The 55,511-nt window shown below is 69.8% G+C and carries 58 protein-coding genes and 1 pseudogene (1 of these 59 running past the window's edge); 27 read left to right on the top strand and 32 right to left on the bottom strand.

What is annotated here, in order from left to right; all coding sequences use genetic code 11:
• The 3 genes in view from ACFFC4_RS14580 to ACFFC4_RS14570 are tightly spaced (at most 5 nt apart) and all read right to left on the bottom strand, a layout consistent with a single transcriptional unit that may run on beyond the window.
• A protein-coding gene (locus tag ACFFC4_RS14580; protein WP_375502103.1) for a glycosyltransferase 87 family protein crosses the window boundary here: on the bottom strand, nucleotides 1–784 show its 5' portion. The gene continues 431 nt to the left of window position 1, outside the view; only the first 784 of its 1,215 coding nucleotides appear in the window; the start codon lies at nucleotides 782–784; its stop codon lies off the left edge, out of view.
• Nucleotides 781–1,716 carry a hypothetical protein gene (locus tag ACFFC4_RS14575; protein WP_375502101.1) on the bottom strand — a complete coding sequence of 312 codons (936 nt, stop codon included), beginning with the start codon at nucleotides 1,714–1,716 and terminating at the stop codon, nucleotides 781–783. The genes ACFFC4_RS14580 and ACFFC4_RS14575 overlap by 4 nt, the downstream gene beginning before the upstream one ends.
• Before the next feature lie 5 nt (nucleotides 1,717–1,721).
• Nucleotides 1,722–2,636 carry an undecaprenyl-diphosphate phosphatase gene (locus ACFFC4_RS14570; RefSeq protein WP_375502099.1) on the bottom strand — a complete coding sequence of 305 codons (915 nt, stop codon included), beginning with the start codon at nucleotides 2,634–2,636 and terminating at the stop codon, nucleotides 1,722–1,724.
• Between the two features lie 159 nt (nucleotides 2,637–2,795).
• Here ACFFC4_RS14570 and ACFFC4_RS14565 point away from each other — a divergent pair, with 159 nt between their 5' ends.
• The 3 genes from ACFFC4_RS14565 to ACFFC4_RS14555 are packed head-to-tail and all read left to right on the top strand — an operon-like array spanning nucleotide 2,796 to nucleotide 5,644.
• Entirely contained in the window at nucleotides 2,796–3,491 is a 696-nt protein-coding gene (locus ACFFC4_RS14565) for a response regulator transcription factor (protein ID WP_375502097.1), read from the top strand.
• 1 nt (nucleotide 3,492) lies between these two features.
• Entirely contained in the window at nucleotides 3,493–4,893 is a 1,401-nt protein-coding gene (locus tag ACFFC4_RS14560) for a sensor histidine kinase (protein WP_375502095.1), read from the top strand.
• A gap of 10 nt (nucleotides 4,894–4,903) precedes the next feature.
• Nucleotides 4,904–5,644: an ABC transporter permease gene (locus ACFFC4_RS14555; RefSeq protein WP_375502093.1), complete on the top strand. Its 741-nt coding sequence runs from the start codon at nucleotides 4,904–4,906 to the stop codon at nucleotides 5,642–5,644.
• Here ACFFC4_RS14555 and ACFFC4_RS14550 read toward each other — a convergent pair.
• Nucleotides 5,637–6,464 carry a hypothetical protein gene (locus ACFFC4_RS14550; protein ID WP_375502091.1) on the bottom strand — a complete coding sequence of 276 codons (828 nt, stop codon included), beginning with the start codon at nucleotides 6,462–6,464 and terminating at the stop codon, nucleotides 5,637–5,639. The two genes, ACFFC4_RS14555 and ACFFC4_RS14550, sit on opposite strands and share 8 nt — an antisense overlap.
• A gap of 331 nt (nucleotides 6,465–6,795) precedes the next feature.
• Here ACFFC4_RS14550 and ACFFC4_RS14545 point away from each other — a divergent pair, with 331 nt between their 5' ends.
• The 3 genes from ACFFC4_RS14545 to ACFFC4_RS14535 are packed head-to-tail and all read left to right on the top strand — an operon-like array spanning nucleotide 6,796 to nucleotide 9,779.
• Complete coding sequence (locus tag ACFFC4_RS14545) at nucleotides 6,796–7,908, top strand: outer membrane lipoprotein carrier protein LolA (RefSeq protein ID WP_375502089.1); 1,113 nt, start codon at nucleotides 6,796–6,798, stop codon at nucleotides 7,906–7,908.
• 7 nt (nucleotides 7,909–7,915) lie between these two features.
• Entirely contained in the window at nucleotides 7,916–8,905 is a 990-nt protein-coding gene (locus ACFFC4_RS14540) for an ABC transporter ATP-binding protein (protein WP_375502087.1), read from the top strand.
• Entirely contained in the window at nucleotides 8,892–9,779 is an 888-nt protein-coding gene (locus ACFFC4_RS14535; protein WP_375502085.1) for an ABC transporter permease, read from the top strand. Before ACFFC4_RS14540 ends, ACFFC4_RS14535 begins: the two co-directional genes overlap by 14 nt.
• A gap of 21 nt (nucleotides 9,780–9,800) precedes the next feature.
• Here ACFFC4_RS14535 and ACFFC4_RS14530 read toward each other — a convergent pair whose 3' ends face one another.
• Genes ACFFC4_RS14530 through ACFFC4_RS14520 form a run of 3 tightly spaced genes read right to left on the bottom strand, consistent with a single transcriptional unit; the run spans nucleotide 9,801 to nucleotide 12,053 of the window.
• Nucleotides 9,801–11,111, bottom strand: a complete 1,311-nt coding sequence (locus ACFFC4_RS14530; protein WP_375502083.1) for a sensor histidine kinase — start codon at nucleotides 11,109–11,111, stop codon at nucleotides 9,801–9,803.
• Complete coding sequence (locus ACFFC4_RS14525; RefSeq protein WP_375502081.1) at nucleotides 11,108–11,782, bottom strand: response regulator transcription factor; 675 nt, start codon at nucleotides 11,780–11,782, stop codon at nucleotides 11,108–11,110. Before ACFFC4_RS14525 ends, ACFFC4_RS14530 begins: the two co-directional genes overlap by 4 nt.
• A gap of 4 nt (nucleotides 11,783–11,786) precedes the next feature.
• Nucleotides 11,787–12,053 (bottom strand): DUF3040 domain-containing protein, encoded by a 267-nt coding sequence (locus ACFFC4_RS14520; RefSeq protein ID WP_375502079.1) that lies wholly within the window; start codon nucleotides 12,051–12,053, stop codon nucleotides 11,787–11,789.
• 112 nt (nucleotides 12,054–12,165) lie between these two features.
• Here ACFFC4_RS14520 and ACFFC4_RS14515 point away from each other — a divergent pair, with 112 nt between their 5' ends.
• The 3 genes from ACFFC4_RS14515 to ACFFC4_RS14505 are packed head-to-tail and all read left to right on the top strand — an operon-like array spanning nucleotide 12,166 to nucleotide 16,082.
• Complete coding sequence (locus ACFFC4_RS14515) at nucleotides 12,166–12,957, top strand: hypothetical protein (protein WP_375502077.1); 792 nt, start codon at nucleotides 12,166–12,168, stop codon at nucleotides 12,955–12,957.
• 47 nt (nucleotides 12,958–13,004) lie between these two features.
• Entirely contained in the window at nucleotides 13,005–13,634 is a 630-nt protein-coding gene (locus ACFFC4_RS14510) for a DedA family protein (protein WP_375502075.1), read from the top strand.
• A gap of 30 nt (nucleotides 13,635–13,664) precedes the next feature.
• Complete coding sequence (locus ACFFC4_RS14505; protein ID WP_375502073.1) at nucleotides 13,665–16,082, top strand: CDP-glycerol glycerophosphotransferase family protein; 2,418 nt, start codon at nucleotides 13,665–13,667, stop codon at nucleotides 16,080–16,082.
• A 253-nt stretch (nucleotides 16,083–16,335) separates the two neighbouring features.
• Here the strand turns inward: ACFFC4_RS14505 and ACFFC4_RS14500 are convergent, their stop codons facing one another.
• The 3 genes from ACFFC4_RS14500 to ACFFC4_RS14490 all read right to left on the bottom strand — a co-directional run bounded on the left by ACFFC4_RS14500 (nucleotide 16,336) and on the right by ACFFC4_RS14490 (nucleotide 19,652).
• The gene (locus ACFFC4_RS14500; RefSeq protein WP_375502071.1) at nucleotides 16,336–17,886 is read right to left on the bottom strand and encodes a glycosyltransferase family 39 protein; all 1,551 of its coding nucleotides are present in this window, start codon (nucleotides 17,884–17,886) and stop codon (nucleotides 16,336–16,338) included.
• Between the two features lie 4 nt (nucleotides 17,887–17,890).
• Nucleotides 17,891–18,682, bottom strand: a complete 792-nt coding sequence (locus tag ACFFC4_RS14495) for a polyprenol monophosphomannose synthase (RefSeq protein ID WP_375502069.1) — start codon at nucleotides 18,680–18,682, stop codon at nucleotides 17,891–17,893.
• Between the two features lie 100 nt (nucleotides 18,683–18,782).
• A complete protein-coding gene (locus tag ACFFC4_RS14490; RefSeq protein WP_375502067.1) occupies nucleotides 18,783–19,652 on the bottom strand; it encodes a ZIP family metal transporter in 870 nt (289 codons plus the stop codon).
• A 68-nt stretch (nucleotides 19,653–19,720) separates the two neighbouring features.
• On the opposite strand from ACFFC4_RS14490, the gene ACFFC4_RS14485 reads away from it, so the two are divergent.
• From ACFFC4_RS14485 to ACFFC4_RS14455, 7 genes are all read left to right on the top strand, one after another.
• Entirely contained in the window at nucleotides 19,721–20,230 is a 510-nt protein-coding gene (locus tag ACFFC4_RS14485; RefSeq protein WP_375502065.1) for a hypothetical protein, read from the top strand.
• 196 nt (nucleotides 20,231–20,426) lie between these two features.
• A complete protein-coding gene (locus tag ACFFC4_RS14480) occupies nucleotides 20,427–20,936 on the top strand; it encodes a GNAT family N-acetyltransferase (RefSeq protein WP_375502063.1) in 510 nt (169 codons plus the stop codon).
• Nucleotides 20,937–21,232: 296 nt separating this feature from the next.
• Nucleotides 21,233–21,850, top strand: coding sequence for a hypothetical protein (locus tag ACFFC4_RS14475; protein ID WP_375502061.1), 618 nt, complete (start codon nucleotides 21,233–21,235; stop codon nucleotides 21,848–21,850).
• A gap of 128 nt (nucleotides 21,851–21,978) precedes the next feature.
• Complete coding sequence (locus tag ACFFC4_RS14470; RefSeq protein WP_375502059.1) at nucleotides 21,979–22,167, top strand: hypothetical protein; 189 nt, start codon at nucleotides 21,979–21,981, stop codon at nucleotides 22,165–22,167.
• A 70-nt stretch (nucleotides 22,168–22,237) separates the two neighbouring features.
• Nucleotides 22,238–23,401, top strand: a complete 1,164-nt coding sequence (locus ACFFC4_RS14465; protein WP_375502057.1) for a S8 family serine peptidase — start codon at nucleotides 22,238–22,240, stop codon at nucleotides 23,399–23,401.
• Between the two features lie 45 nt (nucleotides 23,402–23,446).
• Nucleotides 23,447–24,013, top strand: a complete 567-nt coding sequence (locus ACFFC4_RS14460; RefSeq protein WP_375502055.1) for a YdeI/OmpD-associated family protein — start codon at nucleotides 23,447–23,449, stop codon at nucleotides 24,011–24,013.
• A 9-nt stretch (nucleotides 24,014–24,022) separates the two neighbouring features.
• Nucleotides 24,023–25,300: a pyridoxal phosphate-dependent decarboxylase family protein gene (locus tag ACFFC4_RS14455; RefSeq protein WP_375502053.1), complete on the top strand. Its 1,278-nt coding sequence runs from the start codon at nucleotides 24,023–24,025 to the stop codon at nucleotides 25,298–25,300.
• On the opposite strand, the gene ACFFC4_RS14450 is transcribed toward ACFFC4_RS14455, so the two are convergent.
• Genes ACFFC4_RS14450 through ACFFC4_RS14435 form a run of 4 tightly spaced genes read right to left on the bottom strand, consistent with a single transcriptional unit; the run spans nucleotide 25,255 to nucleotide 29,149 of the window.
• Nucleotides 25,255–26,379 carry an LLM class flavin-dependent oxidoreductase gene (locus tag ACFFC4_RS14450; protein ID WP_375502051.1) on the bottom strand — a complete coding sequence of 375 codons (1,125 nt, stop codon included), beginning with the start codon at nucleotides 26,377–26,379 and terminating at the stop codon, nucleotides 25,255–25,257. The two genes, ACFFC4_RS14455 and ACFFC4_RS14450, sit on opposite strands and share 46 nt — an antisense overlap.
• 3 nt (nucleotides 26,380–26,382) lie before the next feature.
• Nucleotides 26,383–27,231, bottom strand: coding sequence for an ABC transporter permease (locus ACFFC4_RS14445; protein WP_375502049.1), 849 nt, complete (start codon nucleotides 27,229–27,231; stop codon nucleotides 26,383–26,385).
• On the bottom strand, nucleotides 27,228–28,037 hold the full coding sequence (locus ACFFC4_RS14440; protein ID WP_375502047.1) for an ABC transporter ATP-binding protein: 810 nt from the start codon (nucleotides 28,035–28,037) through the stop codon (nucleotides 27,228–27,230). Before ACFFC4_RS14440 ends, ACFFC4_RS14445 begins: the two co-directional genes overlap by 4 nt.
• Nucleotides 28,034–29,149, bottom strand: coding sequence for an ABC transporter substrate-binding protein (locus ACFFC4_RS14435; protein ID WP_375502045.1), 1,116 nt, complete (start codon nucleotides 29,147–29,149; stop codon nucleotides 28,034–28,036). Before ACFFC4_RS14435 ends, ACFFC4_RS14440 begins: the two co-directional genes overlap by 4 nt.
• Before the next feature lie 207 nt (nucleotides 29,150–29,356).
• Between ACFFC4_RS14435 and ACFFC4_RS14430 the strand changes: the two genes are divergently transcribed.
• Entirely contained in the window at nucleotides 29,357–30,247 is an 891-nt protein-coding gene (locus ACFFC4_RS14430) for a TauD/TfdA dioxygenase family protein (protein WP_375502043.1), read from the top strand.
• On the opposite strand, the gene ACFFC4_RS14425 is transcribed toward ACFFC4_RS14430, so the two are convergent.
• Nucleotides 30,244–30,492, bottom strand: coding sequence for a hypothetical protein (locus tag ACFFC4_RS14425; RefSeq protein ID WP_375502041.1), 249 nt, complete (start codon nucleotides 30,490–30,492; stop codon nucleotides 30,244–30,246). The two genes, ACFFC4_RS14430 and ACFFC4_RS14425, sit on opposite strands and share 4 nt — an antisense overlap.
• 50 nt (nucleotides 30,493–30,542) lie before the next feature.
• On the opposite strand from ACFFC4_RS14425, the gene ACFFC4_RS14420 reads away from it, so the two are divergent.
• The 3 genes and pseudogenes from ACFFC4_RS14420 (at nucleotide 30,543) to ACFFC4_RS14410 (ending at nucleotide 32,006) form a co-directional block, all read left to right on the top strand.
• Complete coding sequence (locus tag ACFFC4_RS14420) at nucleotides 30,543–31,343, top strand: hypothetical protein (RefSeq protein WP_375502039.1); 801 nt, start codon at nucleotides 30,543–30,545, stop codon at nucleotides 31,341–31,343.
• A gap of 236 nt (nucleotides 31,344–31,579) precedes the next feature.
• Nucleotides 31,580–31,738: pseudogene (locus tag ACFFC4_RS14415) on the top strand (ketopantoate reductase C-terminal domain-containing protein); the annotation flags it as partial.
• Between the two features lie 52 nt (nucleotides 31,739–31,790).
• Entirely contained in the window at nucleotides 31,791–32,006 is a 216-nt protein-coding gene (locus ACFFC4_RS14410; protein ID WP_375502038.1) for a DUF4440 domain-containing protein, read from the top strand.
• Between the two features lie 259 nt (nucleotides 32,007–32,265).
• On the opposite strand, the gene ACFFC4_RS14405 is transcribed toward ACFFC4_RS14410, so the two are convergent.
• The 9 genes from ACFFC4_RS14405 to ACFFC4_RS14365 all read right to left on the bottom strand — a co-directional run bounded on the left by ACFFC4_RS14405 (nucleotide 32,266) and on the right by ACFFC4_RS14365 (nucleotide 43,061).
• Nucleotides 32,266–32,898: an SGNH/GDSL hydrolase family protein gene (locus ACFFC4_RS14405; protein WP_375502036.1), complete on the bottom strand. Its 633-nt coding sequence runs from the start codon at nucleotides 32,896–32,898 to the stop codon at nucleotides 32,266–32,268.
• A complete protein-coding gene (locus ACFFC4_RS14400; protein ID WP_375502034.1) occupies nucleotides 32,895–33,227 on the bottom strand; it encodes a Rieske (2Fe-2S) protein in 333 nt (110 codons plus the stop codon). The genes ACFFC4_RS14405 and ACFFC4_RS14400 overlap by 4 nt, the downstream gene beginning before the upstream one ends.
• A gap of 44 nt (nucleotides 33,228–33,271) precedes the next feature.
• Nucleotides 33,272–33,946 carry a hypothetical protein gene (locus tag ACFFC4_RS14395; RefSeq protein WP_375502032.1) on the bottom strand — a complete coding sequence of 225 codons (675 nt, stop codon included), beginning with the start codon at nucleotides 33,944–33,946 and terminating at the stop codon, nucleotides 33,272–33,274.
• Nucleotides 33,947–34,053: 107 nt separating this feature from the next.
• Nucleotides 34,054–34,920, bottom strand: coding sequence for a DNA polymerase beta superfamily protein (locus ACFFC4_RS14390; protein WP_375502030.1), 867 nt, complete (start codon nucleotides 34,918–34,920; stop codon nucleotides 34,054–34,056).
• Nucleotides 34,921–34,994: 74 nt separating this feature from the next.
• A complete protein-coding gene (locus tag ACFFC4_RS14385; protein ID WP_375502028.1) occupies nucleotides 34,995–37,553 on the bottom strand; it encodes a polynucleotide kinase-phosphatase in 2,559 nt (852 codons plus the stop codon).
• The gene (locus ACFFC4_RS14380; protein ID WP_375502026.1) at nucleotides 37,550–38,971 is read right to left on the bottom strand and encodes a 3' terminal RNA ribose 2'-O-methyltransferase Hen1; all 1,422 of its coding nucleotides are present in this window, start codon (nucleotides 38,969–38,971) and stop codon (nucleotides 37,550–37,552) included. Before ACFFC4_RS14380 ends, ACFFC4_RS14385 begins: the two co-directional genes overlap by 4 nt.
• Before the next feature lie 54 nt (nucleotides 38,972–39,025).
• Nucleotides 39,026–39,505 carry a hypothetical protein gene (locus ACFFC4_RS14375; RefSeq protein ID WP_375502024.1) on the bottom strand — a complete coding sequence of 160 codons (480 nt, stop codon included), beginning with the start codon at nucleotides 39,503–39,505 and terminating at the stop codon, nucleotides 39,026–39,028.
• A gap of 103 nt (nucleotides 39,506–39,608) precedes the next feature.
• Nucleotides 39,609–41,249, bottom strand: a complete 1,641-nt coding sequence (pgm, locus tag ACFFC4_RS14370; protein WP_375502022.1) for a phosphoglucomutase (alpha-D-glucose-1,6-bisphosphate-dependent) — start codon at nucleotides 41,247–41,249, stop codon at nucleotides 39,609–39,611.
• 30 nt (nucleotides 41,250–41,279) lie between these two features.
• A complete protein-coding gene (locus tag ACFFC4_RS14365; protein WP_375502020.1) occupies nucleotides 41,280–43,061 on the bottom strand; it encodes a glycoside hydrolase family 15 protein in 1,782 nt (593 codons plus the stop codon).
• A gap of 99 nt (nucleotides 43,062–43,160) precedes the next feature.
• Here ACFFC4_RS14365 and ACFFC4_RS14360 point away from each other — a divergent pair, with 99 nt between their 5' ends.
• A complete protein-coding gene (locus ACFFC4_RS14360; protein ID WP_375502161.1) occupies nucleotides 43,161–44,135 on the top strand; it encodes a TIGR03557 family F420-dependent LLM class oxidoreductase in 975 nt (324 codons plus the stop codon).
• A gap of 65 nt (nucleotides 44,136–44,200) precedes the next feature.
• On the opposite strand, the gene ACFFC4_RS14355 is transcribed toward ACFFC4_RS14360, so the two are convergent.
• The 6 genes from ACFFC4_RS14355 to ACFFC4_RS14330 form a co-directional block, all read right to left on the bottom strand.
• Nucleotides 44,201–45,298 carry a YihY/virulence factor BrkB family protein gene (locus ACFFC4_RS14355; RefSeq protein ID WP_375502018.1) on the bottom strand — a complete coding sequence of 366 codons (1,098 nt, stop codon included), beginning with the start codon at nucleotides 45,296–45,298 and terminating at the stop codon, nucleotides 44,201–44,203.
• A 110-nt stretch (nucleotides 45,299–45,408) separates the two neighbouring features.
• Entirely contained in the window at nucleotides 45,409–46,767 is a 1,359-nt protein-coding gene (locus tag ACFFC4_RS14350; protein WP_375502016.1) for an NAD(P)/FAD-dependent oxidoreductase, read from the bottom strand.
• Between the two features lie 67 nt (nucleotides 46,768–46,834).
• The gene (locus ACFFC4_RS14345; RefSeq protein WP_375502014.1) at nucleotides 46,835–47,356 is read right to left on the bottom strand and encodes an isoprenylcysteine carboxyl methyltransferase family protein; all 522 of its coding nucleotides are present in this window, start codon (nucleotides 47,354–47,356) and stop codon (nucleotides 46,835–46,837) included.
• On the bottom strand, nucleotides 47,350–48,411 hold the full coding sequence (locus ACFFC4_RS14340; protein WP_375502012.1) for a type III polyketide synthase: 1,062 nt from the start codon (nucleotides 48,409–48,411) through the stop codon (nucleotides 47,350–47,352). The genes ACFFC4_RS14345 and ACFFC4_RS14340 overlap by 7 nt, the downstream gene beginning before the upstream one ends.
• Before the next feature lie 117 nt (nucleotides 48,412–48,528).
• A complete protein-coding gene (locus tag ACFFC4_RS14335; protein WP_375502010.1) occupies nucleotides 48,529–48,747 on the bottom strand; it encodes an MMPL family transporter in 219 nt (72 codons plus the stop codon).
• Nucleotides 48,648–49,175, bottom strand: a complete 528-nt coding sequence (locus tag ACFFC4_RS14330; protein ID WP_375502008.1) for an MMPL family transporter — start codon at nucleotides 49,173–49,175, stop codon at nucleotides 48,648–48,650. The genes ACFFC4_RS14335 and ACFFC4_RS14330 overlap by 100 nt, the downstream gene beginning before the upstream one ends.
• Nucleotides 49,176–49,854: 679 nt before the next feature.
• On the opposite strand from ACFFC4_RS14330, the gene ACFFC4_RS14325 reads away from it, so the two are divergent.
• From ACFFC4_RS14325 to ACFFC4_RS14310, 4 genes are read left to right on the top strand one after another with little or no spacing between them, the layout of a single operon-like run.
• Nucleotides 49,855–50,232, top strand: coding sequence for a TetR/AcrR family transcriptional regulator (locus tag ACFFC4_RS14325; protein WP_375502006.1), 378 nt, complete (start codon nucleotides 49,855–49,857; stop codon nucleotides 50,230–50,232).
• Nucleotides 50,233–50,257: 25 nt separating this feature from the next.
• A complete protein-coding gene (locus tag ACFFC4_RS14320) occupies nucleotides 50,258–50,674 on the top strand; it encodes a PPOX class F420-dependent oxidoreductase (protein WP_375502004.1) in 417 nt (138 codons plus the stop codon).
• Between the two features lie 7 nt (nucleotides 50,675–50,681).
• Entirely contained in the window at nucleotides 50,682–50,864 is a 183-nt protein-coding gene (locus ACFFC4_RS14315; protein WP_375502002.1) for a hypothetical protein, read from the top strand.
• A gap of 15 nt (nucleotides 50,865–50,879) precedes the next feature.
• A complete protein-coding gene (locus ACFFC4_RS14310; protein ID WP_375502000.1) occupies nucleotides 50,880–51,731 on the top strand; it encodes a siderophore-interacting protein in 852 nt (283 codons plus the stop codon).
• Nucleotides 51,732–51,741: 10 nt separating this feature from the next.
• Here ACFFC4_RS14310 and ACFFC4_RS14305 read toward each other — a convergent pair whose 3' ends face one another.
• On the bottom strand, nucleotides 51,742–52,413 hold the full coding sequence (locus tag ACFFC4_RS14305) for an NADPH-dependent F420 reductase (RefSeq protein WP_375501998.1): 672 nt from the start codon (nucleotides 52,411–52,413) through the stop codon (nucleotides 51,742–51,744).
• A gap of 82 nt (nucleotides 52,414–52,495) precedes the next feature.
• Nucleotides 52,496–53,023 (bottom strand): DUF664 domain-containing protein, encoded by a 528-nt coding sequence (locus ACFFC4_RS14300; protein ID WP_375501996.1) that lies wholly within the window; start codon nucleotides 53,021–53,023, stop codon nucleotides 52,496–52,498.
• A 107-nt stretch (nucleotides 53,024–53,130) separates the two neighbouring features.
• Between ACFFC4_RS14300 and ACFFC4_RS14295 the strand changes: the two genes are divergently transcribed.
• Nucleotides 53,131–54,453: a hemolysin family protein gene (locus ACFFC4_RS14295; RefSeq protein ID WP_375501994.1), complete on the top strand. Its 1,323-nt coding sequence runs from the start codon at nucleotides 53,131–53,133 to the stop codon at nucleotides 54,451–54,453.
• On the top strand, nucleotides 54,446–55,453 hold the full coding sequence (locus tag ACFFC4_RS14290; protein ID WP_375501992.1) for a hemolysin family protein: 1,008 nt from the start codon (nucleotides 54,446–54,448) through the stop codon (nucleotides 55,451–55,453). The genes ACFFC4_RS14295 and ACFFC4_RS14290 overlap by 8 nt, the downstream gene beginning before the upstream one ends.
• Nucleotides 55,454–55,511 lie beyond the last annotated feature (58 nt).

The raw sequence follows: 55,511 nt of genomic DNA, 5'->3' as shown, positions 1-55,511 counted from the left end.
CGAGCCAGACCGCGGTGCCGAGGTGCGCCCCGAGCACCCGCGAGATCACCCCGTGAACCGACTGGTTGCCGACCGTGGTGAAGCTGCCGACACCGGTACCGGCGATGAGGTTGTGGGTCCAGTAGGTGCTCGACGTCCTCGGCAGGACGAGGAAGCCCCACAGGACCGAGACCGCGAAAGTGGCTGCGGCCGTGCGCGCCTCGCGGTACCGCCTTCGGGCCAGGAGGTAGACGACGAACAGCCCCGGCGTCAGTTTCATGGCGGTGGCGAACCCGAGGAGCACCCCACGCCGGAACACCAGGACGTCGGCCATGACGATCGCGGCGAGCAGCAGGTCGACCTGGCCGAAGCGCAGCGTGGTGACGACCGGCTCGCTGACGACGAGCGCCGCGAGCCCGAGCGTGCTGTTGCCGGCGCGGCGCCGGGCAGCGGCGAAGATGCCCGGTGCCGACAGGGCCAGCACGACGCCGAGCGCCCCGATGCCGCCCAGCACGAGGGCAGCCCACATCGCCCAGTTGGGCAGCCAGGCGAGCAGGGCCATGACCAGGGCCGCGAAGGGCGGGTAGGTGAACCCGTGCCCCTGCTGCTGGTAGGCGAACACCGCCCCGGTCGTCACCGCGGCCCGTCCGCCTTGGCGATAGATCTCGACGTCGCCGCGATCGGGACGAAGCGCGATGAGGCACCCGACCGAGGCGGTGGCGACGAGCAGGGGCCACGGCCCGTGCAGCAGCGCCGCCAGCCGCGATCGCTGCACCGCGACCGGCTCGACTAGCTGCGTGGTCACCGCCATGGTCGCCCGACCACTACGTCCACGAACGGCGGCGCACCGGTCCAGACCGGCCGCACGTCGATGTCGTCCGCAGGCCGCCACTGCGCGGTGCGCGGGTAGCTGAATACCTCGGTGACCGGCGCGCAGGGCGAATTGACCGCGACCCGCACCACGCCGTCGGTGACGTCGATCCCCTCGACCTCGCCACTGGCACCGGCGCACACGTCCTGCGCCGGCGCACTGCCGACCAGGCGAACGGACGCGGTGGCCCGTCCGCCGTGCACCGGGTGCTTCAGGTGCAGCGCCAGCAGTTGGCGGGTCACCGGGAACAACGACGTCGATGTGTCGTTTGTCGAACAGAGCAGGCGCGTCGGTGAGCTGAAGTCACAGCCTTGGACGTTTCGGACCGGATGACGCAGGTGGATCACGCCGGCCAACGGCAGGGTCTGCATGGGGGTCGGCGGCGGCTTCGTGGGCAACGCGAAGACGAGCAATCGGTTGACGGTGCCCCACTCGGCGGCGACGAACCACCGGGTGTTCGGCGAGATAGCCACGAAGGAGTTGTTGTACTGCTCCCCCGGCGCGAGCGGGTGCACGAGGAGAACGCGCGCGCCGTCGGGGTAGGTCACGGCGAACGCCTTGCTGGTCGCGCCCGCGGACCCCTGGTAGGCGTCGAGGACCAGGCCGCGGGCGGAGTCCGGGTCGCCGATGTGCACCCAGCCCAGAGCCCGCAGCTGCGCCGGGATGCTGTGGTGTCCCCGGGTCAGAAGAGGCTCCCCGTTGCCGACGAGCGTCAGCCCCTGATTGGCGACGGCGGCCGGCAGGCGGGTCTCCCCCGTGGCCGCGACGCCGGTCTCGACCACCGCCTGGGCGCGGTCGGTCACCACCGGGCTCAGGATCAGCAGCACCGCGAGCGAGACGAGCACAGCGAGCAACCGGCGCAGCACCGGCGTCAGAGGATCGTCACGCCGGCGCGCACCAGCACGAGGGCCACGATCCCCGCGACGACGCAGTACAGCGCATAGGGACGCAGGGTGCGGTTGGCGAACCACCGGTCGAGGAAACGGACCGCCACGTACGCCCCGATTCCCGACAGCACGCTGCCGAACAGCACCTGCCCCCGGATGCCGTCGCCGAGCGGACCGAACAGGTCAGGCACCTTGAGCACCCCGGCGGCCAGGATGACCGGCGTGGCGAGCAGGAAAGAGAAACGAGCCGCCTGCTGATTGCCCCAGCCGGCGGTGACGCCGGCCGCCATGGTGATGCCGGACCGGCTGATCCCCGGGGCGAGCGCGGCGACCTGGGCGGCGCCGACGAGAACGGACTGCCCGACCGGCCGTTGCGACAGCGCGACATCCACCTCGGTGTCGTCCAGCGTCTGCGGCCGGCGGCGCTGCAGCCGCTGCGAAAGCTCGAGCAGCACCCCGTTCACGATCAGGAAGATCGCGGTCAGCGTCGGCGTGGCCAGGTGGGTGCGGAACGTGTGCTCAAGCAGGAGGCCGGCAATACCCACGGGAATGGTGGCCAGGATGAGCAGCCAGATCAACCGCTCCTCGGGCTCACGGATCCGCCGATGCCGCACGGAGGTGTAGAGCCCGCGCATGAGCAGGGCCCAGTCGCGCCGAAAGTAGATGATCAACGCCAGGGCCGTGGCGACGTGCAACCCGACGATGAACGCCAGGTAGGGCGACTCGGGCGAGCGCACGTCCAGATCGCGCTGCCAGGAGCCGCCGACGATGGCCGGGATCAGCACGCTGTGGCCCAGGCTGCTGACCGGGAACAGCTCGCTGACGCCCTGGAAGGCCCCGACGACGCCAGCCTCGAGCCAGCTGAGATGAGTCACCGGGCCATCGTGGCGATGCTCCATGAAGCGTCGATGTAGTCGTGCGCTCGGTCACGCCCGGCCGCCCGGTCCACGCTGCGCTACATCGTCGTTTCATCCGGCGGGCCCACGATGCGCCGCATGCCCGCCCTTCGATCCGCTATGAGACGCTCGGCCTCGGTCCAGGATGTCAGGGGTGTCAGCGTGCGGTTGTTGGTCGTGGAGGACGACCCGCGGATGGTCACGCTGCTGACCCGGGTGCTGGAGGAGGACGGCTACGCCGTCGACAGCACCGGTGACGGCCAGGACGCACTGTGGCTGGCGACCGAGCACGACTACGACGCGGTCGTGCTCGACGGCATGCTGCCGGGCCTGGACGGCGTCGACGTGGTGCGCGGGCTGCGCGACGCCGGGCGCTGGACCCCGGTCCTGCTGCTCACCGCCCGCTCCGGTTTCGAGGACCGCGTCGCCGGCCTCGACGCCGGCGCCGACGACTACCTGGCCAAGCCGTTCAACTACGGCGAGCTCGCGGCGCGCATCCGGGCGCTCATCCGGCGCGGCGCCTCGGCCCGACCCGCCGTGCTGCGCAACGGCGATCTCCACCTGGATCCCGCGTCGCGACGGGTCACCCGCGCCGGCGACCGCATCGAGCTCACCACGAAGGAGTTCGCGCTGCTGGAGCTGATGTTGCGCCACCGTGGCGACGTGCTGAGCCGCACGTTCATCTTCGACCACGTCTGGGACTTCGCCTTCGACCCGGCCAGCAACGTCATCGACCAGTACATCGCCTCCCTGCGCCGCAAGCTCGACCGTCCCTACCAGCGCGACGACGTCCAGACGATCCGCGGTGCGGGCTACCGGCTGCGGCGGATCGACGACGCACCGCCCGACGAGGGCTGACGTGCGGCTGCCCGCCGTGCCCACTCGCCTGCGTGGGATCCGGGCCCGCCTCGTCGCCGTCTACGTGTTGGTCGCGCTCGCACTCGCGGCCGTCGGCTTCACCGCCTTCGTGTACCTGCTCGACAACGCGCTGCACCAGAGCGTCAACTCCGATCTCACCGCCAGCGCAAGCGCGGTCGCCGCCGACGTGACCAGCGGCCGGGTGGCGCGCTCGAGCCAAGCCCCGGAGATCGACGGTGCGCGGTTCACGTTGAGCACTATCACCGCCGTCTACGACCCGTCCGGGACCTTGATCGACGCCCAACCGAGCCGGCTGCCCGCCGATCCCAGCACCCTCGCCAAGCACCCGGGGTACATCTCGCTCGACTACGGCGGCAAGCCGTTCCGCTTCCTGCGCCGGACGGTGCACGCGCAGGGCGGCAGGTGGACGGTGATCGTCGGTCAGAGCCTGGCCACCGCCAACGACGCCAAGGGCGACGCGAAGCACGCGCTCTACGTCATCGTCCCCATCGCGATCGTGCTCTCCGGTCTCGGTGCGTGGTTGCTCTCCGGTGCCGCGCTGCGCCCGGTCGATCGCATGCGCGCCGATGCCCAGCAACTCAGCGAGACCGAGGCGCCCGGCGAGATCGGCACCCCGGGAACGTCGGACAGCCTCGACCGGCTCGCGACTACGTTCAACGTGCTGCTCACCAGACTGCACTCCTCGCTCGACCGGCAGCGCGACCTCGTCGCCGACGCCGGCCACGAGCTGCGGACCCCGCTCGCCGTCCTGCAGACCGAGCTCGAGACCGCCGACCGGCCGGGCCGCTCGCGCGAGGACCTCGCCGAGTCCATCAGGTATGCGCGCGCCGAGACCGCCCGCCTGGCCACCCTGTCCGAGGACCTGCTGCTGCTGGCCCAGGCCGACGGCCCGTCGCGGATCGTGCACCCGGAACTCGTCGAACCTGCCGACGTCGCGGCCGGCAGCATCGCCGCGCTGCGCGACGAGGCCACCGCGGCCGGCGTGTTCGTCGAACTGGACACCGCAGGCACCCCGGCGGTCGCCGTGCTCGACCCGGTCGCCCTGCGACGGGTGCTCGACAATCTCCTCACCAACGCGGTCCGGCACACACCGGCCGGCGGAGCGGTGCACGTCCGGGTTGCGCACGTGGGCGACGACCTCGAGATCCTCGTCGAGGACACCGGTTCGGGATTCCCGGACGACTTCCTGCCGCACGCCTTCGAGCGCTTCTCCCGTGCTGAGCGCAGCCGCAGCCGCTCGCACGCCCGCTATGGCAGTGGCCTCGGCCTGAGCATCGTGGAGACCCTCGTGGTCGCGCACGGCGGCACGGTCACGGCCGCGAACCGGCCCTCGGGCGGCGCCCGGCTGACGGTGCGGCTGCCCAGGCGGTTGCCCGAGTGAACGGTTCGCCGTGATCGCCGACGTGCGGCTGGCCGTCGGCCTCGTCGTGCTGGCCGCGATCACGGTAGCCGTCCTGACCTACGGACATATCCCGCTGCGTGGGGCGGTGCTCCGGGCGTCCGGACGGGCGGTTGTGCAGCTCGCCGTGGTCGCGGCCGCGCTGCGCGGCGCGTTCGCCTACCCACCGGCCGCCGCCGGGGTCGTGGCCGTGATGTTCACCGTTGCCGTCGGCACTGCCAGCCGCCGGATGACCGGTCACCCCCGCGCGCTGCGCGCGGTCACGCTCTCCTGCGCAGCCGGATCCCTCGTCGTCGTCGGGCTCGTGGTCGGCGCCCCCATCCTGCAGCGCGACGTACGCAACCTGGTAGCGGTCGCGGGCATCGTCATCGGCGGGTGCATGACCGCCGCGACGTTGACCGGGCGACGCCTGGCCGATGGGCTGCACCGTCGCCGGGACGAGATCGAGGCGTGGCTGTCGCTCGGGGCGACACCCCGCCAGGCCGTCCGGGACGTGGCCCGCTCGGCCGTGGTGGAGGCGCTGGTACCGGCCCTCGACCAGACCCGCACCGTCGGGCTCGTCACGCTGCCGGGCGCGTTCGTCGGAGCGCTGCTGGGCGGCGCGAATGCCACGGAGGCCGCCCGCTTCCAGGTGACGGTGCTGGTCGGGTTGCTGTGCGCGCAGGCCCTGACCTCGGTCGTCCTGGCCACCCTGCTGGGCGCGCCCGCGCAGCTGCCCGAACCGGCTAACTGACCGCTGGTTCGGGCTGCCCGTCGGCGTCCAAGGCACTCGTCTCGGTGGTCGACCTGCTGTTGAGGAACGCCCACTCCGAGGCACCGACCAGGACGGCGATCGCGACCAGCCCCACTGCGGCCACCGTCCCGTCGCCGAAGCCGAGGCCGTGGCCGATGCGGTGCGGCTTGCCGAACCAGTCGGCGAAGGAGGCGCCGAGCGGACGGGTCAGGACGTACGCGGCCCAGAACCCGGTGACGTCGCCGATCCAGCCGAGCCGCCAGGCGATGAGGGGCACCAGGATCAGCACGCCGAACAGCACGGCGGACGGGAAGAAGCCCAGGCGCAGCTCGGACGCGGTCAGGTCACCGGCGGCGGTGCCGAGCGCGAAGGTGGCCAGCACCGTCGTCCAGTAGAAGCGTTCGCGCCGCGCGGTGGTGACCGAGTGGATCGACAGCGAACCCTCGCTGCGGTACCACCACCCCAGCACGGCGGCGACCACCACGGCCCAGAACAGCGTGGAGACCGCGTACGGGACACCCAGGCCGACGTGCACACCGTCGGCGGCGACGGTGCCGAACACGGCGACCATCGTGACCGCCAGCCAGTAGACCGCGGGGCGGTAGCTTGCCATCCGGAACTGCCACCACAGCGAGGCGCCGAAGCCGCCAACGGCCACGAGGCCAGCCAGGACAAGCGGCACCGTCCCGAGGTAGTCCGACGCCGCCTCTCCGGTGCCGGTCGTGAGCAGCTTGATCACCCAGAACAGGACGGTGATCCGCGCGGGGACCTTGATCAGCTGGGTGGACGGGAGGCGGTGGGCGGCGGAGTCTTCGGGCACCGAACCAGGTTCCCGACCGTCAGATGTACCGAGGATGTAGCACACCGCCCGCTCTCATCAGTGACCTGCCGCCTCGTGCCGCGGCGATCCGTGGTGGCCGACGAGCAGCGGCAACCGCACGGATACCCGCATTGCCCCGCTCCGAAGCGGTGTCCAGGTGCGCCGATCCGCCGGGACCGGCGACGAGTGCCTGCCCGCTTCGGGCCGTGACCGGACGTCGCGGAGCCACACACCCGCGGCGCCCAAGGAACTGCTGAATGGTTACCTGAACCGAACCTGTACGGCGCCGACACCCACGTGCTTTCTCAACCGCACGGAGCATGCTGGAGCCATGAGCATTCTGACGGCCCCCTCCGACCGCACCCGACGCCGGCTGACCTGGGCCGCACCCGTCGTCGTGGCCGGCGTGGTCGCCGGCGCGGTGGCTCTGTCCGGAACCAACGCATCGGGCGCAACCCCGAATCTGCCGGCGAGGTCGCCGGCACAGTTGCTGACCGCGGTGCAGACGAGCACGGCCACCTCCTTCTCCGGGCAGGTCTCGGAGACGGCCGCCCTCGGCATCCCGACCCTGCCTGGTGGGCATTCCCGGGCGTCCCTGTCCTGGCAGACCTTCCTGAGCGGGACGCACACCGCTCGAGTCTGGGCCGACGGTGCCGACAAGCAGCGAGTTGCCCTTATCGGGGAACTGTCCGAGGCCGACGTCGTCCACCGCGGCATCGATCTGTGGACCTACACCTCGGATACGAACACCGTGACCCATTCGACGATCCCAGCGAACGGCCGCGCGGACGCGACGCCGTCCGCCGCCGACGCCACCCCCGCCGCAGTCGCGGCCAGAGTGCTCGAGGCGGTCTCCCCCACCACCGCCGTCACCGTCGACACCGCGCAGCGGGTGGCCGGACGCAACGCGTACACGCTCGTGCTGGCGCCCCGTGACACCCGCTCCACTGTGCAGAAGGTGACGATCGCCATCGACGCGAAGAAGTTCATCCCGTTGCGGGTGCAGGTGTTCGGCAGTGGGTCGACGCCGGCGTTCTCCACCGGCTTCACCTCGATCTCGTTCAGCCGACCGGCTGCGTCCACCTTCGCGTTTACGGCTCCGAAGGGGGCGACTACCTCGACCGATCCGCTCGGCCTGCACTCGACCGACCAACGTCACGACGCCCGACCGTCTGCTGGCGCCTCGCCCCGTCCCGGCACCACCGAAGCCAAGCCCATCGTCCTCGGCAGTGGCTGGACGTCGGTGCTGGAACTGCCGAAGGGCACCGCGGCAGCCCTCGGCGGGTCGAAGCTGCACGACCTCACCAGCGCCGTGGGCACCAGCGGTGACCGGCTGCTGCACACCGCCCTGGTCAACGCCCTGATCCTGCCTGACGGACGCGCCTTCGTGGGTGGCGTCACCCCCGCCCTGCTCGAACGCATGGCAGCCACCCACCCGCGGTGACCCCTCGATGACGAGCACGGAGCACGTCGCAGCTACGGCGCCGTCGCAGCGGCCGGGCGAAGCAACCTCGTACGCGATCCGCACCTCCGGCCTGACCCGTCGCTTCGGCGACCAGGTCGCCGTGGACCGCGTCGACCTCGCCGTCCCGCAGGGTGCGATCTACGGCTTCCTCGGCCCGAACGGATCGGGCAAGACGACCACCATCCGCATGCTGCTCGGGCTGATCGCCGCAGACGGCGGGGAGATCGAAGTCCTTGGGCGATCAATGCCACGGTCGGCGACCGAGGTGCTGCCTCGCGTCGGGGCGCTCATCGAGGGTCCGGCGTTCCATCCCTACATCAGCGGGGAGCAGAACTTGCGGCGGCTGGACGTCATGGACGCCACCGCCGACCCGGCCACCTCCGGCACCCGGATCACGGCTGCCCTGGCCCGGGTAGGGCTGACGGCGGCGGCTGACAAGAGGTACCGGAACTACTCACTGGGCATGAAGCAGCGCCTCGGGTTGGCCGCCGCGCTGCTGCAACCCCGCGAGCTACTGATCCTCGACGAGCCGACGAACGGCCTGGACCCGCAGGGCACCCGCGAGGTCCGCAAGCTCGTACGCGACCTGGCGCGCGACGGCATGACCGTGCTGGTGTCCAGTCACCTGCTCAGCGAGATCGAGCAGGTGGCCAGCCATGTCGGGATGATGGTGGGCGGCACGCTGGTGCGGCAGGGCACGCTCGAAGAGGTGCTCGCCGACGGGGCTCCGAGCGTGCGCGTGGAGACCCCGGACCGCGAGCTCGCACACCGCGTCATGGCCGGACTCGGGCTGGCACCGACGGCTTCCGCGGGCGACGCCCCCCTCACCGCCCGCATGGACGATCACGCGGTCGAGGTCATCGCCGCGGCCCTCGTCCACGCCGGGGTCCGCCTGCACGGGCTCAACGTCGACCGCCCCGACCTGGAGGACCTGTTCGTCTCGATCACCGGGGAGGGCTTCGATGTCCTTCGCTGAGGCCGGCGCGAGCGCCGGCACCGTCCGGGCCACGCCACCGCCCGCACCTAAGCGGTACCGCGGCGCCCTGCTGCGTCAGTACCGCGCTGAGGTGCGCCTGTTGCTGACCCGGCGTCGCAACTGGATCCTGCTGGCCGTGCTCGCGGTGGTCCCGATCTTCATCGGCGTCGCGGTCAAGATCAGCAAACCCGGCGGCGGGGACGGCCCGCAGTTCATCGGACGCATCACTGGCAACGGGCTGTTCCTGGTCTTCACCGCACTGACCGTATCCATCCCGTTCTTCCTGCCGCTCGTCATCGGCGTCGTCGCCGGTGACTCCATCGCCGGCGAGGCCGGGCAGGGCACCCTGCGCTACTTGCTCACTGTGCCCGTTCCGCGGGGCCGCCTGCTCACCGTGAAGACCCTCGCCGTCGCCACCTTCACCTTCCTGGCGGTGCTCGTGGTCTCGGTGGTGGGGCTGCTCACCGGGACGGCCCTGTTCGGCCTGCATTCGCTGGTCCTGCTCTCCGGTGACACCGTGGGCATCGGCAGCGCGTTGCTCCGGACGCTGGGCGTCGTCGTCTACATCACGATCGCCCTGTTCGCGTTGGCCGCCGGCGGCCTGTTCATCTCGACGCTCACCGAGAACGCCATCGCGGCCATGGCTGCGACGATCAGCATCGCCGTGTTTTCCGCGCTGCTCGACGCGGTGCCCCAGCTGTCCGCGATCCACCCGTACCTGCTGACCAATCACTGGCTCGGTTTCGGCGAGCTGCTGCGGACCTCGATCAGCACGGCCGACCTCTCCCGCTGGACGGGGCTGCATCTCGCCTACGCCGCCATCTTCCTCAGTCTTGCGTGGTCGCGCATGGTCACGAAGGACGTCACCAGCTGATTCGCAGTTCCGGTCGCCCGCTTAACCGGCAGGCAGCGTGAGCCGGAAGACCGTGTGTTCGCTCGACTCGTCGACCACGAGGTCGCCGTCGGCCGAGCGGGCCAACCGGCGGGCCAGGGCGAGCCCGAGACCGACCCCGTCGTGGCCGCCGTCCCGCGCGCTGAAGCCCGGCTCGAAGACCCGTTCTGCGAGGTCGTGCGGCAGCCGCGGACCGTCGTTGGCGACGTCGATCTCCACCACCGTGCCGCGCCGCCGGGCGGTCATCGTAATCGTGCGAGCTGCATAGCGACGTGCGTTTTCGACCACCGGAGCGAGCATGCGCACGACGAGGTCGTCGTCGACCTCGACGAGCAACGGCTCGGACTCGACGACCGTGCGCGGTCGACCGGTCGGCGCCGCGAACGAACGGAGCACGGCGTCCACCGAGGCTCGGCCCACCACGCCGGTCAGCTCGGTGCGGGCGGCCGCGAGCAGGGTGTCGATGATGCCGTCCATCGCGGCGCAGTTCGTGCGGATCTCCTGCAGCTCCTGTCGTTGCGCCGCGGAGGCGTTGTCCATCAGCAGCTCGACCTGCGCGGCCACGCGGGACAGCGGCGTGCGCAGTTCGTGGGACAGCTCCGCGGACGCGTGCCGCTCGTGGCGCAGAACCGCGGCCAGCCGGCCGAGCAGCCCGTCCAGCGACTTCGCCAGCGAGGCCAGCTCGACGTAACGTTGGTCGCCGCCGAAGCGTTCGTCCGGGGCAACGACCCCCCACTCCGCAGCCTGCCGGGTCATCTCCCCCACCGGACGCAGGGCCCGGCCGGTCGCGAAGCGCAGCACCGGGTACGCGCCGGCCAGCATCAGCACGGCCACGATGCCGACGCCGATCAGGGCGGTGTCCCTGGTGCGCTCGTACGGGTCCAGGTCGGCCGCCGCCACGATCGAGCCGACCTGGCGGCCGTGTGTCAGCAGAGGCAGCACGTAGAACCGCCGGCCGTGGCGGTCAGCGAAGTGCGCGGGCGTCCCGGCCAGCGCGTCTGCCACCCGTTGCAGCGCGGCCGCGACCGGTGGCCGGGCGATCGCCGTGCCGCCGCGGTAGACCCAGATGCTGCTGTCCAGCTCGCTGTCCGTGGCCGACTCGCCGACCCCGACCGGTTGACCCGCGCGGACGACCACGGTGGCAGAGGCGGCCTGCGCGCGCACCCGCAGCCCGTCGTTCACCTGCTGGTTCAAGCGGGACACCAGCACGAGTGACAGCCCCGTGGCCAGGATCAGCAGCCAAGCGGTGATGACGGCGAGGGCTAGCAGCGAGACCCGGGTGCGCAGGGTGCGGACGCGCAGCCGCCGCGTCACCGGGTCGGCACGACCTGGTACCCGACGCCGCGCGACGAGCGGATCGCGTACGGTGCGGAGACATCCACCAGCTTGCGTCGCAGCTTGCTCAGGTACTGGTCCAGCGTGTTGTCCGAGACGATCGCCCCGTGCGGCCAGCCGACCTCCCGCAACTGCTGCCTGCGCACGACTTCCATGTCGTCGACCAGCAACCGGGCCAGCAGCTTGTATTCGATGGGCGAGAGCTCCGCGCGGTTCTGCGACCACACGAGACAGTGGGCGACCGGGTCGACTTGCAGCTTGTCCGTCACCGGTCCGCCGGCCCGGACGTGCCGGCGCAGCAGGGCCTGCAGGCGGGCCATCAATTCAAGGAAGGAGAAGGGTTTGGTCAGGTAGTCGTCGCCACCCGAGGCGAAACCGACGAGCCGGTCGTGCACCTCGCGGCGGGCGGTGAGGAAGATGACCGGCGCGTCGACGCCGCGACTGCGCAGGGCCTGACACACGTCACGACCGTCGGAGTCCGGCAACCCGATGTCCAGGATGACCGCGTCGGGGGCAAGGTCGACGCTGCGTAGGGCCGCCTGGCCGTCGACGGCGGTGACGACGTCGAAGCCGTGCGAGCGCAGTCCGCGCGCCAGCAGGGTGCGCAGCTCGTGGTCGTCCTCGACCACGAGAATGCGTTGCGAGACCACCGCGTCAGTATTCGTCGTTCGCGTAGAAGCCGCGCACCATCGCCAGCCCTATCGCCGCCGTCCAGGCCACCGCACACACGATGGGCAGCTGGCAGGCGATCCCCACCGCGAGCGACGCGAGCAGGGCGACGGCGATCACGGCCGTCACCACGTCGACGGTCCGCGGCCGGAAACTGCCCCGCGACAGCCTGCGGGTCAGGCGCGGGTCCGACTGCCGCAGGGACGACGAGATCTCGGCGAGGTTGCGCCGTTCGACATCGGTCAGGGGCACCGGGCCAGTCTCACCCCGGAAGTCTGAACCGGGCCTGACCGTGTGGATCGGGCCCGGCCGTGGACCGCACGCAGTCAGGCAGCGTTCAGAGTGCGGACCTCAGGGTTGCCGCATGGACACCCGGACCCTCGCGCCCACCCGTCGACGATCGATGCTCAATAAGGTCCCCGAGGTGACCGTGTACTTCTGGGTCATCAAGATCTTGTGCACGACGGTTGGCGAAAGTTTCGCCGACTACATCAACGAGACTTTGGGCTTCGGCCTGACGAACACGACCCTGGTGTTCTCGGCCGCGCTCGTCGTCGCGCTCGTCGCGCAGTTCCGGCTGCCGCGCTACGTGCCGGGCGTGTACTGGCTCTGCGTCGTGCTGATCAGCGTGGTTGGCACGCTGCTCACCGACAACCTGACCGACGGTCAGGGCGTGCAGCTCTGGATCAGCACCACCGTGTTCGCGGGCCTGCTCGGCGTCGTCTTCGGGCTCTGGTACGCCCGCGAGCGGACGCTGTCCATCCACTCGATCGTGACGACGCCGCGCGAGAGCTTCTACTGGCTGACCGTGCTCGTCACCTTCGCCCTCGGCACGGCCGCCGGCGACTGGACGCTTGAGCTCACCGGCTGGACCCCAGGGACCGCGGTGTTGCTGCCGGCCGGCCTCATCCTGGCCGTGTTCGGCGCCTGGAGGCTCGGGGCCGGCGCGGTGCTGTCGTTCTGGCTGGCCTACATCCTGACCCGCCCGCTCGGCGCGAACATCGGCGACTACCTGGCCTTGCCGAAGGCCGACGGCGGCCTCGGCCTGGGCACGTTGTGGACGAGCGTGCTGTTCCTGTCCTGCATCGTCGGGGTGGTCGTCTACCTCTCGGTGACCAAGCGGGACCGCACCGAGGTCGACCGCGCAACAGCGTGACCGTCGACGACACGACCGCTACATCTTGGCCGACCAAAGTCGATGCGGTGCACACCCTCGCCAACCCGATCGGGCCTGACGCCCTGCTGTCCGGATCGGGGGCGCTGGTGATCCTGGCCCTCGTGTTGTTCGCCGAGTGCGGGCTGCTCATCGGGTTCTTCCTGCCCGGCGACACGTTGCTGTTCGCGGCCGGAATAAGCATCGCGACCGGCGCCATCTCCACGCCCCTCGCCGCGTTCCTGGTAGTGGCTCCGGTGGCCGCAATCGCCGGCAACCTGGTGGGCTACGCCATCGGCTACCGCGCCGGCCCGGTGGTGTTCGACCGGCCCCGCTCGACGCTGTTCCGACCCGAAAACATCGAGCGGTCCCGCCGCTTCTACGACCGGTTCGGCGCGCGCACCATCCTGATCGGGCGCTTCGTGCCGATCGTCCGCACGGTCGCGACGGTCATGGCCGGGGTCGGCCGTATGCCGTTCCGCAGCTACGCGATCTACAGCACCGTCGGCGGGATCGTCTGGACCGACGGAACGCTGCTGCTCGGTCACGCGCTCGGACATGTCGGGTTCGTGCGTCGCAACAAGGGCTACGTCGACTACCTCGTCGTCGCCGTCGTAGTCGTCAGCCTGATCCCGGTGATCGTCCATTACGTGCAGGACCGACGCCGTGCGCCCCGCTGACCCGGCCCGAGTGCTTGAAGCCGCCCAACCGTGACCTCGCGGCTAAACGCCATCGCCGGTCGTGGCCGGAACCTCGCCGAGCACGAGGTCGTGGCTCGCTTCCGCCGCGCACGGATCGACCCTAGCGCGGTGTTCCTGGAGTCGTTCGCCGGCAACGGGATGCTCTGCAACCCTGAGGCACTGTTTCGCACATTGCTCACGGCACCCGACCTGGCGCATCTCCGCTTCGTGTGGGCGTTGTCCGGCGACGGGCACGCGGCGACGCGCGCGCAATTCGCCGGCGAGCCCAGGGTCAGCTTCGTCCACCGCCGGTCGGTGCCCTACTACCGCGAACTCGGTCGCGCCCGGTATCTGGTAAACAACGCGACGTTCCCGGTGGCCTTCGCCAAACGGGCCGAGCAGGTATTCCTGGCGACCTGGCACGGAACCCCGTTGAAAGCGATGGGCTACGACATGCCCGGCGGAGCGTTGGAATCAGCGAACGTCGTACGTAATCTCGTTGCTGCCGACTACCTACTCGCGCCGAACGAGCAAACGGCATCGATGTACCTCGACGCCTACCGGCTGCACGACGTGTGGCGCGGCCAGTTGCTGCGCGCGGGCACCCCCCGCATCGACCGGCAATTCGCAACCGGGGCAGAGCGCACCGACATCCGCGCGCGACTCCGTCATGACGGAGTCGCGCTGTCCGAGACCGGCCGAGTGGTGCTGTACGCGCCGACCTGGCGCGGCACGTTCGCCACACCGGACCGCGACCACGACCGGTTGTGCGCGGACCTCGCCACCCTGCGTCGGCAGCTCGGAGCGGAGTCAGACATCCTGGTCAAGGTTCACCAACGCGTCTACGCCCACGCGGCCTCAGACCCGCGGCTCGCGGGCACGCTCGTCCCAAACGCGGTTCCCACGAACGACGTACTCGCCGTCACCGACGTGCTGGTGAGCGACTACTCCTCGATCCTGGTGGACTTCCTCGCGACCGGGCGTCCCGTCATCCGTTACGTCCCCGATTTCGAGGACTACGTCGCGAACCGTGGTCTCACCGTCGACCCGGCCGCGCTGCCGGGACCCCTCTGCCGAACCCTCAAGGACGTCTTCGATGCGCTCGGCTCAGATCTGACCCAGCAGGCCTGCTCGGCCGAGTACGTGCACGCGCGAGAGACGTACTGCGGACTTGAGGACGGGCACGCATCGCACCGGGTGATCGACGCAGTCTTCCGGGCACCGCACCGAACCCGGCCCGCCATTCAGCACCGCAGATCCGTGCTGATCTATCTCGGCGGCATGCGGACGAACGGCATCACGACCGCCGCACTGTCCCTGCTGCGGAAGCTGGACTACGAGCGGCTCGACATCACCGTCACCTTCCCGGCCCCGCACTCTGTCGAGACCGAGAACAACGCCGCACTCATCGATCCCCGCGCTCGGCAGCTGCCGCGTCTCGGACGCCTCACCTGGACGCAGGTCCGCGCGACGCCGTTCCCGGTCGTGGGTGGCAGGTCGCCCTTCGTCGAGGAGCTGCTGCTTCAGGAACGCCGGTTGCACGATGAATGGCGGCGCTGCTTCGGCGATCTGCGTTTCGACCACGTGGTCAACTTCGCTGGTTACTCGGCCTTCTTCACCAAACTCCTGCGGTGCGCGCCAAGCGGCATGAGCGCCATCTGGCTGCACAACGACATGCGCGCCGAGATGGTGAGTCCTCGCCGCGGGGCGTGGCTGCGGGCCAACGTGCGGCGGACCACGTCGCTCTACGTCACGGCCGACAGCCTTGTCTCGGTATCGCCCGCCCTCGAGGACGTCAACCGGCGCGGGTGCGCAACCCTCGCTCAGGCACGTCACTTCGGTCATGCACGGAACACGGTCGACGCTGCGCGTATCCGCGAGCTGGCCGGTCCGACGGGCCGGGCTCGCGGTCTGCCCGCTAGCGAGAACGCGCCGGGCACCTTCGTGACCGTGGGGCGGCTATCGGCGGAGAAGAACCATCTGCGTCTGCTGCGCGCGTTCGCGAGTGTGCACCACGACGACCCCCACACCCGACTGGTCATCGTCGGCGGCGGACATCTCGACGCAGATCTTCGCGTGGAAACGCAACGACTCGGCATTGCAGACGCAGTCGTCTTCACCGGCTCCGTCGAGAACCCCTTCGTCCTGATGGCGAAGGCCGACTGTTTCGTGATGTCGAGCGACTACGAAGGGCAGCCGATGGTGCTGCTGGAGGCGCTCGTGCTGGGCCTGCCGATCGTCACGACGGACTTCGAGTCCGTTGGCGGGGCCCTTCCCGTGGGAAGCGGCCTCGTCGTCTCGCGCGACGTCGGCGCGCTGGCCGAGGGAATGCGCGCCTTCTTGCGTGGCGAGGTACCGTCGTCGGCGTTCGACGATGATGCATACAACGCTGAGGCCGTCGCGGAGTTCTACCGCGCAATCGGCGTTCCGAACAGCGTCCTGCAGTAATTCGAGTGGATCACCTCTTGTGCAGGGCGTATCCGTCCGCAGCAGCCAGCACCGGACCTCGCCCGAGGCGCCGTAGCGTGCCCGGTGCGATGCCCGCGGCGCGCGGGTCGAGGACCACCCACGCTGCCCCGGAGGTCGGGTACCGGGGCAACGCCCGCTGCCACGGGTTGTACGTCTTCAGCGTCCGAGAGCCACCGGTCCGGGACGGGCGGACCCCCCCCCGGCCCCGCCGGGCGCGCCACGACGTGCGGCGTCACGGCTCTACCCGGTACACCACGTGACCGCCGGCCCGGACGAGCACACCGTCACGCCGTACCTCTCGGTACGTGGACGTGGAGAGGCCGGTTCCGCTTCCGCGCACGATGATCACCGCGTCGCCCGAACGCAGGTAGGCGGTGAGATCGCGCTGCCACCGCTCGTTGTCGACGCGCCGCCCGCTGCTGCGGTCGGACCCATAGGTGCGGCCCGTGACGTCGACCCAGTTCCGGCAGCCGTTCGCGAAGCTGCGCGAAAGCGCGTCGAGTTCGATGAGCCCCATCGGGGAATCACTCAGCACGCATCGCGCAGAGCTAGCACCGCGGGTCAGCTCGGCTGAACCAGGGAACGGCCGCACCGCACTGCGTCCCGAGGCGATTGCCGTTAGCGTGATCGCGGCCATTGCAGCGGTCAGCGCCCACCCGGCGCCGGGCAGCCGCATCGGCCGGGCCCGGCCGGGATGCGCCGCGGCACCGACCGTGAGCGCGGCGGCCACCGCGACGAAGTCGGCGTAGTAGGAGAACCAGGACGGCGCGGCCAGTAGCACGACGCCCTGCACGACGAGCAGCACCACCGCCGGACGGGCGGCACGCAGAGTCCACGCGCGGCGCGCGACCCACCCCACGGCGAGCAGCAGCACCACGCTCGTCACAGCCAAGGCGGACTGCGAGAGCGGCCCGGTCAGGCGCGTGATCGAACTCAGGTCGGCCAGCCGGGTCAGCGGCGAGGCCGACGTCGTCCCCCGCGTCACCTGGTCGACGACGACCGAGGACCACATCGCGTGCGGGGACACCGCGAAGAACGGCCCGTCCACCAGCACGCTCACCCCGACGGCGCCGGCCAGGGCCTGCCCGACCGTGCACCGGGAGCGGGTGCGACAGCCGAGCCAGACCACGAGCGCGACCACCGGGACGATCCACCAGATCTTGACGCTGACACTCGCGCCCGCGGCCGCGCCGGCCGCGACGGCCCACCGCGCGCCACCACCGTCGATGACCCGCAGGGCGGCGAGCAGCCCGAGCAGGAACAGCAGGTTCCCCACCGGCTCGAGCTTGATGAGGAACTCGCTGCCGATGGCCCCGAACCAGAGCGCGTAGAACAACCCGGCGACCGTCGCGCGGCGCGTGCCGAGCCCCATCCTGCGTGCCACCCGCACGACGAGGACCGCGTTGATCCCCCCGAGGACGGTGCAGGCCAGGATCGTCGTGGTGAAGGCCGATTCGTCGCTCATAACCCGGGTGAGGGCGGCGAACGGGCTGAGCACCAGCATCTCGACGGGCGGGTGGATCAGCATGAAGTCGCGGTACGGCAACCGGCCATGCACGAACGCATCACCGGCGGCGAAGTACACCCCCGCGTCGTAGCCGAAATTGCCGTGCAAGGCCCCGTGCCGCACGATCACCGCGACCCGGGCCGCGACCGCGATCAGGAACACGGCCAGTTGGGCGACGGCCGGGCTCAGGCGCCACCACGACGTCCCGGCTCGTCGGTCGGCCGGACGCTCGGCGAAGGCGGTCGGGGGTCGGGGTCGGACCGTCGTCGTCGACACCGGCTCAGCGGCTCCCGGTGAGCGCCTCGACGGCAGGCCGGGCGGGCACCGCCGTGACTACGGGTACGCCCCGACGGCGCAACCGCCACGGCAACACCGCGGCCTCACGCTGGACGGCGAAGGTCATCTTCGATCGGCCGTGCGAACGGTCTGCGAAGCGGATCGGCAGCTCCTCCACCACGAGGCCCAGGCGCCGGCACCGGAAGGCCAGCTCGATCTGGAAGGCGTAACCCTGAGCGTCGCAGGACGGCAGGTCGACGGCGCGCAACGCCTCGGCCCGCCACGCCTTGAAGCCGGACGTCACGTCGCGCACCCCCAGGTGCAGCATGTGGTCGACGTAGGAGTTCGCCGCCCGCGACAGGGCGCGTCGATGCCACGGCCATTCCCGGGCGGTCGAGCCGCCGGCGACGTAGCGGGATCCGACAACGACATCGGCCGGCCCGTCGTTCAGCGCGGCAAGCATGAGCGGGACGGTCTCGACCGGGTGCGAGAGGTCCGCGTCCAACTGGATCACCGTGGTGGCGCCGTGGGCGAGCGCGTTGCTCATCCCCGCGACGTAGGCCCGCCCTAGCCCGTTCTTGACGGCCCGGTGCAGGACCTGTACCCGATGACCGCTCGAGCGCGCCAGGTCGTCGGCGAGCTCACCGGTGCCGTCGGGCGATCCATCGTCGACGACGAGAACGCGAAGATCCGGCACCGGCAGCGCGAGCAGCCGCTCGAGCACGATCGGGAGATTGGCCCGCTCGTTGTAGGTGGGGACGACAACCCTGGTGTGGCCATGCTCTGCGGCGATCATGCGGTGCGCTCCGTTCGGCGGTTACGCCGACCATGCCGCGGGCCTCATGTAGCGAGGATGTATTGCACAGCCGTAGCGCGGGCCGTGCAGAGCAGCGCGGTCACGCGCCGCCGGCGGACACCACGGCGTCGGTGATGAAGCCGGCCAGGATGCCGAGCAGCAGTCCGTAGGCAACGAGATCGGGGCGCTTTGCGCGGGCGGCGACCCCAAGGAGCTGGGCAATCACGTAGACGATGGATCCCGCGGCCAGGGTGAGGAACACGACGCTGACCGGCGTGGAGGTGAAGTTGTGCCCGACCGCGGTGCCGATGAACGTCGGGCCGCCGCCGATGGCCGCCATGGCCAGCAGGAATCCCCAGCTCGGCCGCGTGTCGACGCCGTCGATGTCCTCGTCCGCGGCCAGTGGGGCCACGATCCCGAAGCCTTCTGTGGCGTTGTGCAGGGCGAATCCGATCACGAGCACGGTGGCCAGGGCGATGGCATTGCTGGCGGCCGCCTGTCCGATGGCCAGTCCCTCGGCGAAGTTGTGCAGTCCGATGCCGACCGCGATCAGCAGAGACAGCCGGCGCGCGGGCGACCACGTGCTGACCCCGCGCGTGCGAACCGGGCGCTCGGTGACGGCCATTGCTCCGGGACCGCCGTGTCCGGCCCGGGAGGCGCGGGCCATGTAGCGGTCATAGGCGACCAGCCCGAGCAGCCCGACCGCGAGGCCGACCGCGAACAGGGTGCCGTAGCCGAACACCGGAGCCAGCGTCCCCGTGTCGTCGTGGACCGCCCCGAGGGCCGCGTCGATCGGCTCCCACGCCGCGGCGAGCACGTCCCAGAACAGGAACATCAGCACGCCGACCGCGGTGGCGTTCAAGAACACCCGTAGGCCCGGCGCCGGCCGGCGCATCCGGCCGACAGGCAGGCCGATCACGATCGTGATCCCAGCGATGAACCCCAGCACCAGGGTTGTCAACAAGCTCATGCCGACAGACTGCCATGTTAGGAAGCCTGCCCTCACCTGGCCGGCGGATCGCGTAGACCCCGCGCGCGATGGATGCCACGCCGGACCGGCCCGGTGCGCTGCCCGACAGCGGCCACCACGGGTCGCTGCGTCACGGGATGCGATGCAACCTCGCGACCCCCGCGCTGCGGCGGATCACGGTGTGGGCTGCGCTCTACAACCTGGGCCAATGCGTCATTCAGCCGCTGCTGCTCATCGCGCTGCTGCAGCGGACCCCGCTGTCCGCCGCCTCGTATGGGGCCGTCATGAGTACGCGGTCGCGTTCGCTGTCTTCGGGGCCTTACTGCTCGCACCGTCTGCCCGGGCCCTTTGGCGGGCCTCTAGGGCTCTCGCTATCCGGCTTTGGTGCGACAGCGGCCTACGCGGTCATCGGCGTCGGCGTTGCGCTGGGTGGACCGTCAGGTCTGGCCGTGGCGATCGTCGGGTTCATCCTTGACGAGTTCTGCTCAGGCGTGGCGCTAGTCCGTGTGCAGACCTTCCGCGCCAGGTCTATCCCTCAGGCCGACCGTGCTTCGCGACGGCTTCCTACCGGGCGCTGAACACCGCGATCGTCCCGATCGGATTCGGGCTCGGCGGGGCCATTGGTGTTCTCGTGTCCCCAAGCCCCGTCGTACGGGCCGTCGGGCTCGCGATGCTCGGGCCCGCGCTGGTCATGCTGCACCCGTCGGTCAGGAACGCCGCCGGCTAAGCCCTTCAGCCGTCGGCCTACGCTCTACGTATGTCTGACCGTCGTCGATGAGCGACCTGACTGCGGCTCCTCTCGCCGGCCCAACTCTGGATCTCGAACCGCTGCGAGTGGAGCATGCCGAGGAGTTGGCACCGCTGCTGGCCGATCCGGCCTTGCACGAGTTCATCGGCGGGGAACCGGAGACCTTGGCGGGGCTGCGCGCGCGCTACATCAGGCAGGCCGTGGGCCGGTCCCCGGACGGTGCGCAGCGCTGGTTGAACTGGGTAATGCGTGTGAGAGCCGACCGGGCTCCGGTCGGCACAGTGCAGGCCACGGTCACCGATGACGGCCTCAGGGCGGTGGCCGAGGTCGCCTGGGTCGTCGCATCAGCTCACCAGAGCAAGGGGCACGCCAAAGAGGGGGCAGCGACCGTCGCGTCATGGCTGCGCGGACAAGCCGCGGTCACGATCGTGGCCCACATACATCCCTCGCACGTCGCGTCGCAGGGCGTCGCCCGAGCGATCGGGCTGGCGCCGACCGACACCCTCGTCGATGGCGAGCTGCGCTGGGAAGGCTGAGGCTGGCCCCTTGCTACGACGTTATCTGGCCCCACTCAGCACTCTCCCGGACGAGCGACTCGTTCCCGCAGACCGATCCGCCTACGGGCAGGACGGCGGCGGACGCCATGCGGCCGGCCACATAGCGCTGCGAAAATCGCGCCACTTGCTGCTGCGAGTCACACTCAATCCCTTACCCAGCAACGGTTTCAGCGATTTCCGGTCACGGTAAATCACCGCATTCGCTCGCTGCGCAGCAACCCCTGGCGCTGCAGTCGGGTGCGCATCAGGCGGGGCTAGCCAAGCTCGAAGACCCGGTGGCCCGCGAGCGTCTGAACCTTCTCGACGCGCAGGCGGGTGGTGTGCTGCAGTTGGTTGCGCGAGGCCAAGCCGTCGGGGTGTTGTGGGTTTACTCCGAGGCGCCATGGACGGCACAACAGTTTGGCATCGCGAAGGACGTCGCCGCCCGCGCCGCGTTGTTGCTGGACAACTCGCTGGCCTATGCGAGGGCCTGCGCCGCGAGCGCTGACGCGGAGGTCGCTCGGGCCGAGGCTGATGCGAGCCGGCAGCGGCTTGCGCTTCTGGTGGAGGTCAGCGAGGCGTTGGCCAGCGCGCGCGAGGCAGACGACGCGATGGCCCGACTCGCCCGCCTGGTCGTCCCGCGGTTGGGAGACTGGAGCTTGGTCACGATCGTTGACGACGAGCGCGGGCTGCGCGACGTCGCGGTCGCGCATCGTGACCCGTCACGAACCACCGAGGTCGCCTCCTACGCCGATCGACGTGTGCTGATGATGACACCGGACACCCCGCTGGCAGTCGCGCTGCGCACTGGCGAGCCCTATGTAGTCGCGGAAGCCGACGAGACCGATATCCGAGCGCAGCAACCGGACCCTCATATGGCCCGGCTTCGCAAAGCCTCGACCCGCACGGGGTAGCAGTCATCCCGCTTGTTGCCGGCGGGTCGACGTTTGGTGCGCTGACCCTGGTCACGACCCGCGAGCGGGGCGGCCACACGCCCGACGAGCTTTCTGCCGCTCTGGAGGTCGCACAACGCGCCGGCCCCGTGCTGGCCAACGCCCAGACTGCCCAGCGCTCGCGAAGGCTCGCCGAGTCCATCCAGCGCAACCTGCTCACCATGCGTCCTGCGCGAGCCGGCCTGGAGATCTGCGCCCGATATCGACCGGCGCAGATCGACAGCGAGCTCGGCCGCGGAACTACCGTGACCGTCGAGCTGGCGCGCTCCCGGAAATAGTTGACTAGGAAGTATCTTCCTAGTGTAATATCCCCGTTAGGTGCCTTAGGCGCCGTTACCGGGGGTAATCGTGCGCCGCTCTTCGTTCATCAGGGTCCTGCTCGTTTCGGTGCTCGTGCTTGTGCTGGACTCGGCCGGCGCGGCGGGAGCGACACCGGCGCAGCGATCGCGGTTGGCCTTGGACACGGTCTGCAACGTGGCACCGGCGGGTTATGCCACCTGCGACGCGCAGGTTGTGGTGGGCGCCGTTGCCACACCAGCGTCGACCACAGCCGGAAAGCCGCGCGGTCTGACTCCTGCTGACATCCGCTCGGCGTACGCGCTTTCCGCAACCGCCGGCCGCGGCAGGACGGTCGCCGTCATCAGTGCCTACGACAACCCGGCTGCGGCCGCCAACCTCGCCGTCTACCGCAGGACCTTCGGCTTGCCGGCCTGCACGATTGCGAACGGCTGCTTGCGCAAGGTGAGCCAATCGGGTGGGTCGCGCATGCCGGTTGCGAATGCCGCGTGGGCAAGCGAGACCGATCTCGATCTCGACATGGTGTCCGCGGCCTGTGCCTCCTGCAGGATCCTGCTCGTCCAGGCGACAACCTCGTCGATGGTCAACCTGGCCACCGCCGTGAACTACGCCGCGACGCAGCAGGTGTCGGCCATCAGCAACAGCTACAGCAGCAGTGACACCTCCCAGAGCGCCGCCTACGACCATCCCGGCATCGCCATCACGGCATCGACCGGCGACAACGGCCATTCCGCGAACGCCCCGGCCACCTACCGGACCGTGATCGCGGTCGGCGGCACCAGCCTGAAGAGAGCGAACAATGCGCGCGGCTGGACGGAAACGGCCTGGGCGGGGTCCGGCAGCGGTTGCTCGACCAAGAACGCAAAGCCGCAGTGGCAGACGACCGCCTCCTCCTGCCCGGGCAAGGCGGTCGCTGATGTCGCCGCAGTCGCGGACCCCCGTACCGGAGTGGCCACCTACCAGGGCAAGTCCGGCTGGCAGGTCTTCGGTGGCACCAGTGCTGCAACACCGATCATCGCCGGCGTCTACGCCCTGTCTGGCAATACGAAGGGCTACCCGGGGTCCTACACCTGGGCCCACCAGGGCGGTTTGAACGACATCACGTCGGGCAGCACCGGCACATGCTCCGGTTACCCCAGCCGTTGGTGCACGGCCCGGCCGGGCTGGGACGGGCCGACCGGCCTCGGCAGCCCCAGGGGCACCAGCAGCTTCTGAGATGTGCCCCTGACTGTCGAGTCGAGTCGTGGGAACATTCGTGCCGTGACGCAGAGAATCGCCCAGACGCAACGTACTGCGCAGGCGGTCGAGTTCACGACCGTCCTGGAAACGATTGGTTCCTCGACGATTGCGCGCCTGCCGCAGGCCGCCAGCGCCTGCCTGCCGTCGCGCGGCCAGGTGGCCGTCCGGGGTTCGGTGGCGGGCCACGACTTCCGCACGGTGCTCGAGCCCGACGGCGCGCGGGGCCACTGGCTGCGGGTCGACGAGCAACTGCAGCACAGCGCTGGCATCGGGATTGGCGACCACGTCGCCTTCGCCATCGAGGTGGTGCGGGACTGGCCGGAGCCAGACGTGCCCGGCGATCTGGCAGCGGCCCTTTCGCAGGCGTCTGCCACTATCCAGACGATGTGGACCGACATCACGCCGATGGCGCGCTGGGAATGGGTGCGGTGGGTGAACGCGACCGCGAACCCAGCGACCCGTCGGCGCCGGGTCGAGGTGACGATCTCGAAAATGACGAACGGCAAACGACGGCCCTGCTGCTTCGACCTGTCCGCGTGCACCGACCCGACGGTGTCCAAGAGCGGCAAGCTGCTCGGTTCGGCCTGAGGGGGCATCGTGTCGGACCAATCCGGGATGCTGCCAACACTGGGCAGCGAGCCGTCCGAGGTGCTCGCGCAGCTGCGGCGCAACCGCCACGACGACGCGCCCTGGCGCGAGGGCCGCATCTTCAGTCTGATCTTCCATCCTGACGATCCGGAGCTCGAGCGACTGCTCGAGGCGACCAGCCAGGAGTACCTGGCCGAGAACGCGTTGAACCCGCGTCGCTTCCCCAGCCTGGCGCGACTGGAGTCGGAGACCACGGACATGGTGGCCGATCTGCTGCACGGGTCGGCCGGCGCCGGTGGTTTGACGAGCGGCGGCACGGAATCGATCTTCGTCGCCGTCTCGGTGGCGCGCACAGTCGCCCGGGAGCGGGGCATCGCCAACCCGGAGATCGTCACGGCGGTGACTGCACATCCTGCGTTTGCCAAGGCGTGTCACCTGCTGGGTGTGCGGCAGACCCGGGTCGCGGTCGGTCCGGACAAGCGACTCGACATCGCCGAGCTGCGGGCCGCCATCGGCCCGGACACCGCGATGGTCGTGGCCAGCGCCCCGTGTTACCCGTACGGCGTCGTCGACCCGGTCGAAGCCGTTGCCGCCGCCGGGACCGAAACCGGGGTGCTGTGTCACGTCGACGCCTGCCTGGGCGGGCTGATCCTGCCGTTCTGGGAGCAGCTCGGCGAACCGGTCCCCGCGTGGGACTTCCGGGTCGCCGGCGTCACCAGCATCAGCGCCGACATCCACAAATACGGCTACAGCTTCAAGGGCGCCTCGGTGATCCTGTTCCGCGATCAGGAGCTGGCCGCGAAGCGGGTGTGGTTCGACGACGGCGTGTGGGGTGGCGGCCTGTACGGCACCGCGACGCCTGCTGGCACCCGGCCCGCGCCGCCCATCGCCGGCGCCTGGGCCTCGCTGCGCTACCACGGTCGAGACGGGTTCCTCCGCAAGGCCGAGGCCACCCGCACCGCCACCCGGACGCTGATCGCCGGCATCGAGAGCATCGCCGGCCTTCGGCTGACGACCCGGCCCGACGGACCGGTACTGCAGTTCACCAGCGATGACCTCGACCTCAGCGCAGTGGCTGACGTGCTGGAGGACCGCCGGTGGTGGCTGAACCGTCAACCGAGCGGGCTGCACGTGATGCTGTCGCCGTATCACGTCCACGTCGTCGACGAGCTGGTCGACGAAGTGCGCTTGGCGGTGGAGCAGGTCCGCGCCGGCCGGGTCAGTGAGGGCCGCAGCGCGGCTTACGCAGGCGCACCGACTGCGGGAGAACCCACCACGCCGCGCTGACGCAGCAAGCGGCCGGCGCCCTCGCCGAACCAGTACGCCTCCTCCAGGTGCGGCTGCCCTGACAGGATCGCGTGGTCGATGCCAAGGACGTGGTACTCCTCAAGCCGCTCGGCGACCTCTTCATGGCTGCCGACCACCGCGGTGCCGGCGCCGCCGCGGACAAGCCCGTACCCGGCCCAGAGGTTCGGGTAGATCTCGAGCTCGGCGCGGCTGCCGGCGTGCAGCGTCTGCATCCGGCGCTGGCCGACGGAGTCCATGGCGGCGAGCTGCTGCTGCACCTCGGCGATCCGCGCCGGGTCGAGATCGTCGACCATGCGTTGCGCTTCGTCCCAGGCCTGCTTGGACGTGTCGCGGCCGAGCACATGCAGCCGGATCCCGAAGCTCAGCGTGCGTCCGGCCGCGGCGGCCTTCTCGCGCATCCGGTCGAGGCGCGTCTTGATCTGCGGCGGCGTCTCGCCCCAGGCCAGGTAGACGTCGACGTGTTCGGCCGCGACGTCCTCGGCCGCCGGGCTCGCGCCACCGAAGAACAACGGCGGCAAACCCCACTCGCTCACAGCCGCGGTGGCACCTTCGACCTCGAAGTGCTTGCCGACGAAGTCGAACGGCGTGCCACGGCTGGCGCCGCGCAACACCTGCAGGAACTCTGCGGTGCGCGCGTAACGCTCGTCGTGGGCCAGGAAGTCACCGAAGCGCCGTTGCTCGATCGGGTCGCCGCCGGTGACCACGTTGAGCAGCAGCCGGCCGCCGCTGATCCGCTGAAATGTCTGCGCCTGCTGCGCGGCGAGAGTTGGGCTGATGAATCCGGGTCGAAAAGCGACCAGGAATTTCAGCCGGTCGGTCACCTGCGACAACGCCGCCGTAGTGAGCCAGGCGTCCTCGCACCAACTGCCGGTAGGCGTCAAGACGGCCTCGAAGCCCAGCTGCTCGGCCGAGCGGGCGATCTGGGCGAGGTACTCGATGTCCGGCGCCCGTTCGACGGCGTACTTCTCCCCCACGCCGCCGGGCCCGGCGCGACCGGAGCCGACGATGCCCCGGCCGTCGCCGTTGGTCGGCAGGTACCAGTGCAGATGCAGCGTCATGCGTTACCGGCTCGTCGGATCGGTGCGCCGGTGCAGGAGACGCAGCAGGCTGTCGAAGAAGATCCCGATGATGCCGATGGCCACGATGCCGCTGAGCAACAGCGACATCTGCAGGTTCTGGCCGGCTTGGTTGATCAGGTAACCCAGACCACTGGTGCTGGCGATGAGCTCAGCCGCCACGACGCTTGTCCACGCGCCACCCATGGCCAGGCGCATCCCGGTGATGATCGTCGGCAGCGCGGCACGAAGACGGACCGTCAGCAGTGACCACAGCGGCGACGCGCCCAGGGAGCGACTGGCCTGCACCAGCTCTGGCGGGACGGCGTCAAGCGCCGTCACCGTGGCGATGGTGAGGATCGGGGTGACCCCGATGCCGATCAACGTGATCTTCGGGGCGTCGTTGATTCCCTGCCAGACGATGAGCAGCGGCAGGAAGGCCAGCGGCGGCAGCGGGCGCAGGAACTCGATGATCGGGTCGACCATGAACCGCACGACGCGCACCGAGGCCATGGTCCCGCCGAGCGCGACGCCGATGACCACGCCGATGGCCCAGCCCGACACGATGCGACGCGTGCTCGTCAAGGCATGCCCGACGAGGGTGTGACCGCCGACCGGCGGGTACTTGTGGAACAGGTAGTGCCAGAAGGTCTTCGCCGTGGCCGGCACCGTAGGCAGGATCGCCGGGTCATTCTTGATCTTCGCTGCGATCTCCCAGATCACGAGGAACAGCACCAGGCCGACCAGGCCGAACCCGAGGCGGGCGAACGAGAACGTGCGCCGCTGCCGCTGCTCCTCGAACGCCAGCGCGTCCTTGTCCGCAAGGAACTGGGGAGCAACCCCTGTCTCGCTCATCGTGCAGCCTCCGTGTCTTCCAGCGCCTCGCGGATCTGCCGCTTGATGCGCACGAACTCCAGCGTCTCGGTGCTCTCGATCGTGCGCGGCCGCGGCAGGTCGACGTCCAACAGCAGGCGAGCCCGCCCGGGGCTGCCGGTCATGACGCACACCCGGTCACCGAGCAACGCAGCCTCCTCGACGTCGTGCGTGACGAACACGATCGTGACGCGTTCGCGTTGCCACAGCTCGAGCAGGAACTTCTGCATGGCCACCCGGGTGATCGCGTCGAGTGCACCGAACGGCTCGTCCATGAGCAGCAGCTTCGGCTTGTTGATCAGCACCCGGGCGAACGCGGCCCGGTGGCGCATACCGCCGGACAGCTCGTGCGGGTAGGAGTGCACCGCCTTGCCGAGACCGACCGTGTCGAGCAGCTCTAGGGCACGCTCGCGGGTCTCCTTGCCGCTCTCGTGGCGCGCGCGTGGGCCGTACAGCACGTTGTCCAACGCAGTGAGCCACGGGAACAGCATCGGCGTCTGGAACAGCACGCCCCGGTCGGCACCCGGGCCCCGTACCGGCGACCCGTCGACCAGCACCTCTCCGCCATCGGCCTCGGAGAAGCCGGCCAGCAGATCGAGCAGGGTCGACTTGCCACACCCCGACGGGCCGAGCAGGCACAGGAACTCGCCCTCACGGACGGTGAGGTCGAACCCGTCGAGGGCCAGGCGCCCCGCCGATCGGCGGGAGCGCCCGGCGAACTGCTTGCGGACACCCTTGATCTCGACGGCGGCCGGTGCCTGGCTCGGCGCCTCGAAAACGGACGTCACTTGCCGCAGCCGTCCTTGACCGCCTGCTGGACGTAGCTCGGGTCGATGTGCGAACCGATCTGCGCCGCGGTCGGGACGGTCGTGACCCGGCCCTGGTCCTTCAGGAACTGGCCGGTCAGGACGTAGGACTGCGCGAGCTTGCTGGTCGAGGCGTCCGAGGACGTGCCGAACCAGGTCAGCTGGTCCTGCGTCGAGACGAACGGCAGACCCTTCGTCGCCGCGATGGCCACCGCCGGTGTCGCGCCGACCAACTTGGAGCCGTTGGTGATGTAGGTGTCCGCGTCGGGACCGACGGCCTTCGCCTGAGCGTTCAGCATCTGGCAGACCAGGTTCTGCACAACAGGCTTGTGCTTGCTCGCGTAGGCGTCAGTAACCACCAGGACGTTGAGCGAGGCAATCCCAAGTTTGGCAATCTGCTGCGCGGTGACCACGCTGCGGTTCGACTTGTTCTTCAACAGGTCCTGCGCCTGGGCGACCTCGACGTATCCGGCGTCGATGCGGCCGGACTTGTAGGCGGCCTCGATGGCCTGCTCGCTCGGGAAACCGACCACCTTGGTCTTGCTGGCCAGACCCTCCTTGGCCAGCCAGCCACGGATCTCGAAGTCCTCGGACGAGCCCTGCAGCGCACCGACCGTCTTACCGGCCAGGTCGCTGTTCTGCTTGATCTTGGAGCCGACGATGAGCTCGGCAGCGTCGTAGTACTCGGCGAAGATCACCTTGAGCTTGGTGTCATTGGCGATCGCGCCGGTGACCGGCGGGTTGCCGACGCCGGAGGCGAAGGGGAACGCCCCACCGCGCAGCGAGGCCAGGCCGGTCACGCCCGAGTCGATCGGCGTCAGCTTGATCTCCGCCCCGACCTTGTCGGCAAGGTCCTTGTTGCCCTTCACCAGGACCTCGGAACCGATCGTCGCGCTCTGGAAGAACCCGATTCCGATCGTCGACGAGCTCCCGCCGGAACCGGAACCGGAACCCGAGGTGCCCGACCCCGAACCAGAAGCCGAGCCGGAACCAGACCCGGACGAGCCGCACGCGGCCAGCAGGGCGGCCGCGGCCACGATGAGCGACGTGAGTGCCGTAGTTCTTCCAACGGCGGACAGTCGGTTGTGCTTCACGCAGAAATCTCCTCATTCGGAACCGCAGTGCGCGGAACGCCGGGTAATCCGCATCAGCGCGCTGAGCGGGGTAGGTCGGGGTAGGTCGGGGTAGTGCCGCGGATCGTCAGCGACAGCAGTGGAACGCAGTGCGCCCTACGGCTCCCATGATCGTCACTAGCCTATAATCTCGGTAGACAATGATGAAGTCAACTCGTGAGGTGTGACATGACCGCCGTACAGATTGCCCCCACCGCGTCAGATCCGACATTCGAGACGCACGTCGAACGACTGCTGCCCACCTTCGCCGCGCGCGTCCACGACGTCGACCTGCGCGAGGTCGCGGCCGCCGGTGAGGGCGCCGGGCTGCGCGCGCTGCTCGCCCGACACAAGGTGCTGTTCTTCTCCGACCAGGCGATCGACATCGACGCGCAGGTCGCGCTGGGACTGGCGATGGGTGAGTTGACCGTGTCGCACCCGGTGGTTGCCGGCGCGACCAATGATCACCCCGAGGTCTACGCGCTCGACAGCTACGACGGCGGACGCTCGGACATCTGGCACACTGACGTCACGTTCATGCCACGTCCTCCGATGGCTTCGATCCTGCGGGCGGTCAAGCTCCCGGACGTCGGCGGCAACACCAACTGGGTCGACCTCGAAGCGGCCTATGAGTCACTCACCCCCACCGTCCGCGAACTCGCCGACCAGCTCGAGGCCGAGCACGACGGCAGCCGCGAGTTCGCCGAGTACCTCGAGAAGCGACGCGGTGGCGAGGGCAACGATTGGGACGGCGAGAAGGTCCGTCAGCTCGTGCCGGTACGTCAGCCAGTGGTGCGCGTCCACCCAGAGACCGGGCGCCGCTCGTTGTTCGTGAACCCGGGCTTCACCACCCGCATCCTCGACGTCAGCGACGCCGAGAGCCGGGGCTTGCTGGACATCTTCTTCGCCCACCTCACCAAGCCCGAGCACCTCGTACGCCACCGGTGGAGCGCCGGTGACGTGGTCATGTGGGACAATCGCAGCACCGCGCACTACGCAGACTTCAATTACGGCGACGTGCAACGGGTGATGCACCGCGTCACGCTGCGCGGCGACATCCCCGTCGGACCGCGCTCCTAGGCGGTCGGTTCGACGAGATCGACGCCGGTGACGCGGGCCGGGTCGATCGGGACTCCGGAATTCGGGTCGCCGGCGGTAGCGGTGCCGCTGAGCAGGACCGGTGCATGCATCGCCCTGGCGTGCTCGATCTCGGTCTCGAGGGCCTGATGCGCGGTCTCGGCGTCGCCGGGACTGTAGTCGTGCAGCGTGATCCGAACCGGTTCCTCGTCCTCGCGGTAGTTCACCTGCAGCACATAGTCACTCATGCTCTCACTGTGCCCGCGGACTGCATCGCGCTAGCGCATACTTCTCGGTCATGGAGCGCTGTCGACTCATCGTTGCCGTCGTTACCGGCATTGCTGCCGCCGCGTTGACCGCCTGCTCGTCGACCACGTCGGGTACCCCGACCGGATCCGGCGCGGGCGGTGGGGGCCGCGCGGCGCCCAGCGGCGCGATCACCACCCCCGAGGGTCTTGCCTCGACGTTGCGAGAAGGGCTCAGCTCGACGAAGTCGGCGCACATCACGTTGCGCATCAGCACTGGCGGTCAGGTGATCACCGGTGTCGGCGACGAGACGCTCGCCGCGGGCAAGCTGGTCGGCCTGGATCTCACCGAGACCATCCCCGGCGCAGGCACCCTGCGGCTGATCCAGCTGGACGGCAAGACATACGCAAAGTTGCCGGCCCGTCTGAACAGGTCGACGAAGCCGTGGGTCCTCGTCAGCACCGACAGCAGCGATCCGACGATCAGGGGTCTTGCGCAGAGCCTGCAGTCCTCGCAGTCAACGGCGGTCGACAGCGCCGGCATCTTCGCGCAAGCCGCGCAGTCGATCACCAATCGGGGCTCGACGACCGTCAACGGGATCAAGACGACGCACTACTACGTCGTGGTCGGCGTAGCCAAGCTGCCCACCAACTACGCAGGTCGCAGCGCGCTGGTGCAGGCCGGCATCAGCACGCTGCCGATCGACCTGTACGTCGACAGCGCCGGGCGCCCCGTCCAGGTCACCGAGCAGTTGACCGTTGCCGGCAAGGCCGTCTCGACCAGCTTCGGGGTCACCAGGTACAACCAGCCGGTCACCATCACCGCGCCGCCCGCCAGTCAGGTGGGCTCCTGACAATGGCGTCGTGAAGGTCGGCATCGTCGGACCCGGGGCCATCGGCGGTTGGCTCGGGACCCGGCTGGGGGCATCGGGCGCGGCCGAGGTCAGCGCCCTGGCGCGCTGAGCGACGTTCGCGGCATTGCAGGCGCACGGCTGGCGGCTGCACAGCGCCGGCGACTTGGTGCGGTCACCAGCCCGGGCTGCCGAGGTGGCGGCGGACCTAGGCGAGCAGGACGTCGTGTTGGGGCAACATGACCATGAACCCGGTGTCGGACCTCACCGGCGCCACGCTCGACCAGGTGCTCGCTGACCCCCTCGTCCGTGACCTGTGCTCGGCGATCATGCGCGAGGCGGCCGCGATCGGGGCTCGGTTGGGCCGCCCGATCACCGAGTCACCCGAGGACCGACACGCAGTCACCGCCCCTCTTGACGCGACCTCCACCCGTAAGACGAAGGGACGTCATGACCACCACCGAAGAGGTCCTCGACCTCGAGCAGCGACGGGTGGCGGCCACCAACGCCGCCGACGCCGACGCGCTCGGCGAGATTCTGGCCGACGACTACGTGCACGTCGGCGGCACCGGCAACGTCATGGATAAGCCGGCCTACACCACGTGGGTGGGTGAGCTGCGCCGCGAGCATCGACGCGCGAACCCTGCGCGTCGCCGACAAGGGTGACGTGGCGCTGATCGTCGGTGACCTCGAGAACCACCTGCACCGCAAGCACGACGGACGCGGGCAGATCGACTCGTTCCAGATCACCCAGAAACGGGACCATCTCTGAGATCTGCGTTGACCGGGACACGTACGGCCCGCTCAACAACGGGTGCGCCGAGCGGGCCGCACGTCCCGACAGCCAGCGTTTTGACCGCCAATGTCGTTGTCCCCCGACCCCCGGGGCCAGGTAACGAAGCCACGTTGAGCGCGCTCTGGCGGGTCAGGCTGAGTGGCGTCGCCCGTCGACGACGTCATTCGCAGCGGCCTGCACGGCCGGCAGCAGCGCCTCGGCGATCACCGCGTAGCCCGCACTCGACGGGTGGAACCGGTCGGCCGAGAACAGCCGCACGTCGGCTGCGAAGGCGTCGCGCAGCGCGTCCTCGACGACGGCGACCCGGGCGCCCTCCCGCACCGCTGCGCGGGTCTGTGCTCGGCGCAATGAGGCGCTGACCGAGCGGGCGAGGTCGCGGAACTGCGGTGGGACCAGCGGGACTGCGCTGAGGTCCGGTGCAGGGGCAACGACGACGCGTACCCCGTGTGCACGCAGGGTGCGCACCGCTGCTGCCAGGCGCTCTGCGGCCTGGTCCACCGGCACGAGGTGGGTGACGTCGTTGGCGCCGATGATGATCACGGCGAGGTCGAGCTGCGTGGTTGTCGCAGCCCGCACCTGGCCGGCGAGCGCTGCGCTACGCGCTCCGGGCACGGCGTGCACCGTGAATGCGATGGGAGTGCCCGCGTCGCCGAGCGCAGCGGCGAGTCGCGCGCCGACGGTGTCCGCCGACCGAGCCGCACCCTGTCCGTAGGCGATGGAATCCCCGAGCACGGCCAGCGACAGCGGCCGCGCGGCGGTCACTGCACGTCGATCCGGTCGCCGTGTCGGCGCACCTGACCGACGCGCAGGGGCACGACACGGCCGAAAGCCTTGACCAGCTGCGTGTACCCCGGCGTGGGTCCGTGCCACCCGAGCATTCCGCGCGGCCCGCTGACCATCCGCCCGTCTGTGACGTCGTAGCGCGACTGGTGCCAGGGGCACACCAGGCACCCCTCGGCGTCGACGTGACCGTTGCTGAGGTCGGCGAATTGGTGTCGGCAGCGGCGGGACACCGCGAAGTCGGCGCCGTTGGAACGACCCACGACCCAACCGCGAATACGCTGCAACGCGGCGTTCGGAGCTGCGGTCATGACCGGGGTGTCCCCGCGCGTCCGGCCCGACAAACGGGGTGGCGTCACTTGACGGGCACGAGCGCGGGCAGCGGCAACTTGGCGTTCAGTTCCTGGACCTGACGGAGGGTCTGCTGCGCGACGGTCAGAAGTTGCCGCTGCAGCGCCTCCGACCGGCGCAATGTGGCGAGCGTGTTCGTTGCCACCGACAGCGCGGCCTGTCCGGTCGCAAGCGTCTGCTGCGCAAGGGTCAGGGTGCTGCGGGCAAGGGATACACCGGCTGAGACGCTGCGGGCGATGGCGGTGGTGTCGCCCTGAAGCTGCTGCAGGCTGCCCAACGAGGCGAGCACCCGACGCACGGTGGTCGCGGTGTTCGTGGTCTGGGTGAGCAGGGCGGTGGTGTTCGCCGTCGTCGTGCGGGCCAACCGTTGGGAACTCTGCGCGATCAGCAGTCCCTGGCGAGCCACAGCCAGCGACGTCTGGGTGCTGCGTAGCAGGGCCGTCGTCTCGGCCAGCGTCCGGCGGGTGGTCGTCAGGCTGGCGTGCGTGGTCACGTTGGTGCCGTGCACGTCGTCGCGCACATGCGCCAGGTCGTCCCGCGCGCCGCGAGCCGGACCGAAGATCAACGCACAGGCGCCGACGAGGACGATGGCCACCAGGATCGCGGCCAACCCGAACCGGTGACGCTTGGTCGCCTGTTCCACTCGGCGCACCTGCGCGCTGCTGACCATTGCCACCATTCGGGACTGCCCCTCGTCGAACGCCGTGTTGTGCCGTGGTTCGACATCCGAGAAGTCCTACCCGTGCGCACTCCGCTGTGGCCTGGATGTGCTGGGGGACACGGGATTCAGCTCCCGGCGCGCCAGTACTCGAGGTGGGCTCGGTGCAGCCATTCGTCGACCCAGCGACGGTCCGGTTGCTCAGGCACGGATGACGCGACAGCCAGCGCACTCAGCCGCGCGGCGGCATCGTCGATGGCAGCCACGACCTCGGGCAGCGCGACCTCGCCCCGCCGGATCGAGCGCAGGTAGCCGAGGTCCGGTTCCGGGATCGGCAGGGTGATCCGTCCCGTACTCAGCAGCTCGATGCCCTGCACCCCGAGGCGCAACGCGTGCATCGCGTACTTCGTGTCGTAGCCGTGGACGGCCACCAGCTCGGGACGGTTCGTGTGCGCACCGGATTCACCCGTCATGGCCGCCCGTTGTGATCGCAGGTAACCGAGGAAGCGCTCGCCGGCCAGGCGCGAGACGAACCGATCGGCGTGCGCGACTAGTTCGGCGCCGGCAGCCGTGCGGATCATCACCTCCTCGTCCGGGACGAACAGCGGCAGCAGCACGGTCGGGTTGCCGGACAGTGCAAGTCGGCACCACTTCCGGGCCGCGTAGATGATGACGTCCAGATCACCCGCGCCGGACCGGTTGGCCACACCGCCGGGCTCGTCCCAGACCGTGTGCCGCTCGTACTGCTCGAACGCGACTGTGTAGGTCTCCGCGCCGGTGCCGGCTGGCACCCGGGCCAGCCCGGTGACGAACTCCGGCGGCTCAAGACAGATCCCCATCTCGTCGCGGTCGTCCTGACCGGTGACGGACGTGCCGTGCACGCCCGAGCCGACCTGCACCCGCAGGATCGTCCCCCGCTCGGCGATGGCCCGGGCCTGCTCGGACGCGTGCGGGTGCGCGAACCCCGGCGGCAGGCTCGGGTCGCCCTGGATCACCCGGACCCCTTGATCAACAGCGTCGAACTGTCGTCTGCCGACGTTTTGGCGCTGTTGATCACCGGATGCGGGGGTCACAGGCGGGGGTCCACGGGCTCGGATTCGAGTGCGAGGACGCCGAAGACGCACTGGTGCACGCGCCACAGCGGCTCGCCACGGGCGACGCGGTCGAGGCCTTCCAGGCCGAGGGCGTACTCGCGCAGCGCGAGGGAACGCTTGTGGCCGAGGCCGCGGGCGCGAAGCCGGTCGAGGTTGACCGGCTCGGTGTAGTCGGGGCCGTAGATGATGCGCAGGTACTCCCGTCCGCGCACCTTGAGCCCCGGCTGCACGACGCCCTTGGGGCCGCGAACAAGGTTGGCCGCGGGTTTGACGACCATGCCTTCTCCCCCGGCGGCGGTGAGCTGCGTCCACCACTCGGTGGCGGCTGCTACCGAGTCCGTGTCGGTCGTGTCGACGAACACCCGCCGGGTCGGGGCGACAAGTTCGGGGTCGGCTGTGACGAGCCGGTCCGCGCGCTCGAGGTGCCAGCGGTGCGGGCGCGTGTGGTGCGCGGCCGTTTCGCTGGCGAGCACCTGGAACGGCGCCACCCGGACGCCGTCCAACCCGTCGACCGGCCAGCAGTAGCGCCGGTACGCCGCGCTGAACGCCTCGGCGTTCGTGGCCCGGGCGCGGGTGCGCTCGAGCAGGTCGGCGACGTCGAGGCCGGCGCTCGCCGCGATGCTGAGCACGTCCACCGCCGCCGGCAGCGCCGAGCGCGCCGCAGCACCGACCGCGGCGTACTGGTCGCGCAGCAGTTGCTCGGCCTTGGCGCTCCAGGGCAGCAGCTCGGCGTCGAGCAGGAGCCAGGGTGTGTCGAGCTCGTCGAACAGACCGGCCGTCTCGGCCGCGACCCGCAGCCGGTCGACGAGCTGCCCGCTCAGCTCAGGGCGGAAGAACGCCCGCCCGGTGCGCGTCCAGACCTCGCCGACCCGCCCGTCGGTGGCGCCGAAGCGGTCTGCGGCCACCTCCGCCGAACGGCAGACGAGCGCGACCGCGCGCGAGCCCATGTGCTTCTCCTCGCAGACGACCTGGTCCACGCCGTCGGTGCGGAACGCCTCGAACGCCTGGTCGGGGTGTTCGAGCAGGTCCGGCCGCGTCGACGTCGCCACCGGGCTCATCGTCGGCGGCAGGTAGAGCAGCCAGCGCGGGTCGACCGCGAAGCGGCTCATGACCTCCAGCGCCGCAGCCGCATTCTCGGCCCGCACGCCGATCCGCTTCTGGTACGCCGTCTCCACGACGCGGCTGCCCGTGACGTCGGTGATGTCCAGGACGTCGGGCTCGCGCACCGCTGCGTTGGTGGCCGCGTCGGGGTTTGCGACGAACGGTCGGGCCGGCGCGTAGTACACCTCGGCCGCAGGCACCGACACGATCTCGCGCTCGGGGTAGCGCAGCGCGGTCAGCCGGCCGCCGAACACGCAGCCGGTGTCCAGGCAGAGGGTGTTGTTGATCCACTCCGGCGACGGCACCGGGGTGTGCCCGTAGAGCACCATCGCGCGGCCGCGATACTCCTGCGCCCACGGGTAGCGCACCGGCAGCCCGTACTCGTCGGTCTCACCCGTCGTCTGGCCGTACAGGCAGAATTCCCGCACCCGTCCGGACGCCCGACCGTGGTAGCGCTCGACGAGCCCGGCGTGCGACACCACCAGCTCGCCGTCGTCGAAGACGTAATGGCTGATCAGCCCGTCCAGGAAGGTCTCGACGTCGTTCCGGAACTCCGCGGTCTCGGCCGCGAGCTGCGCGAGCGACTCAGCCAGACCGTGCGTGACCTGCACGTTGCGCCCGCGCATCGCCCGCAGCAGCTTGTTCTCGTGGTTGCCCGGGACGCAGAACGCGGCACCGGCCGCGACCATGCCCATGACCAGGCGCAGCACGCCCGGCGTGTCCGGGCCGCGGTCGACGAGGTCGCCGACGAACACGGCCCGACGGTCTGGGTGGTGGGCGTCGATCGCCCGGCCGTCGGCATTGCGGGAGATCGCGTACCCGAGATCGTCGAGCAGTTTTTCCAGCTCGGCTCGACAGCCGTGGATGTCGCCGATGACGTCGAACGGCCCGTGCTCGTGGCGCAGGTCGTTGAAAAGCCTCGTGCGGGTGATGCGTACGTCGGCGATCTCGTCCACACCGCGCATCGTGTGCACGGTCCGAAACCCCTCGCGCTGCAGGCCCTTCAGCCCGCGGCGCAGCTGATCGCGCTGGCGCCGCACGACGTCGGCGCCGAAGCCGCGGTCAGGGCGGGCGGCATTGCGCCGGACGCACACGTCGTCGGGGACGTCGAGCACGATGGCCACTGGCAGCACGTCATGGGCGCGGGCCACCTCGACGAGCTGCTTGCGCGCCTCGGGCTGCACGTTCGTGGCGTCGACGACCGTCAGCCGGCCCGCGGCCAAACGTACGCCGACGATGTGGTGCAGCAACGCAAAGGCCGCCGGCGTCGCGGCCTGATCGTTCTCGTCGTCGGCGACCAGGCCTCGGCAGAAGTCCGACGAGATGACCTCGGTGGGCCGGAAGTGCGCGCGGCCGAACGTCGACTTGCCCGCGCCGCTGACCCCGATCAGCACGACGAGGCTGAGCTGCGGCACCGCAAGTTCGCGCGTCATGCCGGCACCGGCTTCCGGTCGAAAATCGCCAGCTGCGTGGGCGGGCCGACTTCCGGGTCGTCCATACCGACGGGTATGTAGCGCACGACGTAGCCGTGATCGGCGGCCACGCGCAAAGCCCAGGCTGCGAACTCCGCTCGGGTCCACTCGAAGCGGTGGTCGCGGTGCCGCATCGTGCCGGCCGGCAGCGTCTCGAAGCGCACGTTGTGCTCGACGTTCGGCGTCGTCACGATCACCGTCGTCGGCGCGGCGTGGCCGAAGACGGCGCTCTCGAGAGCGGCGAGCCGCGGCAGGTCGACGTGCTCGATGACCTCCATGAGCACCACGGCGTCGAGGCCGGCCAGCCGGTCATCGCGGTAGGTCAGCGCGGACTGGAAGATGTCGAGACGGGCCCGCTCGGGCTCGCTCATCCGGTCGAGCTTGAGCTTGCGGCCCGCGATCTGCAGCGCACGGGCCGACACATCGACCGCCACGATCCTGCGCAGTGTGCGGTCGGCCAGCAGCTCGCGCACGAGCACGCCCTCGCCGCAGCCCAGGTCACCGACCGTGCTCGCGCCCGACGCGCGCACCGCGGCCAGCACCGCCCCGCGACGCTGTTCAGCGAGCGGGACGGGACGGTCGGGCGGGTCGAGCGGCAACGCTCCGTCGACGGCGTCGTCGAGATCCTCGGCAGCGGTGTCGTCGACCTCGGCCAGGCGGGCCAGCGCCGAGGTGGTCAGCTCGCGGCGGTGCGCGAGGTAGCGCCGGGTGATCAACGTCTTGGACGGATGGGTGGCCAGCCAGCCCTCACCGGCCCGGATCAGCTTGTCGATCTCGTCGGAACTGACCCAGTAGTGCTTCGCGTCGTCCAGGACGGGCAGCAGGATGTAGAGCTGATTCAGCGCATCGGACAGCCGAAGCTCGCCCGTCAGCCGAACGTCGAGGTAGCGCGAGTCACCCCATTCCGGAACGGCCGGGTCGAGCGGGACGGTCGCGGCCTCGACCTGCCAGCCGAGCGGCTCGAAGAGCATCCGAGCCAACTCCGCACCGCCGCGACAGGGCAGCGCGGGGATGTGGATCTCGAGCGGGATCGCCGCTTCAGCCAAATCGGACCGGGCTTTGCAGCGCCCGGTCAGCGCCGTGCCGAAGACGTCCTTCAGGGCCAGCGCCAGCATGCTGGACGCCGCGTAGGGGCGGTCATTGACGTACTGCCCGAGCGCGAACCCGTCCCCCGACGGCCCCTTCCGCCCGCGCACCAGGCCGACCGGATCAACCTCCAGCAGCAGGGCTGCAGTACACCGCTCGTCCGTCGCCTCCGGGTAGAAGACGTGCGCGACGCCCATCGACTCGGCGAACGTCTGCACGCGACCCGGGTGCTTGTGCAGTAGGAACCCGAGATCGGTGGCCGGGACGTGGGTCGTCGAGACGGTGAGGAGCACGACTCGTTATTCTTCCTGTGCCCGCCAAGCGCGTTCGAGGCGACTTAAACTTCGTCAGGATGAGCAGGGGCCGATCGTGTACAACTCGAGTGCATCGTCGCTCGGGTCGACCTTGAAGATCCACGACCGTTTCTCGCCGTTCGGCACCCGCCTGGTGTACGTGAACTTGATTTTGGAAAAAAAGACACCGCACCGCAGGTATCTCGGCGTGTAGGCGTGGATCTTCACGGGATAGTTGGAAAAGCTGCCGTCGGCGCAATCGGGATTGCAATCGTCGATGCCTTCGATGCCGCGACCGTATGCGTTCTTGATCGTCCACCTGCTCCACCGAAGGTTGCGGAGCCCATCGCTGCCGTCGCCGCTGAGGCTTGATACTTTCGGCCTGATCTTTTTCGGGTAAGCGCCAGGCAGGTACGTCCGCCTTTGATGCCTGGCGTCCAAGCGGTGTTGCGAGAGAGTCCGGCGCGTCATAGGCGCGGCGTTCGCTGGCGCCGCACAGAGGACGGCGGCAAGGACAGCCACGAGGACCGGCACCGTGCGCCACCTTCGCCGTGCTGGACGGTGTCCATAACGAACCAATCGCATGGCGCCCCCACCCGTCTCTCGCGGAACCCGATTGTTCCGAGGTCGCAGCAGGTCAGGCGTCGAGGACGGTGTCGACGATGGCCTTGGCCTCGTCCTGGATCTGCGCGAGGTGCTCGGGCCCGCGGAAGGACTCGGCGTAGAGCTTGTAGACGTCCTCGGTGCCGGACGGGCGGGCGGCGAACCAGCCCGACTCGCTGACGACCTTCAGCCCGCCGATGGCCGCGCCGTTGCCGGGGGCTTCGGTCAGCTTGGCGACGATCTTCTCACCGGCCAGTGTGTCGGCGGCGACCTGCGACGGCGACAGCTTGCCGAGCAGCGCCTTCTGCTCGCGGGTGGCTGCGGCGTCGATGCGGGCGTAGGCCGGGTCGCCGTGCTGTTCGGTGAGTTCGCGGTAGTGCTGCGACGGCGAGCGACCGGTAACGGCCTGGATCTCAGAGGCGAGCAGGCACAGGATGAGGCCGTCCTTGTCGGTCGTCCACACCGATCCGTCGCGCTGCAGGAACGACGCGCCCGCGCTTTCCTCGCCGCCGAAGCCCACCGAGCCGTCGAGCAGTCCGGGCACGAACCACTTGAACCCAACTGGGACCTCGAGCAGCCTGCGCGACAGCCCGGTCGCCACCTTGTCGATCATCGACGAGCTGACCAGCGTCTTGCCGATCGCCGCACCCGCGGGCCAGTCCGTGCGGTGCGCGTACAGGTAGCCGATGGCCACGGCCAGATAGTGGTTCGGGTTCAGCAGCCCACCGTCTGGGGTGACGATGCCGTGCCGGTCGGCGTCGGTGTCGTTGCCGGTGGCGATGTCGAAGTCGGCCTGCCGCGCTATGAGCGAGGCCATCGCGTTCGGCGACGAGCAGTCCATCCGGATCTTGCCGTCCCAGTCCAGGGTCATGAACCCGAACTGCGGGTCGACGTCGGGATTCACGACGGTGAGGTCCAGGCCGTAGCGCGACCCGATCTCCCCCCAGTAGTCGACGCTCGCCCCGCCCAGCGGGTCGGCGCCGATCCGCACCTGCGCCGAGCGGATCGCGTCGAGGTCGACGACCTGAGGCAGCGCTGCGACGTAGGCGTCGAGGAAGTCGAAGCGGCCGGTGGTGTCGGCCCGCACCGCTCGCTCGTAGGGCAGGCGACGCACGTCGCGCAGGCCGTCGGCCAGCAGGTCGTTGGCACGGTCCTGGACCCATCCGGTCACGTCGGTCCCGGCCGGGCCGCCGTTGGGCGGGTTGTACTTGAACCCACCGTCGCGAGGCGGGTTGTGCGAGGGCGTCACGACGACGCCGTCGGCGAGCCCAGACGTACGCCCGTCGTTGTGGGCCAGGATCGCGCGGGACAGCGACGGGGTCGGGGTGAACCGGTCGCGTGAGTCGAGCAGCACGGTGACGTCGTTGGCCGCGAACACCTCGAGTGCTGACTGCATGGCGGGGCGGCTCAGCGCATGTGTGTCGATGCCCAGGTAGAGCGGCCCGTCGATGCCCTGCCCGGCGCGGTATTCACAGATGGCCTGACTCGTGGCGACGATGTGGTCCTCGTTGAACGTCGTCGACAGCGACGACCCGCGATGCCCCGACGTGCCGAAGCTGACGCGCTGCTCGACGACGCCCGGGTCAGGGTGCTGCTCGTAATAGGCCGCCTCGAGAGCGGCGACGTCGACGAGATCCTCGGACTGGGCCGGTTGACCGGCGCGTGCGCTTGCCATGAGGTGATCCTGCCCTCTGGTGTTTGCGCCCTACTCCTCGGCCAGGCTGATCGCGGCGTGGATCAGAGCCAGGTGGCTGAGCGCCTGCGGCAAATTTCCCAGGAAATCGCCGGTGTCGGGGTCGAGCATCTCGGCCATCAGCCCGACGTCGTTCGGCACGTCCTCGACGAGCTGTGTCAACAGCGCGTGCGCCTCGTCGGTCCGGCCGGTGAGGTGCAACGCCGACACCATCCAGAAGGAGCAGGCCACGAAGGTTGCTTCCTCGTCCGGTGCGCCGGTGAAGCGGTAGAGGTGCGGGCCGGCGCCGAGCTCGGCGCGCACGGCGTCCAGGGTGCGCTGCATCCGCAGGCCGCGGTCGTAACCGCTGATGGCGTGCAGCACCACCGAGGCGTCAAGCTCGTCGCTGCCGCGGTACCAGACGTACGCGCCGCGTTCCTCCGACCAGCCGTACTCGTCGATCCAGTCCCGGATGAGTTCGGCCTCGGCCGTCCACCGCTGCGCGTCGCCCGCGAGCTGCCCGACCTCGGCCAGGTGGGCAGCGTCCGTGAGGGCCTTCCAGCAGCCCATCTTGGATGTGACGTAGTGCTGCTCCTCGGGTAGCTCCCACATCCCCGAGTCCGGGCTGCGCCAGGCGTCGCAGGTCGAATCGGCGACGTCGGCAAGCATCCGTCCGGTCTCGGCATCCAGGACATTGCCCTCGTCGACGTAGAGCCGCACGATGCTGAACAGGTCGCCGAACACGCCGAGCTGCAGCTGCCCGCGGGCCTGGTTGCCCGACACCACCGGCCCGACGCCCCGCCAGCCCGGCACGTCGCGCACGTCGACCTGGTCGTCGGGAATGCTGCCGTCGAGGTTGTAGAGGATCCGCGGGTCGGGCCCGTGGCGGCGGATCGTCGCAAGCAGCCAGCTGATCGCGCCGTGCGTCTCCTCCCGCAGCCCGAAGCGGAACAGGGCGGTCAGCGCATAGGCGGAATCGCGCGTCCAGGCATAGCGGTAGTCCCAGTTCTTCGCGCCCGACAGGCTCTCGGGCAGTGACGTCGTAGCTGCGGCTGCCAGCGCCCCGGTCGGGGCATAGATCAGCAGCTTCAGCGCCAGCGCGCTGCGCAGCACGACGTCGGCCCATGCACCGTCCCAGCGAAACGTAGCCGACCAGGTCTGCCAGTTCTCGATCGTGCGATCGATGCCCGCGTCGATCGATTCGGGGTCGGGCAGCATGAGCGGCTCGCGGTCCGTGGCCACGAGCGCGAACAGGTGCCGCGACCCGGAACTGGTGGTGATACGTCCGGTGATGGCCCGGTCGCGGGTCGTGATGTCGTCGACGCCCAGCGTGCGCACCGCCATCGTCAGCCTCCCGATGCGCAGGACCGGGCCGGCCGACGTCTGCGACGACCACGGCGCGGCGGTGTTCAGGCAGGTGCCGGGATGCACCTCGGCCAGCAGCTCCACCTCGCCGGTGATGCCCTCGACCCGGCGGGCCAGCTCGGCCCAGGGCAGCCGCCCGGCCACTCCGGTGTTCATCGAGTCGGTGACGCGCACCGTGCCGGTGTCGGTGCGGAACGTGGTCACCAGCACGTTGGTGCGCTCGGCGTACGCGCGCTCGACGGTGAACGGACCCACCGGGCGCAGCACGAGGTGACCGCCGCTCGGCGCGTCCAGCAACGCCGCGAACACGGGCCGCGAGTGCAGGTTGGGCAGCGGCAGCCAGTCGATGCGGCCATCGGCGGCGATCAGCGCGACCGTGCGCCCGTCGCCGATCGCGGCGTAGCTGCGCAGGTCGGCATAACCGTCGTCGTCCCTCGCTGCGTCGGCCACGTGTCCACCTTGCCGCACTGTCGTCGTGATTATCGAGGGTGGGCGCCGGGAACCGCAGCCATATAAGACTTGATCACCGACAGAAAGGAACACACGTCCATGAAGATCGGCTACTTCCTCTCCTGCGAGGAGTACACCCCCGAGAGCCTGCTCAGCCAGGCGCGACTGGCCGAGGAGGCCGGTTTCGAGTCGCTTTGGATCTCGGACCACTTCCATCCGTGGAACGACGCGCAGGGCCAGAGCGCGTTCGTCTGGTCGATGATCGGCGCCCTGTCGCAGGTGACCTCGTTGCCGATCACGACTGCGGTCACCTGCCCGACGATCCGCATCCACCCGGTGATCATCGCCCAAGCAGCCGCGACGAGTGCGGTGCTGACGGGCGGAAAGTTCACGCTCGGCATCGGCAGCGGCGAGGCCCTGAACGAGCACGTCACGGGCGCTCGCTGGCCCGACACCGGGAAGCGACTGGACATGCTGCGCGAGTCGGTCGAGGTCATGCGCGAGCTCTGGAAGGGCGGGTTCGTCGACCACCATGGTGAGCACTACACGGTCGAGAATGCGCGCATCTACACGTTGCCCGAGACCCCGCCGGAGATCTACATCAGCGGGTTCGGTCCGCGGGCGTCGACCCTGGCCGGCGAGATCGGCGACGGCTTCGTGACCATCCCGCCGGACACGGACAACATCCAGGCGTTCCGCGCTGCGGGCGGCACCGGCAAGCCGCTGCACGCCGGCGTCAAGGTGTGCTGGGGCAACGACGAGGAGCAGGCCCTCCGCACGGCGCACGAGCTGTGGGCGAACGACGCGCTGCCCGGCGAGCTGGCCCAGACGCTGAGCAGCCCGCGACACTTCGAGCAGGCGTCATCCCTGGTGACGCCCGAGATGATCCGCAATTCGATCGCCCACGGCAACGACGTCGACCGGCACGTCGAGGCGTTCCGTCCGTATGCAGAGGCCGGGATCGACGTCGTGCACGTGCAGCAGATGGGCGCCGCGCGGCCCGGTACCGACGCGGAGGGCTTCTTCGCGTTCTACCGCGACCAGGTGCTTCCTCGGCTGCGCGAGCTCAGCTGAACGAGCAGGCATGGCGAAGGCCCCAGCCGGATCGGCTGGGGCCTTCGTTGTCGACGTAGGAGGTGCTAGTTCATCGTGCGGTCGCGGACGCGCGCAGCCTCTTCGGCCTCGCGCTTCTGCGGCTCGTCGAGCTTGCGGGTGTCGCGCAGCTCGGCGAACGGCTCGACGTCTTCCGGCAACCCGGCCCGGATGGCCCGCTCGCGCTGCGTCTCGGCGTTGAACTCTGCACCCAGCAGGATCGCGATATTGGTGATCCAGAGCCAGACCAGGAACACGATGACGGTGGCCAGCGAGCCGTAGGTCTTGTTGTACGAACCGGAGAACGCGACGTAGACCGCGAACAGCGCTGAGGCGACCAGCCACACCACCACGGCGATGAAACCGCCGAGCGTGATCCAGCGCATGCCAGGCTGCTTGACGTTCGGGCAGGCGCGGTACAGCAGGGCGAACATCAGGCTGACGAGCACGAACAGCACCGGCCACTTGGCGATGTCCCAGATGACCACGGCAGTGTTGCCGATACCGAAGGCCTTACCGACCTGCTCGGCGATGGTTCCGGTGAGCACGACCATCAAGGCGCTGGCGGCCAGCATGATCACCAGGGCGAGCGTCACGAGCAGGCGCACGGGCGCGGTCTTCCAGATCGGGCGGCCCTCGTCGACGTCGTAGATGGCGTTCGAGGCGCGCATGAACCCGGCGACGTACCCCGAGGCCGACCACAGAGCAAGCGCGAGACCAACGATGAACGCAAGACCGGCAGCCCCGGCCTTGCCCTGCACCTGGGTGACGACCGTGGTCAGGAAGCTGGTGACGCCGCTCGGCGCGATCTGCTTGATGTTGGAGAGCACCTTGTTGGTGGTGCTCTTGCCCAACAGACCGAGGACCGAAACGAGGGCAAGTACGCCGGGGAAGATTGCGAGCACGCCGTAGTACGTCAGGGCGGCGGCGCGGTCGGTGACGTCGTCGTGCTTGAACTGCTTCAGAGCACGCTTGAGGATCGTCAGCCAACCGGCCTTGGGCATGTCAGTGGGCTTCGACGGACGTCCGTCGGCGTCGCCGGTAGAGCCAGCGGCGGACGTGTCGGCTGACGCGTTTGTCTTGTCGATCTTGCTAGCGCCGTTGGTGGCACCGTTGTCGACCGTGCGGCGAGGGGTGGATGCCATGGAAGCTCCAGGTTTACGCGCGATGGCCGTCCAGCGCCCAGGGGGCATGCCGGAACCAATTTGTTTAGGCCTGGGACTTTCGTTACCCGTGGAGTCCCACGAATAACCGATCAGCGCAAACCGGCCGGGCGCCGAATGCGGCTACCACCATGACGCAGGTAGCGCCCGCGAACCGCCCCCGTGGCCCAGCGTGCCCGAGTCGACGTCACGCGGGCCGACTCGCGAGCCAACGCGGGCAGCGCTGCGGGATGCCGGTGCAGCGCGGCGGCGGCGGCCCGGCCGACCCGTGCGGTGGTCACCACCGCCGAGGACGGGACGTCGCGGTTGAGCACCTGGGCCAGCAGCATGCTGTCGGTAGCTGCGACCTCGCGAACGACCTCCGTCATGGCCGGTGTCGTCGGCCCGGCCGCGCCCATGTCACGGGCGAACCAGTGCATGTCGCGGCAGTCGCGGTCGCGGGCTCGCCACCACGCCTGGGTGGCGGCGTCGACGTCGGTGTCCAGCCCGGACGTGATCGACGCGGCCAGCCCCTCGGCCTGCCGGAGGGCGTCGGTGATGCCCTGTGCCGCGGAGGGGTCCTTGAAGTGCCCGGCGTCGCCGACCAGCACCCAACCCGGGCCGGCCGACTCGCGGAAGTAGGCCTGCCAATCAGGGACGATGCGCATCGGGCCCTCGCGCCGAGCGCCCTGTACGACATCGGCAAGTTCGGGCCAATGCCGCAGCCGCTGGGCGAACCCGCCGTCGCGGTCGGCAAGGAATTGCTCCCGCTCGGCCATGGCCGGGACGACGCCAACGAGCAGTAGGTCGTTGTCGGTCGGCGTCGCGATGAGCGCGGTGGTGCCGAACCGACCGATGCGCAGGCGGCCGGCGTCCGCGCGGGCGCCGCGGTAGTAGGACCACGCGGCGAAGCGCGGCGCCGAGTAGGTGGCGTACTTGCGCGCGCCGACCGCACGAGCTACGAACGAGTCCCGGCCATCGGCACCGACGACGAGGCGGGCGGTCACCGTGCCTTCGCGGGTGCGTACACCGGTGACCCGTCCGCTGCCGTCGCGCAGCATGTCGGTCACCGGGGTGCGCGGGCGCACGTCGACGCCGTTGTCGCGGGCGATCTCGAGCAGCGCTGCGTCCAGCGCAGGGCGGCGGATGGACAGGCCGGCAGTACGCCCGGTCGACAGCCGTTGCGCCGCGGCATCGCTGTCGTACACAGCTTCCAGGCGGACGTCGGCGTAGTGGACGGTCAACCGGGCGATGTCGGCAGCGCCCTCGGCCCGCAGCCGCTCAAGCACGCCGAGGCGCTCGAGAGCCGCCGTGCCACGCGGCTGGATGATGTGCGTCGATGCGGTGTCACTGGGGAACCGCGCCTTGTCGAGCAGGGTGACCCGCACGCCTGCTCGCGCCAGGTGGGTGGCGAGGGGGGCACCGGAGCACCGGCTCCCGACGATCACCACGTCGGCCGTCGAACCGGTCATGCGACGACGCAGTCGGAGTAAGACCAATGGGAATGGCCTTCGGCGGCCGGAGCGAAGCGGAGGGCGGTCATGCGTAAGCCTCATGCAGTGCCTGGTTCTCGGCGTGGATACGCACCCGCAGCAGCGCCGCGTTCAGCACGGTGAATACGACAGCAGTAACCCACGCGGTGTGGACCAGGGGCAGCGCGACGCCCTCGGCCACGACGGCTACGTAGTTCGGGTGCGCGAACAGCCGGTACGGCCCGCCCGTCACGCGGTCCGCGCCGGGGACCACGACGATGCGGGTGTTCCACTGCGGGCCAAGAGTGCGGATGCACCACCAGCGCAGGGCCTGCGCCGCGACAACGACGGCCAGCATCACCCAGCCGAGCGCCGGGACGAACGGGCGATCGGCCAGCCACACCTCGAGCAGGCAGCCGGCCAACAGGCCGGTGTGCAGTACGACCATGGCCGGGTAGTGGCCGAACCCGGCCTCACGACCGCCGCGCGCCAGGCTCTGCGCCAGGTTCCGCTTCGCAACCACGAGCTCGGCCAACCGTTCGAGGCCGACCAGCCCGACGAGGACGGTGTACAGAACGACACTTACCACTGCAGGAGAACCAGCTCGGCGGCGAAGCCCGGGCCCATGGCCATCAGCACGCCCCAGTCGCCGGGCGCAGCGGGGCGTTCGGCGAGGGTGTCCTGGAAGACGTGCAGCACCGACGCGCTCGACAGATTGCCGATGCGGCTCAACGAGTTCCACGTCATGAGCAAGTCGTTGCGTTCGAGGCCGAGCGCGGCCTGAATGGCCTCGATGACCTTGGGTCCGCCGGGGTGCGAGATCCACCGCGCGACGTCGCCGATCTCGAGGTCGTGCGCACCGAGCAGCGCCTTGACGTCGTCGGCCAAGTAGATTTGCACCAGCTCGGGGACCTCGGCGCCCAGCACGATCTTGAAGCCGCTGGCCCCGACGTCCCAGCCCATCGCGCGGTCGGTGTCGGGGTAGAGATGGCTCACGGTGTCGACAACCCGCGGACCGGTTCCGGCCAGCCGGTGCTCGGCACCGACGGCCACCACGGCCGCGGCTCCGTCGCCGAACAGGCCGGACGCGACCATGTTCGCCGCGGTCGGGTCGTCGCGCTGCACGGTCAGGGAGCACAGCTCGACGGAAACGAGCACCCCGACGGCCTCGGGGGCGCCCTTGAGGAAGTCGTGCAGCCGGGCGATGCCGGCCGCGCCCGCCAGGCAACCCAGTCCCATCATCGGGACGCGCTTGACGTCCGGTCGCAATCCGATGCGAGCGGCGATCCGCGCCTCGAGCGAGGGGACGGCCACACCGGTGACGGTGGTGGACATGATCAGATCGACGTCAGCCGGGTCGAGCCCGGCGGCGTCGAGCGCCTCGCTGACCGCCTGCACTCCCAGGTCGACCGCGACCTCCAGGAACGCGTCGTTCGCCGCCGTGAACCCGTCGAGCTGGCGGTACCGCTCGAGAGGCAGGGCGAGGTGACGCGTCGCGACCTGGGCGCTGCGGTGGAACCGTTCGACGAGCGCGACCGAGCGCCGCTCGGGGGGCAGGCACAGCTCGGCGAACGTGGCGGTCAGCTCGCCCTGCTCGTAGGGCTCGCCGGGTAGGACACCCCGGACGGCGGCGATGGTCGTCATGCGGCTCCCCTTGTCGGGCGGTTTCGCTCGACCGCCACCTGTAACAGGTACCCACAGCGTGCACCTGATTGGCAGGACATGGGGTGCGGGGCACAGCCGGACACCGGGGCCGACAGATCAGACCAGCGCGTCCTCCCGCAGCCCGACCCGATCGTGCAGGCGACGCAGTGCTGCCGGGGCCCACCAGTTCCATGTGCCGGCCAGCTGCATGACGGCAGGGACGAGCAGGCCGCGAATCACGGTGGCGTCGGGCACGATGGGCAGACCGCTGCCGATGCCGACGAGCTGGATGAAACTGACCGTCCCGGTACCGAACGCGAAGAACGTGACGGCCAACAGCGCGGCGGCAGACAGGGGCGGCAGACAGGGGCGGCAGACAGGGCGATCACGGTGACGTCGATCCCCGCATAGGCGAACGAACGCAGGAAGTAGAACGGGAAACCGAGCATGGCGCCGAGCGCGGCCACGACCGTCGCAGCGGAGAAGACGACCGTACGGCCGGCTGTGCGCTGCGTCGCCGTCAAGGCGTCGGCCGTCGACCTGCCGGACTGCAGCTCTTCGCGGAACCGGTTGACGATGAGCAGCGAGTAGTCGATGGCCAGACCCAAGCCGAGCGCGGTGGTCAAATTGACCGCATAGATCGAGACGTCGGTGACGCGCCCAAGGACGGCCAACTCGGCGAAGGTGCCGGCGACCGCGATCAGACCGATGACGAGCGGAAGGGCAGCGGCCAGCAGGCTGCCGAAGGCCAGGACCAGCAGCACCAGGTGATCGGGACGGCCACCACCTCAGCAATGCCCAGCCAACGGCCGACCTGCCCGGTGACGTCGTTGCCCACCCCGAGCTTCCCGCCGGCGCGGACCACGATCGGGCCATCCACACCGGTCGTGTCCGCGATCAGATGTTCGGCGTAGTCGCCGACTCGGTGTCGTCGCCGTCGACGTGGACCGTGATCAGCCCCGAGGGTCGTCGTCGCTGCGCAGGGCCGGGTACGGCTTTGCGAATAGTTGGCCAGCACACGGGCATGGTCGTCGCCGTCGACCCGCCGGGCCACCGTGCCCGCCGCGGTCGCAACCTGTGCGGCGTCGACCCCGGCACGTCCCGGGCAGTGACCAGCAGCACCAGGCTGGTCTCGCCGCCGAAGTCGCGATTGACCAGCGAGCGTGCTCGACTCGAGTCCGAGCCCGGATCGTCGAACCCACCGCCTTGAGCTGGGCGAAGGCGCCGATGGCGAGCACAACCAGGACAGCGACCGCCGCGCCTGTGCACTACAGCACGACGTGCCGACGGGTCAGCGCAAGGCGGGCGAGAGCGGTGAACATGGCGGGCTCCGAGTCAAGAGGTGCCGGTGTTTGCAACGTGAACAGTGTTCGCAGAAGGCTGTCCGACTGATAAGAATGCTTGTCACTTCGTGAACACTGTTCAGGTTCTAGGCTGCCTACCATGACCGAGGTGGTGCCGCGTCGCGAGCGGCTGCGGATCGAGACCACCGCCGAGATCAAGCAGCGGGCGTGGGCGTCAATGGCCGAGGTGGGCACGGATGCGCTGTCGCTGCGGGCGGTCGCGCGGCAGATGGGGATGGCCCCATCGGCGCTGTACCGCTATTTCGCCAGCCGCAACGATCTGCTCACTGCGCTGATCATCGACGGCTTCACCGGCCTCGCCGGCGCGCTGCGCAAGGCCTTCGACGAGTCGTGCCGGCGAGGGGACGGCGCCGCTGACGTCTGGCTGGCCGTGTGCGCCGGGTATCCGATGCAGCACAGCGAGGCCCAGTTCCTCGTCACGCTGCAAGCGCTGACCGCCAGCGTCGCACGATCCTGATTCGCCCCGAGACCCGGAGGTTGCTGTGCCGTCCACTCCCCTGCCCCAGCACGTGCTCGACCTGCTGGCCAAGCCCAACCCAGCCGTGATGGCCACGCTGGCCGCCGACGGGCGTCCGGTCACGGTGGCCACCTGGTACCTGCTCGAGCCCGACGGCACCATCCTGCTCGGTCTCGATGCCGGCCGCGTCCGCATCAAACATCTGCAGCACGACCCCCGCGTCTCGTTGACGGCCCTGGCCGAAGGCGATTGGTACACCCACGTCAGCGTGCAGGGTCGGGTCGGCGACATCGTCGACGACGAAGGGCTGCGGGACATCGACCGGTTGGCGAAGCATTACACCGGGAAGCCCTACGGCAATCGAAAGAACCCCCGGGTGAGCACCCACCTGCAGATCGAACGCTGGCACGGCTGGAACGCCGGCACGTCCATCGAGGAATGAGCGAAGCGTGCGAAACGAAGACCCCACCGCAGGCGAACGCATAGAGGCCGACCGCGAACGGGCGGGTGAGTCCGGCGACGGGTTGGCCCAGGCCGTCGACCGCCACCGCGACGAACTCGGCATGCCACCCGAACCCGCTGACGGCGAGGACGTCCACGACTCTGCTGAGGGTGGTCCCGGTGAGAGTTAGGCTACCCTCACAACTGTGACCGAATCCGTTGCGCCTGCTCGCCGGGCCCGCCCCCTTCCGATGCCCGCTTCGGTGCGCGAGGCCGTGCGACTGTCGCCGAGCCTTGTTCGCGTGGTGCTCGAGGCTGCGGACTGGAGCACGTTCCGCGAGCCGGTACATGCCGATTCCTACGTCAAGCTCGTCTTCCTGTCGCCAGGCGTCGATTACCCGCGCCCACTCAACCCCGGGCAGATCCGCGAGCAGTTCCCGAGCCAGCACTGGCCACGACTGCGCACGTACACGGTGCGGGCCTTCGACCGGCAGGCCGGCACGCTGACCATCGACCTCGTGGTTCATGGCGACGAGGGTCTGGCCGGCCCGTGGGCGGCCGCCGCGAAACCCGGCGACGAGGTCTTCGTCTCCGGTCCCGGCGGCGGATACTCACCCGATCCGTCGGCCGACTGGCATCTGCTTGCCGGCGACGAGAGCGCCCTGCCGGCCATCGCCAACGCACTCGTTGCGTTGCCCGACACCGCGATCGGCGCAGCGTTCGTCGAGGTCGCCGACGGCGCGCACGAGATCCCGTTAAGCGCCCCGGAGGGTGTCGACGTGCACTGGCTACACGTCGGGCACGAGGCGCCGGGGCACGCCCTCGTGCCGGCAGTGCGGGCGTGGCCGGCACCACCCGGCGACGGACACGTCTTCGTGCACGGCGAAGCCGGCTTCGTCAAGGACCTGCGCCAGCACCTGCGCACCGAGCGCGGCCTGCCCCTGGACCGGCTGTCCATTTCCGGTTACTGGCGCCTCGGCGCCGACGACGAGCGGTGGCGTGAGATGAAGCGCGACTGGAACCGCGCCATCGACGAGGCGGAGTCCACCACCGGCTGAACGGCTCGGCTCAGCCAGTCACGTCGGCGCTGAACTCCGCAGGGCGCTCCGGCGTGGCCTCGGCCAGCGCGGCGATGGCGGCGCCAGCCTCGAAGTCCTTGCCGTAGACGGGCGTCCCTGGCTGCTGACGCCAAGACTCCGCCAGCGAGCCACCGTCGATCGGGTCGAAGCCGAGCTGGTCGATCAGCGCGAACACGAGGTCCTTGGCGGGGCCGTCGGCACCCGCGACGGGCAGCGCAATGCGCCCGGCCGTTCCCTGGTCGACGCCCTTCTCGAGCAGGTGTTTCCACCAGATGCCGTTGAACGCCTTGATCACCGGGCGGCCGAGGTGCTGCGCCACCCACACGCTCTCGGCCAGGCCGTCCTCGATCTCGGCGATACGGCCGTCTCGCTGCTGCGGGTAGTAGTTGTTGGTCTCGATGACCGGTACGCCGTCGGCCAGGCCGGACAGCAGATCGGGGGCGAGGTCGGGGACGTTCTTCTGCGGGATGCTGACGATGACCAGCTCGGCTTCCTTGGCCGCCTCACCCGCCCAGACCGCGGTGGCGCCGGTCTCGGCCGCGAGGTCGCGCAGCGTCTCGGGATCGCGGGAGTTCGCCACCTTCACCTCGTGACCGAGTGCGGTAAGCCGACGCGTCAGCGTGCCGCCGATGTCCCCTGCTCCGATGATGCCGATTCGCATAGCTGCCTTCTCTGGTCGCGTTGCCGGACGAAGCGTCCGTGGGCGCAACCCGCTTTCGCAGCCGCAGATTCCGCTGACCGGCTCAGCGCCGCTCGAGCACCCCACGGATCAGCGCGGCCTGGCCGGCATGCTGCAGGTCGTCGTTCAGCACGCTGACGAGCCGGACGGCCAAGGTGACGGGTGGGTCCCAGTTCTCGTCGACGACACGGTCGAGGTCGCCGTCGGACAGGGTCGACAGGAACTGCTGCGTCGCGGCGTGCACGTCGTCGTAGTAGCCGGCGAGTTGGTCGGCGTCGACGTCACGCACCAGCGCCATCTCCTCGGCCGAGAACCCGTAGCCGATGGCCGCCGCCTCGAACGGCAGGGCGAACCGGTCGCGCCAGCTGCGTTCGTGTTGACCATTCGCTGTCCAGACCTGCTCGGTCCCGGCGACGGCGGCGACATGGTCGTCCTGAACCCGAGTCAGGTGCCACACGAGCCAGGCGATGCTGTTGGTGCCGGGCTCGAGCTGCGTGGCCATCGTGTCGGAGCTCAAGCCGTCGATCGCACCGTGCACTGTCTGACCGACCCGGTCGAAGCCGTCCTGCAGCAACGCACTCGTTGTCGTCATGTCGGGGTCCTACCCGCCGCGGGTCGGGACAGCGCGCCGCCCGTGGACCGAGCTTGGGCACGCAGGCATGGCACAGTAGGACCACCGCCCCCAATTCGAGGACGTCCGTGACCGCGGCTCTGCTCCTGCTCGCCGCCTTGGCCCTCGTCGTAGCCTGCGGGGTATTCGTCGCAGCCGAGTTCGCGCTGCTGGCCGCCGACCGGCCGACCGTCGAGCGGCTCGCGGAACAGGGCAACCGCGGGGCGAAGGGGACGCTCGTCGCGCTGCGTACGCTGTCGACCCAGCTGTCCGGCGTGCAGATCGGCATCACGGTCACCAACCTGGCGATCGGATTGCTCGCTGAGCCGGCACTCGCGACGTTGCTCGAGTCGCCCCTACGTGGCGTGGGGTTGTCGCAGGGCGCGGTACCGAGCGTGTCGGTCGCGATCGGATTGGTCGTCTCCACGCTGCTGACCATGCTCATCGGCGAGTTGCTGCCCAAGAACCTGGCCATCGCTTTGCCAATCACGGTCGCGGGCGTGGTCCAGGCGCCGGTGCGGCTGTTCACCCGGTCCATCGCCTGGCCGATCCGTGGCCTGAACGCGCTCGCGAACGGCATCCTGCACCGCTTCGGGATGGAGCCGCAGGAGGAGCTGAGCTCGGCCCGCTCGGCCGAGGAGCTGCTCGCTGTGGTCCGCCGCTCCGCCCAACAGGGCGGCCTCGAGACCGACACCGCGCGGCTGCTCGCACGCTCGCTGCTGTTCGGGCGCCGTCGCGCCGTCGACGTCATGACCCCGCGGACCCGGCTCGAGACCGTCGGTGCCGCCGACACGCTGGCCGAGTTCGTCGCCGCCGCAGCTCGCACCGGCTTCTCGCGCTACCCGGTCACCGGCCGCGACGTGGACGACATCGTCGGCCTCGTCCAGGTCAAGGCAGCCCTGTCGGTGCCGCGTGCCGAGTGGCCGCGCACCAATGTCGCCGCCGTCATGGTGGCCCCGATGCTGGTGCCGGCGACCCTGCCGCTCGACGACCTGCTGGCCCGGTTGCAGGAGCAGGCGGTCGCGCAGGCCGTGGTGGTCGACGAGTACGGCGGCACCGACGGCATCGTCACGTTGGAGGACCTGGTGGAGGAACTCGTCGGCGAGGTCGACGACGAGTTCGACGTGCCGACCCGGCGCAGCGTCGTCGCGGACGGCGACAGCTGGCTGGTCCCTGGCGAGTTCGGGCCGCAGGAGGTCGCGTTCGCGCTGCGCCGGCCGGTGCCGGTCGGCTCGTGGGCGACCGTGGCCGGGTTGTTCCTCGACCGGTTCCAGAACCTGCCCGCCGTTGGCGACCACGTCGACATCGAGGACACCCGCTGGACGGTCGTCGAGCTCGAAGGACGCCGGATCGTGTTGCTGCGGGCCACGCCGTGCGTACCGGCCGACGACGAGCGGGACGCCGATGTCTGACGGGCTCGCGCTTCTGCTGACCTTCGCGCTCCTGGCCGGCAACGGGTTCTTCGTCGCCGCCGAGTTTGCGCTCGTGTCGGCGCGGCGCAGCATCGTCGAGCCGCAGGCCGAACGGGGCGTTCGCGGTGCGCCGGCGGCGTTGCTCGCCATCGAGCGCATCTCGGTGATGATGGCCGGCGCCCAACTCGGCATCACCATCTGCTCGCTCGCCCTGGGCGCGCTGTCGGAACCAGCGATCGCGCACCTGCTCGAACCGGCCTTCGAACTCGCGCAGGTGCCGGCGGGCGCCGTCCATCCCATCGGCTTCGTCATCGCCCTGGGCGTGGTGACCGTGCTGCACGTCGTGCTCGGCGAGGTGGTCCCCAAGAACGTCGCGCTTGCCGGCCCCGAGCAGGCGTCGCTATACCTGGCCCCGCCGCTCGTCGCGGTGGTGACCGCGTTCAAGCCGTTGATCTGGGCCCTGAACAAGACCACCAACGGACTGCTCCGGCTGGTCGGCGTCGAGCCCCGCGACGAGGTCAACAGTGTCTTCGACCGTGACGAGGTTGCCGGGATGGTTGCCGAATCGCACCGCGAGGGTGAGCTCGATCGCGACGAGGCCGAACTGGTGTCCGGCGCGATCGCGTTCGTCGACCGCGTGGCCGGCGACGTGCTGCTGCCCACCGACCGGTTGACCCTCGTTGGTTCGGAGGTGACACCGAACCAATTGGAGTCACTGACGGCGCAGACCGGTCACTCGCGCTTCCCGCTCATCGACCTCACCGGCTACGTGCACGTCAAGGACGTGCTCACGTTGGCCGATCGCGACGTGCCGGTGCCGGCCGTGCTGGTGCGGCCGCTGCCGCCGGTTGCCGTCGACGCATCGCTGCGGGTGGTGCTCGAGACGATGCGTGCGCGCGGCACCCATCTCGTGCAGATCACCGACGGGGTGCGGACGCTCGGCGTCGTGGCGATGGCGGACGTGCTCGGCGAGCTGGTCGGTGCCGTCGACCGGGGTTAGCGTCAATACCGTTCAGTTAAGGTTACAGCCGTGTAGTTTGACGATGTGCCTCGTGCTG

This window comes from uncultured Jatrophihabitans sp. (assembly GCF_964244045.1).
Lineage (GTDB): Bacteria > Actinomycetota > Actinomycetes > Mycobacteriales > Jatrophihabitantaceae > Jatrophihabitans.
Note: the sequence above shows the minus strand (reverse complement) of the source record. Positions and strands in the feature narration are given on the sequence as shown.

What these genes read in the sequence shown, in the direction of transcription:
- ACFFC4_RS14570 (WP_375502099.1), bottom strand. Translation starts at nt 2,636, where the DNA reads ATGGAGCATCGCCACGATGGCCCGGTGACTCATCTCAGCTGGCTCGAG.
- ACFFC4_RS14545 (WP_375502089.1), top strand. Translation starts at nt 6,796, where the DNA reads ATGAGCATTCTGACGGCCCCCTCCGACCGCACCCGACGCCGGCTGACC.
- ACFFC4_RS14540 (WP_375502087.1), top strand. Translation starts at nt 7,916, where the DNA reads ATGACGAGCACGGAGCACGTCGCAGCTACGGCGCCGTCGCAGCGGCCG.
- ACFFC4_RS14535 (WP_375502085.1), top strand. Translation starts at nt 8,892, where the DNA reads ATGTCCTTCGCTGAGGCCGGCGCGAGCGCCGGCACCGTCCGGGCCACG.
- ACFFC4_RS14515 (WP_375502077.1), top strand. Translation starts at nt 12,166, where the DNA reads ATGGACACCCGGACCCTCGCGCCCACCCGTCGACGATCGATGCTCAAT.
- ACFFC4_RS14495 (WP_375502069.1), bottom strand. Translation starts at nt 18,682, where the DNA reads ATGATCGCCGCAGAGCATGGCCACACCAGGGTTGTCGTCCCCACCTAC.
- ACFFC4_RS14490 (WP_375502067.1), bottom strand. Translation starts at nt 19,652, where the DNA reads ATGAGCTTGTTGACAACCCTGGTGCTGGGGTTCATCGCTGGGATCACG.
- ACFFC4_RS14485 (WP_375502065.1), top strand. Translation starts at nt 19,721, where the DNA reads ATGGATGCCACGCCGGACCGGCCCGGTGCGCTGCCCGACAGCGGCCAC.
- ACFFC4_RS14480 (WP_375502063.1), top strand. Translation starts at nt 20,427, where the DNA reads ATGAGCGACCTGACTGCGGCTCCTCTCGCCGGCCCAACTCTGGATCTC.
- ACFFC4_RS14450 (WP_375502051.1), bottom strand. Translation starts at nt 26,379, where the DNA reads ATGACGCTGCATCTGCACTGGTACCTGCCGACCAACGGCGACGGCCGG.
- ACFFC4_RS14445 (WP_375502049.1), bottom strand. Translation starts at nt 27,231, where the DNA reads ATGAGCGAGACAGGGGTTGCTCCCCAGTTCCTTGCGGACAAGGACGCG.
- ACFFC4_RS14430 (WP_375502043.1), top strand. Translation starts at nt 29,357, where the DNA reads ATGACCGCCGTACAGATTGCCCCCACCGCGTCAGATCCGACATTCGAG.
- ACFFC4_RS14425 (WP_375502041.1), bottom strand. Translation starts at nt 30,492, where the DNA reads ATGAGTGACTATGTGCTGCAGGTGAACTACCGCGAGGACGAGGAACCG.
- ACFFC4_RS14420 (WP_375502039.1), top strand. Translation starts at nt 30,543, where the DNA reads ATGGAGCGCTGTCGACTCATCGTTGCCGTCGTTACCGGCATTGCTGCC.
- ACFFC4_RS14410 (WP_375502038.1), top strand. Translation starts at nt 31,791, where the DNA reads ATGACCACCACCGAAGAGGTCCTCGACCTCGAGCAGCGACGGGTGGCG.
- ACFFC4_RS14400 (WP_375502034.1), bottom strand. Translation starts at nt 33,227, where the DNA reads ATGACCGCAGCTCCGAACGCCGCGTTGCAGCGTATTCGCGGTTGGGTC.
- ACFFC4_RS14395 (WP_375502032.1), bottom strand. Translation starts at nt 33,946, where the DNA reads ATGGTGGCAATGGTCAGCAGCGCGCAGGTGCGCCGAGTGGAACAGGCG.
- ACFFC4_RS14385 (WP_375502028.1), bottom strand. Translation starts at nt 37,553, where the DNA reads ATGACGCGCGAACTTGCGGTGCCGCAGCTCAGCCTCGTCGTGCTGATC.
- pgm (WP_375502022.1), bottom strand. Translation starts at nt 41,249, where the DNA reads ATGGCAAGCGCACGCGCCGGTCAACCGGCCCAGTCCGAGGATCTCGTC.
- ACFFC4_RS14360 (WP_375502161.1), top strand. Translation starts at nt 43,161, where the DNA reads ATGAAGATCGGCTACTTCCTCTCCTGCGAGGAGTACACCCCCGAGAGC.
- ACFFC4_RS14355 (WP_375502018.1), bottom strand. Translation starts at nt 45,298, where the DNA reads ATGGCATCCACCCCTCGCCGCACGGTCGACAACGGTGCCACCAACGGC.
- ACFFC4_RS14350 (WP_375502016.1), bottom strand. Translation starts at nt 46,767, where the DNA reads ATGACCGGTTCGACGGCCGACGTGGTGATCGTCGGGAGCCGGTGCTCC.
- ACFFC4_RS14340 (WP_375502012.1), bottom strand. Translation starts at nt 48,411, where the DNA reads ATGACGACCATCGCCGCCGTCCGGGGTGTCCTACCCGGCGAGCCCTAC.
- ACFFC4_RS14325 (WP_375502006.1), top strand. Translation starts at nt 49,855, where the DNA reads ATGACCGAGGTGGTGCCGCGTCGCGAGCGGCTGCGGATCGAGACCACC.
- ACFFC4_RS14305 (WP_375501998.1), bottom strand. Translation starts at nt 52,413, where the DNA reads ATGCGAATCGGCATCATCGGAGCAGGGGACATCGGCGGCACGCTGACG.
- ACFFC4_RS14300 (WP_375501996.1), bottom strand. Translation starts at nt 53,023, where the DNA reads ATGACGACAACGAGTGCGTTGCTGCAGGACGGCTTCGACCGGGTCGGT.
- ACFFC4_RS14290 (WP_375501992.1), top strand. Translation starts at nt 54,446, where the DNA reads ATGTCTGACGGGCTCGCGCTTCTGCTGACCTTCGCGCTCCTGGCCGGC.